Source organism: Halorubrum sp. ARQ200, from assembly GCF_005435115.1.
Lineage (GTDB): Archaea > Halobacteriota > Halobacteria > Halobacteriales > Haloferacaceae > Halorubrum > Halorubrum tropicale.
Genome location: NZ_SGTZ01000011.1, coordinates 1 through 57,671 on the forward strand (window position 1 = coordinate 1; position 57,671 = coordinate 57,671).

Here is a 57,671-nt window from a genome sequence, read left to right on the forward strand (position 1 = left end):
AGCAAGGCTTGGAACAGGCCGCTCATACATTTGGGATCGTCAGATCGCTGAATCTCACAGGCGCATCTGTCGATATCACCATCGACTGCCTTGTTATGGGGGCTTTCCGCAGCTCTACATAAGAGCGTTCGGTGTTAACCAACATTTTCGACAATATCGACCCGGTGTTGGTTAAACAATAAATTTGACGCAGCCACTCGTACGGAGAGACCCGTAATCTCAAGTTGAAGAACCTAAGATAGGATATATCATCATGGAGATATCTGAGGAGCTTCAGACAGTGTATTCCGCGACTGTCGAGGTACAGGACGGAGAGTACTATCTGTTGGTACCAGCCCGAGAAATCGAGATAGGATCGCTCGAAGTCGAGGAGTCTGTCCGTGTAGCGCTACTACCGCCAGCGTCGTCAACAACCATACAAGATGATGCCGCATCGAGCCTAGAACCGCAGACGGAACCTGATGAGTCAACTGGACCGCCAGTTTCTGAGGGTGAGACCCGAGAGGTCGACATCGAGAGTATTGGCGATCGGGGGGATGGCATCGCGAAGGTGGATCGTGGCTACGTAGTGATCGTTCCGGATACAGATCTCGGTGAAACGGTCACTGTCGAGATCGAGCAAGTACAGGATAACGTTGCGTTCGCCACGGTCGTTGATCGAAACCTTCGCCAGACCCAATAATTCAGCTTGACACTAAGTTGGTTGGTATTGACCGCTCAGACGTGATTTGCTTGATGCTGTTTAAGATTCGATCTCGGCCTCGGCGCCATCAATCTCAATGATGTCACCGTCCCCGACGTCCAACGCTTCACGGAGCTCTTCGAGATGTGTGTCAGCCTCCTCCCGGAGCTCCTTCGCTGTCGGCAGATCGACTGCTCCGTCCTCAAGCGTTTCTGCGATCTCCTCGAGTCGCTCGATCCGCTCTGCGATGTCGACATCATCCTTGTTCATATCCGATGGTTGGCCGGGGCGGTATTGAATATCCGGCTTCTGTCACAGCACGCCGGCAGCCCACAACGCGATACCAAGCAACAGGAGGGCGATAAGGATGAACACGGCTATCCGTAGCTTCTGGGCTTGCTGCTGTGCCGCTTGGATGTCTGTGCTCGTCTTGATGTCTTGATACCCCCGTTCGATCCTGCGTTCGAGGGCCTCAATCTCTCGCTGGACGTGCGTCTCGTACGCTTGGTCGATCCGTGCTTCGAGGCCGGCGACACGACCGCGAGCTGCGTTGGCCGTCACAGCCTCCGTCTCTGCGGCGTGTTCCACCTCTTGGAGGGCGTTCTCGATCCGTGAATCGAGCTCGTCGAGCCGAGCTGACGTGAGTGTCGCGTAGACGGCGTAGACCCGCTGTTCGAGATCAGCGGCGCGCTGAATCTGCGCTCGTCGATTGTCTGCTGCTCGTTCGATACTGACGATCGCGTTGTCGATTCGACGGTCGGTAGCGTCCAAGCGGTCGGTGACAATCGCCTCGTACCCAGTTTCTAGTCGGCGTTCGAGTGCGACTACCTGGTCACGGACAGCACGCATATCAGGCGTCGCCACGACTCCTGCCTGAGTCGGCGTAATCGCCGCTTTGTCTGCGACCCGTTCGACCAGTGTCTCATCGTCCTCATGGCCGATCGCGACGATTGTGGGCGTCTGACAGTCCGCAATGGCCCGGACGACGGGCTCTTCGTTGAAACACCACAGCGTGTCGTCTGCGCCGCCACCACGGGTGACGACGATACTATCGATGTCCGGATCTTGGTCGGCTTGCCGAATTGCGCCGACAAGCGACGGCACCGCGTTGGTGCCCTGAACCGTTGCGCCGAAGAATGTGAGCGTTACTCCTGGTGCGCGTCCCCAGGCCGCCTCCCGGAAATCTTCCCGTGCCGATCCCGTGAGTGAGGTGACAATTCCGATATTCGACGGAAACGACGGCACCGGCTGTTTGCGATCGTCCGCGAAGAGGCCCTCATCGGCCATTTCAGCACGTAATGCTTCTAATTCCTGAGACCGTTCAGAGTCGCCGACCGGCCAGTAGTTTTTGACGTTGAGCTGGGTCCGGCCGCCGTCTGTGTAGAAATCGACGTTCGCACGGACGATCACCTCCTCGCCCTCTGTGATATCCTCCTCAATCCGATCACGGTACGATGACCAGATGATACACTGGATTGTTTCGTCGCCGTCGACGTCACGTAGCGTGAAGAACGTTCCATACCCCTTCGCTGTCGCATCCGATACTTCGCCGACGACATACGTAGGAAATCGATCCGAAGCGGACTCGAGGGTTGCCGCGATCTCGTCGTTGAGCCGGGCTACTGACCACGCCGTTTCATTGGCTTCCGCGTGCCCACTACCAATCTCATCGTCAACGGCCATTCGCTCACGCCTATGACAGCAGGTGGTTTAGTTTATGGGCTTGCTCTGTCGTGTCGACTCAGCCACCCCCTGCCGGAGGCTCAGGGGCACCGCTGTTTCAGTCGGACTCACGTCGGGTTGGCCACCCCATGTGGCTATAGTCCCTGCGCGATATTCCCGACTATGACAACGCCAATCCATGAACGGCCGGGTGACCTGCTGTCCGAACTCATCCAATTTGAGACGGTAATTAAGTCGCATCAGTGGTTGGATTTACTGGTCTCAGCGGGTGTCTTTCACCGACTGACGAGACTTCGCCGGTGAAATTGCTTTACATCATGGTGACGAACAACGTAGATCACGAACAAGAGATCGAATTAGAGGTCGTCACAAAAAGTAGTCCTGATTTCAGCGTAACTGTAGAAATGCCACCGGTCGGGACAGAGTCTTCGGAAGTCCCCGGCACAACGCGTCGTGTCGTCGTGCGTCGTGTTAACTTAAGCATAATTCCACCAGACGGCGTGGGCTTGCAACCACGTTTCCGCGGTCGGCGGATCGACGTGGCTGAAACAGTTTGAAAATGAAGAGATCCGCCGTTCTACTTTTCTAAAGACACGTTCGACAGAATTTCTATAGCCGTGTTGTTCGACGCGGTAGCTGTAGTTTTCGCGGCGAAGCCCACCGATCAGATCGTCTGCGTCATCGACGAGAAACAGCGCGTCTTCGACATCGTGTTTCTCAGCTAATGCAGTGAGAAATTCTCGTGCGATCGGAATCGTATACGTCGGAAACAGCCGCGAATGAAGGATTCTGTTCGTTTTAGGATCGACGGAAGCGTACAGCCAGTACTGCTCGTCGTTGATCCGGATCGCCTTCTGATCGACCGCAACGTGATCCGGTTCTTCCCATCAGCTGGCTGTAGATTGGCTTTCTGTACCCAATTGTGAACAGCAACACGACTTCGTTGGACACCCAATTCCTCAAGAAAAATAACTGTATTCGAGAGTGACAATCCAGCGAGATGGTGGCGAATACCCTTTTCAATGATCTCGCGGGGTGTCCGCTCTCGCTCCACAAACTCCAAGTCGATCTACTCGGTACGCTCGGTGAGGCGGGCGGTTTTCGGCATAGAGCACTGAATCCTCGTCCCGCCTCTTCCTTAACTTAACACCGCTCCCCGTCGCGGGGACATGTTTATGAACGAGTATGATAGATTTTGGACGACATGGTGGAAGCTGAAGTCCACGTCATCGACCGCGGCGGGCTGAACTGCGACATGAACTACATGATGGAGGCGAACACCATCGGGAGCCACGACGAGCCGAATCCCAACACCGAGTACGGGGAGATCCCGGTGTGGAACCTCGTCATCGACCACCCCAAGGGGACGATCCTCTGGGACACCGGATCGCACCACGACGCCGCCGACGGCCACTGGCCGGAGGGGCTCGTCCAGGCGTTCTACCCACACGACGCGAGCGAGCACCGCCTCGACGACGACCTGGAGGCGGCGGGCTACTCGCTCGACGACATCGACGCGGTGTTTCAGAGCCACCTCCACCTCGACCACGCCGGCGGCCTGGAGTTCTTCGCGGGCACCGACACGCCCGTCTACGTCCACGAGGAGGAGCTGAAGTTCGCCTACTACAGCGCGAAGACCGACGAGGGGAGCAGCGCGTACGTCCTCGACGACTTCGACCACGACCTGAACTGGCGGGTGCTCCACCGCGACCGCGAGGAGCACTTCACCGACCTCGAATTCGTCCGCTTCCCCGGCCACACGCCCGGGCTCACCGGCTCGGTACTCCACCTCGACGACGAGGGGACACTCGTGTTCACCGGCGACCAGGTATACATGGACGAGAACTACGAGGCGGGGACCCCGCTCGGCGGGCCCCTCGTGTGGGGGAAGACGGAGTGGGCCGAGAGCCTGAACCGGATCCGCGAGCTGGAGCGGCGCCACGACGCCGAGGTCGTGTTCGGGCACGACCCCGACCAGTTCGCGGCGATCCAGCCGGGGTGGGGAGTGTGAGCTACGAGCGCTCCGTCTCCGCCGAGCCGCACGAGCTCTCGCCCGAGGCGGTCTGGGAGGTCCAGATGCCGGCGGTCCGCGTCGGCGCGGGCGCGGCCGACGAGCTCGGCTACCAGCTGGGACAGCTCGGGCTCGACGGCGACGAGCGTGGGCTGATCGTCACCGACTCCGACCTCGTCTCGCTTGGCCACGCCGACCGCGTCGCCGACGAGCTGGCCGCCGACGGGTTCGACGTGGACGTGTACGACGGCGTCGAGCGCGAGCCGAGCGTCGAGGCGGTCGGCGAGTGCATCGCGTTCGTCCGCGAAGAGATGGGCGACGACGGGTACGACTTCTACCTCGGGCTCGGTGGGGGAAGCTGTATGGACACCGCGAAGGCGACCCGGGCCGTCATCGCGAACGGCGGCGACGTGCTCGACTACGTGGCCGCGCCGACCGGCGCGGGCGAGGACCTCACCGAGTCGGGCCCGCCGCTGATCCTGCTGCCGACGACGGCGGGGACCGGCTCCGAGATCTCTCCCGTCGCGATCCTCTCGGTGCCCAAGAAGAACATCAAGGAGGGGATCTCCAGCCCGCACGTCCGCGCCGACGCCGCGGTTCTCGACCCGACGCTCACCACGACGCTGCCGCCGGACCTCACGGCGAAGACCGCGATGGACGCGCTCGGCCACGCGATCGAGGGGTACACCACCCACCGGTACGACGACCTCCTCCGGCCGGAGGATCCCGCCGATCGCCCGGTGTACGCCGGCCGCACCGGCTTCACAGAGATGTTCAGCGAGAAGGCGATCGACCTGCTCTCCTCGAACGTGCGTCGCGTCGTCAACAACGGCGACGACGTCGAGGCGCGCGGCGCGATGCTGAAGGGCGCGCTGTTCGGCGCGATCGCCGGGCTCACGGCGGGCGCGAGCCTCGCGCACGCGATGGCGTACCCCGTCGGCAACAACTATCACACCTATCACGGGGAGACAATCGCGGCGCTCACGCCCGCGAGCACGCTCGGCTACAACGTCGCCAGCGACCCGCCGCGGTTCGCGACGGTGGCGGAGATGCTCGGTGCCGACACCTCGGGTATGAGCACCCGCGAGGCCGCCGACGAGGCCCGCGAGGAGTTCGTTCGCCTCCAGCGCGACCTCAACGTGCTCCCGAGCGGGCTCAACGAGCTGGCCGGAATCACCGACGACGACATCGGCGTACTCGCCGAGAGCACCGTCGAGAGCCAGCAGCGGCTGCTCCGGTGTAACCCGCGCCCCGTGACGAAGGAGGACGTCGAGGCGGTGTTCCGGGACGCGCTGTACAACTGGGAGTGAGGGGATCGACCGACGGCGGGCGAGCGGCAAGCCGTGATCGAGTACGGCGGTCAGTGCTCGGCGACCGGGACGAACGGCTCGAAGTCGTCGACGTTCCGGGTGACGACCGTCATCCCCTTCGCGTCGGCGACCCCGGCGATGAGCAGGTCCGCCGCGGCCGCGTCGGCGGCCCGTCGCGTGTGGTCGTCGGACCGGAACAGGTCCGCCTCGAAAGCGCTCGCCGCGGGGGCGTGGTCGCCCGTGATCGACACCACGTCGAGCCAGTCGAACGCGGCCGCGAGTCGCTCCGGGTCGAACGAGTCGTCGAGACGGAGGCCGACCGCGACCTCCTTGTAGTTCATCGCGGTCGTCGCGAACTCCTCTTCCTCGTGCACTTCGAGGAACCGCCGAACGTCGTCGGAGCCGCCCAAGTAGTCGATCAGAAAGGTGGTGTCGAGCAGATACCGCGTCACGCGGACCCCCCGACGTTGCCGTCGTTCACGTCGTCGAGATCGTCAGCGTCGTCGTCCTAGCGAGCCTCGTCGACCGCGCCCGCGAGCCGATCGATCGCCGCGGTCTGTCGCTCGGTCGCGGACTCGTCGAAGCGCTCCCGCGACGCGGCCGTGGCCTCGCGGAGCGAGTCGGCCTCCTTGGCCGACAGCGACCCGAACCCGTCGCGCCAGTCGCCCTCGCTCTCGTCGATCAGCCGATCGATGAGGTCGGTGAAGCTCTCGTCGTCGCGCTTCCGAGCGCGAAGCCGCTCGTACACCTCCTCGCGGACGCCGATCGTTTTCGTTGCCATCTCGTGTTTGTGTCTGTGTTTGTGTGTTTAAAGCCTGTCTCCGCATTCTGCTGTGGAACAATTTCTACTTGGTACAGTGAGAGAGCAAGGATCAGAAACCCAAAAAGAATAACGACCCCGATGACTGGCGCGACAGCACGATTGTCGTCTATTCTTGATGTGTTGATTAAGCGTCCACTCATTGTGGATTCATCTGAACACGCTGTGTATCCTCTACCGACGGCCAGATGGCTAGTCGAATATCTGCAGGGTTCGGAATGATATAGAGGAACCAGTACGCTATCATAAGATGATGAAGATAGTACGGATCAGCGATTTTAATCTGTTGCCAAATACCGGTTTGAATAGCGATGACAGCAGCCACGCCGCCGACAAATAGAGGGGCAAGTGCAATCATCCGGAGTGTGGCTTTTGCCGGCAGTCTCTCAAAATCAAGGCGAAGTCGGAACGGGACCCATGAGGTCTGTTCAATCGAAAGCGGGCAGGCAATCCGAGCGACTGCTAGGTGGGTCAGTTCGTGGAGTCCTATCGCAAGAACCGGGAAACAGATAGCAAGAAAGATTGCTTGAACTTCAGCCATATCAAGTCACTATTTGCTAAGAATTTAAATCTGGTACTGAGATTTGACGTTCATGATAATCAGATACAGTACCATATTTTGGTCTTACAGCCCCTATCGACATGTAGTCCGCCCAAACAGGTGACTGCCCACAAGCAGTTGAGTCGCTATCTCATATCGAGACGATGCGTGTCACGCTCCGTCGCTTTCGCTACTGACGTTCGAGAACTTCAAGCGCCTCGCTAAGTCGTGAGATGTACTCGTCAGGTGGGAACCGCCACCGGACCTGTCCACTCATGTGAGCTAGCGGGAGTACGTGGGTATTGACCGGTTCGGAGATGCGGTGGAGTATCCCGTGGATGGCCATGATACTCTCTGGGTCGGCATCCGTCTCCATGACGGGCTCCGGCGTGGTCGAGCGTCGGAGTGCCGGCCACGCGTTTCCGCCGAAGGTGATCACAAGATCCGGATCCAACGCCCGGAGTTCTTGCTTGAGTAAGTGTTGATACGAGGCGCGCTCGGCGGTCTACTCGACCCAGACGGTCTTGCGGTTGACGAACTCCGTGATCCCGGCCTCGGAGAGCTCCCGACCGTAGCCCGAGTCCTTGACGCCGCCGAAGGGGACACGCGGGTCCGATTTCACCAGCTGGTTCACGTACACGCAGCCAGCGTCGACGCGGCTCGCCACGCGCTCCCCGCGGTCGCGATCCTCGGTCCAGACACTTGCTCCGAGGCCGAACTCCGTGTCGTTCGCCCTGGCGATCGCCGCCTCCTCGTCGGTGACCTCGTACACCGTGGCCACTGGTCCGAATGTCTCTTCGGTGTCAACGGGACACCCCTCGGGAACGTCGGTCAGGACGGTCGGCGGATAGAACACCCCCTCTCGGTCGAGCGGTTCGCCGCCGGCCACGAGCGTCGCGCCGGCGTCGACGCTCGCGGCGACCTGCTCGTGGAGGTCCGCCATGAGGTCCGCCCGCGCCTGCGGCCCGACATCGGTCGCCTCGTCGGTCGGGTCCCCTACGACCAGCCCGTCGATCTCGTCGACCAGCGCGTCGAGGAACTCGTCGTACACGTCCGCGTGGACGACGAACCGCTTCGCGGCGATGCACGACTGCCCCCCGTTCAGGTTCCGCGCCCACGCGCCCGTCTCGGCCGCGGCCGAGACGTCGGCGTCGTCGAGGACGACGAACGGGTCGCTCCCGCCGAGTTCGAGGACGGTCTTCTTGAGTTGATCGCCGGCGCTCGCCGCGACCGCGCGGCCGGCCGGACCGCTCCCGGTCAGCGTCGCGGCCCGAACCCGGTCGTCCGTCAGGAGGTCGTCGACGAGGTCCGACGGGATCAGAAGCGTCTGGAAGACATCTTCGGGGTACCCGGCCTCCCGGAACACCTCCTCGATCGCGAGCGCGCAACCGGGCACGTTCGACGCGTGCTTGAGGATCCCGACGTTCCCGGCCGTGAGGTACGGCGCTGCGAAGCGGAACACCTGCCAGAACGGGAAGTTCCACGGCATCACCGCGAGAACCGGGCCGAGGGGCTCGTGCTCGGTTCTGACCGTAGAGCCCGGCGGGCTCGGGTGGTGGTCCGCTTCGAGGTACGCGCTCGCGTGTTCGGCGTAGTGGTCGCAGACCCACGCGCACTTTTCGACCTCGCCGACCGCCTGCGAGATCGGTTTCCCCATCTCCCGCGTCATCGTCTCCGCGTACTCCCGCTTGTTCTCCCTGAGCACGTCGGCCGCGTTCGCGAGGAGGCGCTCTCGGTCTCGGATCGACCGGGTCCGCCACTCCTCGAACGCCCCCGCCGAGCGGTCCAACGCCTCGGCGACATCGGCTTCGTCGTGTTCGTCGTACGTCTCGACGCGCGCCCCGGTTGCCGGATTCACGACATCCATGTCGAATGGGCACGACACACAGGCATATTAACATTGGTCACGCCGAGGAACTCACGACCAACTGGGTTTCGCGCACGCCGTGTGTGCCTCAGATCCTGATAAAGGCGGGTAATAGGGGCGTAATACGAGAAATATAGCCCCACGTGTGTCACGGACCTACACATTTATGTAGTGAGCGATACTCACGGATGATTGTTAACAATGGAAACCAGAAATGGAAATGCCGAAAACAAGCATAACCGAAACAACGACCGGGGGGCGGGTTCGGCGAGCCGATCGCCAATCGGCCGGCGGCGTTTCCTACAGGCCGCCGGCGCGGGGACGGCGGTCGCGCTCGCCGGCTGTTCGGGCGGGGGCGGCGACGGCGGCCCCGTGACGCTCGGCGCCGCGTACATCCTCTCCGGGTTCGCGTCGCTGTACGGCGAGGAGGCCGAGCGCGGGATCGATTTCGCGCAGGCGGAGATCAACGACAACGGCGGGATCGACGGGCAGGAAGTCGAAGTGCTCGTCCGCGACACCGAGGCGAGCGGCGACACGGCGATCCAGCAGATCCGCAGCCTCGTCCAGGAGGACAACGTCGACGGGCTGTTCGGGCTCGATTCCAGCGGCGTCGCGCAGGCCGTCGCGCCGCAGATATCGCAGCTCCAGATACCGTTCATGATCACGCACGCGGCGACCCCGTTCGTCACCTCGCCGCAGGGCGAACACGAGGACTCCGTCGGCAACGAGTACGTGTTCCGCGACTCCAACAGCCTCGCACAGGACATCTACGGGGCCGCGCGGGTCGCCGAGGAGCTCGACGCGACCGAGTGGGCCACCATCGGGCCGGACTACGCGTTCGGGTACGAGACGTGGGACTACTTTCAGGCGTACTGTAACGGGCTCGGCGTCGAAGCCGAGTTCACGGCCGAGCAGTTCCCGGCGCTGGCGACGAGCGACTACACGCCCTTTATCAGTTCCATCCTCGACGCCGACCCGGACGCGGTTCTCACCCCGCTGTGGGGGGCGGACCTCACGACGTTCATCGGACAGGCCGAGGACGCGGGCTGGTTCGACCAAATCGACCACACGCTGTTCAGTGTCGGGATGGGGACGGACTACCCGAGCGACGGGAGTCCGCTCCCGGAAGGGGAGTACGCCTCCACCCGGTACGACCCGTTCGTCCCCGACACCGAGGCGAACAACTCGTTCCGCGAGGCGTACTACGAGGAGTACGAGTCGCTCCCAACGTACAACGCCGAAGGGGCGTACCGCGCGCTCCACCTATACAAGGAAGCGATCGAGTCCGCAGGGAGCACGGAGGCCGGCGCGCTCGTCGACGAGTTCTCCGGCATGGAGCACTCGGGCCCGGTCGGCGACTACCGGTTCAGCGAGACGAACCAGGCGACCGTCGGGTCCATCTGGGGCACCGTCACGTACGACGACGAGTGGGAGAGCAACGTGCTCGATCCCGTGAACCGGTACGAGGCCGGTCCCGACGTGCTGTCGGAAGCGCTCGGCGACTCCGACCTCCCGACGGGTATCTAAGCCCGTCGCGATCCCATGAGTCTCACATCCCTCGTTCCGCTGATCGGTATCTCCGACGTTGTCATCGGGCTGAGCCTCGGCAGTCGCCTCTTCCTGATCGCCGTCGGGCTGAGCCTCATCTTCGGCGTGCTCGGCGTGCTCAACTTCGCGCACGGCGGGTTCTATATGCTCGGGGCGTACGTCACCCTCGCGGTCGTCTCGAACGTCGTCGACAACTTTTGGCTCGCCGCGCTCGCGGGCGCCCTCGCGGTCGGCGTCGTCGGCGCCGCGATCGAGCTCTCGGCGATCCGCCGGCTGTACGAGCGGGTCGACTCGGACCTCGACCAGCTTATCGTCACGTTCGGCTTCGTGCTCGTGATCCACGAGACGGTCCGGTTCGTCTGGGGGTCGGGGTCGTACTCGATCGATCCCCCGGACGCGTTCAACTTCTCCGTGTCGCTCGGCGGGAGCACGTTCAACGCCTACCGGCTGGTCGTCATCGGCCTGGCCGTCGCCGTGCTGATCGGGCTCTGGCTGTTCATCACGCGCACATACTTCGGATCGCTGGTCAGAGGGACATCCTCCGACCGGGAGATGGCGGCCATGCTCGGCGTCGACGTGCCGCGGCTCTACACCGGGGTCTTCTTCCTCGGCAGCGTGTTGGCCGGGCTCGGCGGCGCACTGTCGGCGCCGCTCCAGGCGACCAGCCCGGCGCTCGGCGACCAGGTGATCATCGACGCGTTCATCGTCGTGGTCATCGGCGGGCTCGGGTCCATGGGCGGCGCGTTCGTCGGCGCGATGCTCATCGGCATGATGCAGAGCCTCGGCCCGCAGTTCGTCAGCGCGGGCAGCATCGCGATCCCGTTCCTGGCGATGGTGATTGTGCTCCTGATCCGTCCAGAGGGGCTGTTCGGGGGGATCGGTGAATGAGCGCGACCGACACCGGCGGCCGGGTCAGCCGGTTCGGCTCGGCCGTCGCCGAGGGGTGGACCCGCGAGCGGTTCGGCCTCCTCGGCGCTGTCGCGCTCGTCACGATCGCCTTCGGGCCGCCGTTCCAGGTGTACCTGTTCACCGACTTCCTCGTCGTCGCGCTGTTCGCGCTCGGGTTCAACCTGCTGTACGGCTACACGGGCCTGCTCTCGTTCGGTCACGGCCTGTTCTACGCGGGGGGCGCGTACGGGATCGCGATCGTGTTGCGGGACCTCGGCCCGGTGATCGCCGACGTCGTCGGCGCCGGGATCTCGCCGCTCGTTACGTTCGTCGGCGGCGGCGTCGTCGGCCTCGCGCTCGTCGTCGTCGTGGCCCTCCCCGTCGGGTGGCTCAGCGTTCGGCTCGAAGAGATCTACTTCGCGCTGATCACCCTCGCGTTCGGGATGTTGGGCTACTCGCTGATCATCCAAGACCCCGCCGGGCTAACGAACGGGACCGACGGGATCATCGTTCTGCTCGGGACCGTTGACCTCGGCGGTGCGAGCGTCCCGGTCGGCGGCCGGCGGGTCTACTACGTCATCTCGGCCGTCACCGTGGTGACGGCGACGTACGGCGTCTGGCGCGTCGTCAACTCCCCGTTCGGAACCGTCTGTAAGGCGATCCGCGAGAGCCCCGACCGCGCGGCCGCGCTCGGGATCGACGTCAGACACCACCGCTGGATGACGTTCATCCTCTCGGCGATGATCGTTGGCGTCGCCGGCGTGTTGCGCGCGGGACTCGCGAGCGTCGCGTCCCCAGGGCTCACGCACTGGTCGACGAGCGCGATCGCGGTCATCGCAACCGTGATCGGCGGCGCAACCTACTTCTCCGGGCCGATAGTCGGCGCGTTCGTCTTCCTGTACATCCGGTGGGCGATCAGCCGGTTCCCGACGCTCGAAGCGTACTGGGAGCTGTTCTTCGGCGCGCTGCTCATCGCCGTCGTGCTGTTCTTCAAGCAGGGGGCCGTCGGCGGCCTCCACCTGCTCCGCGATCGGCTGGTCGGTGACGGCGGTGCCGGCGGGTCGGACCGAGGGGGCAGCGGCGCCCTCAATGCCAACGCGAACCCGACCGCGTCGGACGGAGCGGCCGAATCGGGCGATGACAACGCGCAAACGGACGGAGGTGACGCCTCGTGACGACCGTACTCAAGACCGAAGATCTTCGCAGACAGTTCGGGGAACTGACCGCCGTCGACGACGTTTCAATCGGGATTGACGACGACGCGATCACCAGCATCATCGGCCCCAACGGGGCCGGGAAGACCACCTTCTACAACCTGCTGACGGGGGTGCTTCAGCCGACGGCCGGGTCGATCTGGCTGCGGAGCGGCGACGGGGACGACCTGACCGACATCACCAGCGCAGAGCCGCACGAGGTGGCGCAGGCGGGGCTCTCCCGGTCGTACCAGATCACGAATATCTTCGAGGGGCTCACCGTCCGCGAGAACGTGCGGGTCGCCCGGATCAGCCACGACGGGTCCCGGCTCGACTTCCGCTCGCGGGCGACCGGCGACGAGTCGGTCGAGGCCGACGTCGAGGAGCTGCTGGAGCTCACCGGGTTGACCGACATCGCGGACGCAGCCTGCGACACGCTGAGCCACGGCGAGAAGCGGACCGTCGAGATCGCCTTGGCCCTCGCCATCGAGCCGAACGTGTTCCTCATGGACGAGCCCACCGCGGGGATGAACCCGACGGAGGTGTCCGAGATCGTCTCTCTGATCCGGGAGCTCGACGCGGACCTTGACGCCACGTTCGTCGTGACGGAGCACAACATGGACGTCGTCACCGACATCTCCGACCGGATCGTCGTGCTCGCCGAGGGGTCGATCCTCGCCGACGGGACGCCGGAGGACGTGTTGGCGGACGAGCGAGTGACGGAAGCGTACCTAGGGAGTGACAGCGTATGACAATACTCACCGTCGACGACATAAACACGTACTACGGCAACAGCCACGTCCTCCACGGCGTCTCGCTGGAGATCGATGAGGGGGAAGTGGTGACGCTGCTCGGGCGAAACGGTGCGGGGAAGACGACGACGATGCGCTCTATCATCGGCGCCTCGCCGCCGCGGTCCGGGTCGATCACGTACCGCGGCGAGGAGATCGCGGGGCTGTCGTCCGACGAGATCAACGGGCTCGGGATCTCGCTCGTGCCCGAAGACCGGCGGGTGTTCCCTACCCTGACCGTTCAGGAAAACCTCCGCCTGGCGCACAACCTCGCGAGCGACCCGCGGCCGGTCGAGGAGATGTACGAGCTGTTCCCGGCGCTCGACGACCTCCGGGACAGCAACGGACGGAACCTCAGCGGCGGCGAACAGCAGATGGTATCGGTCGCTCGGGCCCTAGTCCAGGCGCCCAACCTGCTGTTGCTCGACGAGCCGACCGAGGGGCTCGCGCCGGTGATCGTCGACGACCTCGAAGAGATCGTCCAGACGGTGGTCGACCAGAACGTCACGGTCCTGTTGACCGAACAGAACGTCGACTTCGCGTTCGGGCTCGCCGAGCGAGGATACATCATGGACACCGGCGAGATCGTCTTCGACGGCACCGTCGAGGAGATCCGGGAGCGCGAGGACCTCCTCGAGACGTACCTTTCCGTTGGGACCGCCGATGCCTGAGGACCTCACGCTCCGCCCGTTCTTCTGGCGGGCGACGCGGCTCTTCCCGGAGACGGAGGTCGTCTCCCGCACCCACGACGGGACCAGCCGGTACACGTACGCCGACTTCGGCGACCGCGTCCGTCGGCTCGCGACCGCCCTCGATGACCTCGGCGTCGAGCCCGGCGACCGCGTCGGGACGCTCGGGTGGAACACGCACCGACACCTAGAGGCGTACTACGCGGTCCCGCTCTCCGGCGCGCAGCTCCACACGGTGAACCTCCTGTTACAGGACGACAACGTCGAGTACATCGTCAACGACGCCGCGGACGACGTGCTGGTCGTCGACCGCGAGGCCGTGGCGGTCCTCGACCGCCTGTGGGACCGGATCGAGGGCGTCCGCGAGGTCGTCGTCATGGACGACGCGGTCCCGGAGACGGAGGCGGACCTGCCGCTGTGGGCGTTCGAGGAACTGATCGCGGACGCGGACCCGACGGCGTCGTGGCCGCCGCTCTCCGAGGACGACCCGGCCGGGATGTGTTACACCTCTGGGACGACCGGGCGGCCGAAGGGCGTCGAGTACACGCACAAGATGCTGTACGCCCACGCGATGATGGTGATGACGCCCGCCGCGCTCGACATCGCCGAGGAGGACGTGGTGATGCCGGTCGTCCCCATGTTCCACGTGAACTCGTGGGAGTTCCCGTATGCCGTGACGATGGCGGGCGCGAAGCAGGTGTATCCGGGACCCTCCCCGGACCCCGCGGACCTCGTCGAGCTGATCGAGGCCGAGGGCGTGACGCTCACCGCGGGCGTCCCGACCGTCTGGATCGACGTGCTCGACCACTTGGACGAACACGGCGGCGACCTCTCCTCGCTGGAGCGCATCGTCGTCGGTGGCAGCGCCGCGCCGCGAGAGGTGATGCGGCGGTACGAGGACGAACACAACGTGACGATCGAACACGCCTGGGGGATGACCGAGACGATGAGCATCGGCTCGGTGTCGCGGCCGAGCGCCGGAACCGCGGACGGCAACCACGAGGCGGCCCTCGACAAGCGGGCAAAGCAGGGGCTGCTCTCGCCCGGGCTGGAGATGCGGGTCGTCGGGGACGACGGCGAGCCGGTCGCGTGGGACGGCGAGGCGTTCGGCGAGCTGCTCGTCCGGGGGCCGACGGTCGTCGGCGAGTACTACAACCGCCCGGATGCCAACGAGACGGACTTCGTCGCGGCCGAGGACGGCGGCGCGCGCTGGCTCCGCACCGGCGACATCGCCACCGTCGACGAGGACGGCTACATTGAGGTCGTCGACCGCGCCAAGGACGTGATCAAGTCGGGCGGCGAGTGGATCTCCAGCATCGAGCTGGAGAACGCCCTGATGGCGCACGACGACGTCGCGGAGGCCGTCGTGATCGCGGCGCCGCACGAGCGCTGGCAGGAGCGACCGCTGGCGTTCGTCGTGCCGAAGGCGGACCGCGAGCTCGACGTGGACGCCGTCCGGGCGTTCCTCGAAGCGGAGTTCCCGCGCTGGTGGCTCCCGGACGACGTGAGGTTCCGCGAGGAGATCCCGAAGACCGCCACCGGGAAGTTCGACAAGAAGACGCTCCGAGAGACCGTCGAGGACCCGGCGCTGCCGTACGCGCCGGGCGACGGGGGTGGCGAATGACCGACGACGCGACGCCGGTGGGCGGAGGCGGGGCAGACGACCCCGCCCCGACGCCCGCCGACGCCCTCCCAGACCTCTCGGGGGAAGTGGCCGTCGTCACCGGCGGGGGACGCGGGATCGGCCGCGCGATAACCCTCGGGATGGCCGCCGCGGGGGCGACGGTCGTCCCCTCGGCGCGGACGGCCGCGGAGGTCGAGGGCGTCGCCGACGAGGCCCGCGATCTGGGCGTCGACGCGCGCGGGATCACCGCCGACGTGACCGACGACGACGACGTGGCGGCGCTGGTCGAGGAGACCGTCGAGGCGTTCGGCTCGCTCGACGTTCTCGTCAACAACGCCGGGTTCAACCCGGGGAACGCGCTCGGCGACCCAACGGAGGTCGAGGCGGACGCGGTCGACGGCGTCCTCGACGTGAACCTGCGAGGGGCGTTTCGAACCCTCCGGGCCGCCGGTCCGCACCTGCGCGAGGCGGAGGGGAGCGTCGTCAACGTCGCCAGCGTGGCGGGGGAGGTCGGTCTCCCGAGACAGCATCCGTACGTCGCGTCGAAGCACGGCCTCGTCGGGCTGACGAAGAGCGCGGCGATGGACTGGGCGCCGGACGTGCGGGTGAACGCCGTCGCACCCGGCTACGTCGCGACCGACCTGACCGAAACCCTTCAGGAGAACGACCGGCTCCGGGAGTCGATCCTGGACCGAACGCCGCTCGACCGCTTCGCCGAGCCGACGGAGATCGCCGGCCCGGTCGTCTTCCTCGCGAGCGACGCGGCGAGCTTCGTCACCGGCGAGACGCTCGCCGCAGACGGCGGCTGGACGGCGCGGTGAGCCGTCGGCGGCGGGGTCAAATCCGCTCGGTCTCGCCCTCGACGTAGGCGAGCGTCCGCGCCGCGAGCTCGGGGACCTGCGTCTCCATCTTCGGGTACAGCGGGTCGTCGCTGTCGTCGTTCAGGTGCCGCGCGAGGAACATCTCGCCGAGCCCCGCCATCTTGTACGCCGCGAGCGCGCGGTAGAACCGCTCGTGGACGAACTCGCGCCCCGTCGCCGCCTCGTAGCGAGCAATCAGCGCTTCGCGGGTCGGGTACCCCTCGCGGGCGGTGAACGTCGACATCAGGTCGGGCATCGCCGGGTCCGGGTCGCCCTCGTCGTGCCAGAACAACAGGAGCCAGCCGAGGTCGGCGAGGGGGTCGCCGAGCGTCGACAGCTCCCAGTCGAAGACGGCGACGACCTCGGGCGGCGTCCCAGGTCCGTACATCACGTTGTCGAGCTTGAAGTCGCCGTGAACGAGCGTCTCCGAGTGGTCGTCGGGGGCGTTGTCGGCGAGCCACTCGCCAACAGCGACCAGGTCGGGCACCTCCCTGACGGCCGCCGTCGTCTCGAAGGCCCAGTCGAGCTGGTCCGTCCATCGCTCGACCTGCCGGGCGGTGTACCCCTCCGGGCGACCGAACTCGCCGAGGCCGACCGTCTCGTAGTCGACGGCGTGGACCGCCGCCAGTGTGTCGACGATTTCGGCCCCGATCCGCTCGCGGGCGACCAGGTTGGCGAACCGCTCCGGCTCGGCGTCGCGCAACACGTCGCCGTCTGTCCGCTCCATGACGTAGAAGTCGCTCCCGAGGACCGCGGGGTTGTCGCAGGCGCGCAGCGTCGTGGGAACCGGAACCGCGGTGTCACCGAGCGCGTCGACAACGCGGTGCTCGCGGAGCACGTCGTGGGCCGTGTCCGCCGTCTCGCCGGGCGGCGGTCGCCGGATCACCAGCTCGCGGTCGCCCCACGTGACGAACAGCGTCTCGTTCGAGTGTCCCTCCGCGTGTCGCTCTAAGTCGAACGAGTCCGCCGGCCCGAACTCGTCTGCGAGGTACGCTCCGAGCGCGTCGGCGTCGACCAGCCTGTCGAGGTATTCGGGGTCGGTCACGTCCGACCTCCCCCCGCCCGACGCGGACCGGCGGCGACCGATCCCGACCGTCTCTCACCCGAACGACGTTTGTTGGAATTGGCAGATTCAACTAACATTGTAAATCTATTTATCTGTGTTGGGGTGTTAACTTCGCCCAGTATAGACTTTTGGGGAGAATATCCGGAAGCTCTATTTACATTGCTAAACAAAAGTCGGTATGGAGTACGACGACATCGGACGCGGACCTGAAGTCGCCGACGCCGTCAGGGAGTTCGTCGACGAGACGGTGCTCCCGGTCGAGCGCGAGTGGCTCGGCCGGGGACCAGTCCCGCCGGCGGAGATCGAGGCGCTGCGCGACGTCGCACGCGACAGGGGGATCTACGCGCCGCAGGTCGACGAGGCCTACGGCGGGCTCGGGCTCGGCTTCCGCGAGATGCTGCCCGTGTTCGAGGAGGCGGGGCGGAGCCTGCTCGGCCCGACCGCGCTCCGGTGTGCGGCGCCGGACGAGGGGAACATGCACACCCTCGAGATCGCGGCCACGGACGACCAGAAGAAGCGCTGGCTCCGCCCGCTCGCGGCCGGCGAGATCGACTCCGGGTTCGCGATGACCGAGCCGATGGAGGGCGGGGGGTCTGACCCAAAGATGCTGGCGACAACCGCCGAGAAGGACGGTGACGAGTGGGTCATCGACGGGCACAAGTGGTGGACGACGGGCGGACTCGACGCCGACGTCCTCCTGACGTTCGCGCGGACGGACCAAGAGGCGCACCCGTACGCGGGCTGTTCGGTCATCCTCGTGCCCGCCGACGCCGACGGTGTCGAGATCGTCCGGAACATCCCGCACCTCGGCGAGGGGCTGGTGGGGACGACGCACGCCGAGATACGGTTCGATAACGTCCGGGTCCCGGTCGAGAACACGCTCGGCGAGGAGAACGAGGGGTTCACCCTGGTACAGCGGCGGCTCGGCCCCGCCCGGCTCACCCACTGTATGCGGTACGCCGGGATGGCCGACCGCGCGCTCGACATCGCGACCGCCTACCTCTCCGAGCGGGAGGGGTTCGGCGAACCGCTCTCGGAGAAGCAGGGGCCGCGGTTCCGGATCGCCGACCGCCGGACCGAGCTCCACGCCGCCCGCACGATGGTCAGACACGCCGCCGGCCGGATCGCCGACGGCCACGAGGCGCGCATCGAGGTGGCGATGGCAAAAACGTTCGCGGCGAACGTGACGCAGGAGGCGATCGACGACGCCCTCCAGTTCTGCGGCGGGAACGGGATCGCCTACGACCTGCCGATCGCGCGCTTCCACGAGAACGTCCGGCAGTTCCGGATCGTCGACGGCGCCGACGAGGTCCACCGGCGGTCGATCGCTAGGGACGCCTTCGAGGACCCGCCGACGGAGGAGTTAGAAACCGTCACGCGCTTTGGCGAGTTCGACTGAGCCGACGGTCGCGGTCGGCGGTCACGCTCCGTCATCGTCCTCCTGAAACACCTCGAACAGCTCGGGGTCGGTCCCGAACTTGAGGACGTTCGTCACGACGGAGTTACGGAGGTTGGCGATAAGCTCGCCGTACTCCTTGTAGAAGTTGTGGATCCACTTCGACTCCTGTTCGCGGTCTTTGAACATCATGATGGTCTTCCACTGGTAGTCGCCGTCGGAGAGAAAGTACATGAACGTGTGGCGGCTCGACTGGATGTGTTCGAGCGCGTCCCGCCAGTTGTCATCAAACCCCTCGGGGTTGAACTGGAACTCGAACAGCGAGAAGAAGAGCTGCTCCTCGTTGGGGACGAGCGCCTCGCGGAACACGCCGTCCTCGCGCATCCGCCGGATCGACTCGCTGACCGTCACGTGAGAGACGTCGATGTCGTGCTCCGCTTCGAGGAGGTCCCGGAGCTTCCGGGAGGTGAGCTGCGGGTCGCGCGCGAGTTCCTGGAGGATGATCGTGTCCCGCTCGGAGAGGTTCCAGTTGGGACGCGGCTGTTTCTCGGGCATTCCCTCCGTGTAAGTGGACGCGTCACGGTAATCAGTATTTGGGCCGCGGCCTCCGTCGGTCCGGAAGCGGGCCCGCGCCGCGAGTCACGGACGCACGTAACGCACATCGTCGAGGTAGAAATCTCGATAGAACTGTCCGAAGTCGACGTACTGGTGCCAGCCGTTCGGGAGCGAGATAAGATCGTGACGAGCGAGCGTCTCGAAAAAACGCTCCGAGAAGTCGGCGTTTCGCCCAGTCAGCCAGCTTTTGGCAAACTCGCGGTAGACGCCGATCTGATCGCGAGCCGAACATTCGCCGGCGAGTGGGTTCTGCGGACGCAGTTCCGACAGGTGTCGCTCGTGGCGGTTTCCGGGATCCTGAACGAGGAAGACGATGTCCGGATGGTCAGTCTCCCAGTCATAGTAGAACGTGTATGAAAGTCGCCGGTTGACCTCCTCTCGGGGAGGAAAGTCTGTATCAGAGAGAACCGTCTCGACGCTACCGATGGCCGTCTGCTGTAGCTCTCGGAGCGTCGGCTCCGTTGGCTCGTCGATCTCCGATAGGGGCTTGTGAGCGGTCGTTTCGTCCATCTTCTTTATTAGGTCTCGTACGTGCTAATTGAGAGTTCAGATTGTCCAATTAATACAAATGTCTATAACTGAGATTGAGATAACCAGCTCAGGACGGTTTGCTCAGCATCGTCGACATCTGAGATCAAATTCGCCCCACCGAGGAGATTTTTCACACTCTCACCCGTTACAGCCGGTTCTACACCAGTCGCTTGTTTGGCTTCGGCGACCTGACTACTTCGGGTAACAGACAATCCACTCTCTCCGCGCTGACCACAGACGAACTCCACATTATCGACTTCTGCTGGGGCAGCTTCGCGGACGGGCGCGTCGAATAGTGGATCACCAAGTAGGAGCAGCCGAATCGGCGGGAACTGCTCAGCAATCTCTGCGTTGAACGTCACAACAGAGATATGAAGAGAGACCGTTATTAATTAGTGAACATACACTACTATGTTTGGGATTTCTATACATTGTATTTGACTAGCGATTGAAATAATACATTTAGACAGTATCTGGCGTTAGGAATTCAAACCAGCGCGTTCATGTTAACTGATTGAATAAATTGTTTCATTAAAAAATAATTTATAGCTTGAACAAATCAGGTATAAGCATACGCGTATGAGAGAGCAACAGGTCGGGATCTGGTGTAAGAGAGGAACAAAAATCACAATATCAATCATATTACTAATTTTGTTAATATCGGCTGGTGTCATGACGACACCGGCAGAAGCAGCGGATGAAGATGTCAAGATCGGAGTTGTTGTAGGTGACGGTCCGCAGTACGACAATAATGAAACTGTCACTCTTTGGATGGGTGCTGTGGATACGTCCGTAACACCATCATCCGGAGTAGCAAACAAAGAGCTCACCGTCACAGTCCGCAGTGATTCAACGAGCCAGCAGATTCTAAATCGCACCATACGTACTAACAGTTCTGGAGTTGCAATTCTTGATGTTAATATGTCAAATTATTCTAACGGAGAATACTTTGTTACCGTTGAGTCAGCAACACAGCGTACGTTTGCTAGTTTCACTGCTGGACGAACAGTTAACGGCGTCAATTTTCCGAGACCCGCATTTGTGAATAAGCAGACGAACTTCACGTTTCACGCTCAAAATGCGGCAAAACCGGTTGAAAATATCACACGTACAGTTAATATAGAGGGACCGGACGGTACTGTTGAAAGCAAGACCGTCACTACCGGGTCGGATGGATTTGCGACAGTTCCGTTTACTCCGTCTGAGCCTGGTGATTACAGAATCACCGATCAGAACTCAGAAATCTCTGAGCAAGTCACAGCCACCGAGTACGTCGCCAAGTTGGCTCTTGAGTATGATGTCGACAATCAACCTAGTGGAGATAAGGTGGAATTCGGTGGATACCTGTATGATCAATCGGGGTTGGCGGCTAACAAAGATCTCCGGATTAGGGTAATTAACCGCGATAACGACTCAACAGCCGCAACAATAGAGACAGCAACAAACCAAGTTGGCCTGTTTACAGCTGAGTGGGAAGCACCGAATAAACAGGCTGACTACCGGTTAGTAGGACAGACTGACGATGGAAGTAAGGTGGTTGTACAGGATTCATTATTCGAACTTACTGAACCGACCGGTGCAACACAGGCCGATGGAGTCACGGTTGAAACGGACGTTAGAGCAACCTCGTCCGAAACGAATATTGTCTCACCAAGTGGGACAGCGGTTGTTGAAGTGGAGGCTGAACAGAACGGAGCACCACTTGCTGAAGAGGATATTGAGGTAAGCGTTGGGCTGAGGGATTATGACGTCGATGTGCCGCTGAAGCAGTTCACTCTCACGACAAATAATCAAGGCGTCGCCCGACAGGAATTCACTGTTCCGGAGAGTATCCCGCCCGGGACAAGAGTAAGCCCAAATGCCGCATTAGAATACAACGGCAACGTCTACACCGATGACGGATTTGGGGTCGATGTTCAGGAGTTTGAAGTTGACCTACAAGGAGAATTTGGCCTTGTTGCCGGTGAAACACAGAATATCACATTTACTGCGACGGATCCGAACGGTATTGGGGTAGCTGGTGTCCCCGTCTCGGTTGCGCTCCAAAGCCAACAATCGTTCGAGATTGTCAACACAACTGCGACGCGAACCGGTCCCGATGGGACGGCGACTTCGAGGATTACTCTCCCTGAAAAAGTTGGGACAACTGTGCCAGGGGTAGGGGGCGATATATTCATAAATGATATTCATCCGTACCGGTCGGCTAATGTTGTCGGTAGTGGACAGACTCAACAGCAGGAGCCTGGTGATGTTGACCTCACACTAAATAGACAAGAAGTATCTGCGGGAGAACAACTCTCGATAGACTTTGAGACAAGCGATGGCAATACGACGGCAATTGCAGTTCTAAGCGGTGGTGACGAGTATATCCGATATGATGTCGGACGGGAGAGCGAGCAACTACAATTAACCGTACCTGAGAATGCTGCGAGTTCGGACTATGACGTGATGATTTTGGCTATTGATGACCGCGGTGAGTTCTACACTCGCTGGGAATCTATTGATGTCGATCCCGATACCGATGTTGTGACATTTACTACCTCCTCTGCGACACCGACAGTGGGGGAGCAGGTTACATTTGATGCGTCGGCGAGTAGCATGGATGGAACTATCACCGAGTATCGCTGGAAATTCGGTGACGGAACCACCGCAAATAGCAGCTCGCCCATTACGAATCATACTTACTCTACAGAGGGAACATACGAGATCTCTCTCACAGCCTTCAACGAGAGCGGCGCGACTGAATCAGCCATCCGAGAGCTATCTGTCGACTCAGACGGTGGGGCCGAGCCGGCAATAGAGGTGAATTTGACCGTGACGCCACGTCCGGCTCCGGTCGGTTCGAATGTTACGCTGAATGCAACGACCACTCAACAAGTAGACCAATATGAATGGAGCGTGTCCCCGGTAAACAACTCAACCATTACGACATCAGTTCCGGAACTGAATCTGACGGGGACCGACATCGCACCTGGGACTTACGAGTTTACCGTCACCGCTGTCGATGCTGACGAGACGAATGCGACGACAATAAAGAACGTTACTTTCGTAGATAACGAGGCGCCGGCAGCGCGGTTGAGCGTTCCTGACTCAGTTCCGGTTGATGACACAGTGACGTTGAACGCTACTGGGAGCACCGACAACGTGGGAATAGTTGAGTACGAGTGGGTTATCAGCTCTGGAAACGACACTATCACTGAAAAATATACTATCAGTCCAAACATTACTTTGTCCAGTTCTACTCTTAATAAGACAGGCAATTATACCGCGTCTATTACAGTATTCGATCGGAGTAGAAATCAAAACACAACGTCTGACTCGTTCACGGTGAGCAACACAACCGGATTCGAGACAACTGGGATCCGAGGCCCGGTGAGCGTCAGTCTTGGTGACCGTTTCTCCGCGTCGGTGACACTCACTAACCAAGACTCCAACACGACTACTGAGTCAGTAACGCTCGGAATTGACCGCGACAAAGACGGGACACTTGAGCCTATCGAGTCGCGGAACATCACTCTTGACGGTGGTGAGACGACGACAATCGGTTCGACTGCGGATTCGCCCCCGGAGACAGGGACGTACACCTATGGTATTCTCACCTCGAACGATCGGATTGAGAAGCAGTTGACTGTCGTTGACGCAGAGTTCACGACTGCGGTCTCAACCGGGGACCCACATCTAGTTACCTTCGATGGGTTCGAGTATGATTTCCAAGCGGCCGGCGAGTACGTCTTGGTTCGTGAGCCGAATGGGTCACTAGAAATTCAGGCCCGACAGGAGCCAAGCGAGTTCAGCCGATCCGTAACGATCAATACAGGCGTTGCGACGACTGTCGACGGCCATATAATCGTCATCGATGCGACCGATGACGCACCGGTCACGATTGACGGATCGACAGTCCAGATCGAAGAGTCAGAAACGGTCTCTGTCGGAAACGGGACCGTTACTCGCGATGGTAACAGTGTTCGAGTTGTCTACCCCGGAGAAGACGATGAGGCCGGGAGAAGTGATGAGTATCTGATTGCTGACCTGTTCGAGGACCGTCTGGACATCGAGGTGAATCTCGACGCTAGCCGCACGAAAGAGGTGGAAGGCCTGTTCGGAGATCTCGACGAGAACAGCGGGAATGATATCGCATACCCGAACGGGACGACGGTTTCCACGTCATCAGACCCCGATCTGTTGTACGGGGCGTATCGCGACGCTTGGCGGGTCAACAACGAGTCGACGCTGTTCGTGTATGACGGTGACAACGGACCAGAGACGTACTTCGATCCGGCCGTCCCAGAGGACGTATTAACCGTTGATGATCTTGACGCGGAGGATCGAGCAGCGGCGGAAGAGCGTGCCGAGAACGCCGGACTCGAACCTGATACAGCTGCGTTCAGGAACGCTGTTATCGACTATGCCATCACTGGGGACGACAGTTTCCTCGTATCAGCTCAGCAGCAAAACACTACTACCACGATCAACGAAACCTCAGATTCGACGGAAGCGTCCTCTGTCACAATCGGGGAAGTACGGGGACCACAGACCGCCAGTACCGACAGTTCACTTTCGGTCTCTGTAACGTTGAGTAACCAAGCGGTAGCAAATGCTACCGAACAGGTCGTCTTCGGCGTCGACACCGATCAAGACGGCACACTCGAATCCGTGGACTCCCGTGATGTTACGATTCCGGCGGGAGACAACACGACCGTTGGTTTCGCAGCCGCTCCCGAACTTGAGACTGGGACATACACGTACGGCGTCTCCGTCGCAAGCGCCTCTCGCACGCAACAATTGGAAGTAGTGGCGCAGGACTTCGCCACGGCCGTTTCGACCGGCGACCCACACCTCGTCACGTTCGACGGGGTCGCCTACGATTACATGGCGGCTGGAGAGTACACACTCGTGCGCGAGCCGACGGGATCGCTCGAGATCCAGGCCCGTCAAGAGCCAGTCGAGCGCAGCGATTCCGTGACCATAAATACGGCACTCGCGACCACGCTCGACAGTCAGTCGGTCGTCATCGACGCGACCGACTCGACGCCCGTCCAGGTCGACGGGACACCGACTCCGATCGAAGACGGGGACGCGGTCGCCGTCGGCAACGGGACCATCGAGCGCACTGGAAGCAGCTACGTGATCGTCTATCCGGGCGAAGACGGCGAGCCGGACCCGACCGACGAGCGGGTTATCGTTGATATGTTCGATAACCGGATCGACATCGAGGTCCGACTTGATCCCGATCGCAGCACGCCCGTTGAAGGGCTTCTCGGAGACGTCGACGGAAACAGTTCGAACGACATCACGTTCGCGAACGGCATCGTCGTGTCGAATCCGTCAGATTCCAACGCGCTGTACGGTCCGTTCCGCGATGACTGGCGGGTTACCGAGAACACGACGCTGTTCGAGTACGAGGGTGATAACGGGCCGGAGACCTACTACAATCCGGCGATTCCACGTGGTAGTTTCACGGTCAATGATATCGATCCGAGCACGCGTGCTGAGGCAGAGGAGCTCGCGGCAGACGCAGGGCTCACGCCGGGCACGTCGGCCTACCGGAACGCGCTCGTCGATTATGCGTTGACTGGTGACGAGAGTTACTTCTCCTCGGCACAACAGCAGAACGCCAGTACCGATGTCAACGAGACAATCACGCCGAACCGGCCACCCGAACTGAACGGGTCGAATACGCTGTCGGTGACCGCCAAGAACGCGAGCGGTGAAATCGTTGCCGGGGCCGAAATCAAACTCTACAACGAGAGCTTCGTGATCCTCGACAGTCGACAGGCCAATCAGAGCGGTGCCGCGTCGTGGTCCACGCTGACCGCCGGCGAGTACAACGTCGAATTGTACGGGCCAGAGGGTGCCTTCTGGGGCGGTACAACCGTTACAGTGGACGCTAACGGCGCAAGCACGACGGTTCGGCGGACGGCTCCGCGGTTGTCACGGGTCGCACTTGACGGCGACGAGAACGGCGAGGGCGGCTTCTACGGCGGCCGCCCAGTTGCGATCGGTCCGGTAGTTCAGAACGACGGGCCCGAACGACCTGTGCGGGTGCGGATCCAAGTGGATACGAACAACGACGACTCCGCGGAGAAGAACGTTACTCGGGGAGGGGTTGGAACGAAAATTTCTGCCGGTGAAACTGGATCCTACGGCTACGAGTACGACTCATCGATGAACGGAATCAAGAAAGTCCGTATCCTGACAGAATCGCGTATAAATAATGAATGGATTTTAACTGACAAAACTAGCTGGTCGACAAAATTTGAAACTGAGAATAATATTATCAGCTATAATACGACAGATAGTGAGTTTAACAATTTGACTACTTTCGATGATAATACTATATACGCATTTGCGGAACCATCGCTACCGTCTGGAACACAGTCATCTAGCTACACTACACCAGCTGTACAAAATTCGCCTACTCCGACTAATCAATTTAGCTCTGTAGGGCAGTACCCTTGGAGTGCAATAGGGGCGATCGCGAAGCAAAATTCATCAAAAGTCGGCTATTGCTCCGGAGTATTAGTTGAGGATAGACACGTTCTGACTGCTGCACACTGCGTTTATGACGATGAAAACGATACTCTTGAACCTCAAGTAACAAATGATAATATAGAATTTAGGACAAAGTATGACGGGAGAATAGGACAGCGAACAGGAGTACCGATTGTTAACATTCAGATATATAAAAAATATGCTAATTACGATAGGACTTTCGGTGGACTCCAAATAAAAGGGGATCAGACCAGAGATATTGCTATACTCACTTTAGAACAAAGAGTTGGGCCAGACGTAGGAACATTCGGTTACGAATTTCACGAACCTAACAGCAGAATATATTCCGAGGAAGTACATCTAACTGGGTACCCACAAAGTAGTCTTTCATTTGTCCCCGCCCCAGATAGGCAGATAGATCTCCCTGCAGATGGCGAAGGAACATCTGTTGCTCGAATTAAATTAGACTGCCAACTGAATAACAAATGCCACTTTGTGAATTTGCCTGGGCCAATTGAACCGAATATTCAAGGAGCTAGCGGTGGTCCTGTCTGGCACACTGGTCCGCAGGGATACCCGAGAGTTATATCGGTCGCCTCTACTTCTGGAGCCGTTGGTGATTCAATTGCAACTAGGATTTCTGAGCGTAAACACAATGACATCGGTATCATGATCGACAATGGTTATACACAGTCACCCGCCGACACTCCGGATCCAAAATTAGACTTACCTACCTCATTCGAGGGTGGTCATTCTGGCTCCGCCACCGGCGATCCACATCTCACCACCTACGACGGTGTCGCCTACGACTTCCAAGCCGCCGGCGAATTCATCCTCACGAACGACAGCGACGGCAACCCGTACGTCCAGGCGCGCCTCCGCCCGGTCGCCAGCCGCGACGTGAGCGTCATCTCGGCGGTCGCCACGCAACTCAACGGGACGACCGTCACCATTGACGCTCGCGACGAACAGATGCTAACGGTTGACGGCACGTCCCAGTCGCTCGAAACGGGCGAATCCCTGACCGTCGGCGACGGCGAGATCTTCCGCACGCCCGAGAAGTACATCGTCGTCTACCCCGGCGAAGACGGTGAAGTCGACGACGGTGACTCACGGCTGGAAGCGACCGTCGCGGGTAACCGCCTCGACGTGGTCGTCAAACCGAACCGGACCGCCGTCGATTCGATGACGGGGCTCCTCGGAAGCCCGGACGGAAATCCGAACAACGATCTCATGCGCGCGGACGGCACAACGCTGTCGACACAGCCGTCCTTCGAGGCACTGTACGGCCAGTACCGCGAGGACTACCGCGTCACCGCCGAGAACTCGCTGTTCGACTACGATGCTGGCGAGAGCGCGGCCGGGTTCTACGATCCGAACTATCCGTCCGAACAGGTCACCGTCGACGATCTTCCAGCAGACGACCGCGAAGCCGCAATCGAGGCGGCAACGAACGCCGGACTCGATCCCGGCACGGCTCACTTCCGTGACGCGGTGATCGACTACGCGCTCACTGAAGACCGGTCGTTCATCACGTCCGCCTCGAGAGCCGCAGACGAGACGGAGGTGACGACTGATGCGACGTCAACCGACATCGCGCTCACGGCACCCGAACTTACCGTCGAAAACGACTCGGAGCGAGTAGTGACCGAAGAACGGCCGCTAGACGTTACAGTCGCGGCTAGCCATCCCGATCCGGACAACGTTCGGGTCATTGTTGCGAACGGGACGGAGATTGTCTTCGAGGAGAACGTCAGCGGTACCTTCGACAGCGAGCAGACCGTCTCGTGGGACACGACTGCCGACGGTGAGGCGGTCGAGGACGGCGCGTACACGCTAGGTGTCATCGCAACCAGCGAAACCGGCGTCCGGAACGTCACCACGCGCGGCCTGCTCGTCGACAACACGGCTCCCTCTGTGACCCTCGAGACGAACGATACGTCGCTTAATGCGAGCGCTGACAACGCAACGATCACGTTCAGCTACAACGATACGATTTCAGGGGTTGCTACCGGGTCAGTGACCGTCCTCGAAGACGGCACCGAGGTAACGGAGTCGGCGCAGATCAACGCCAGCAGCACGCGATACGAACTCACTGGGCTGGAGCCAGGTAAGAGTCGTACAGTCGAGATACGGGTTGCCGACGAGGCGGGTCTGGTGACGAACCAAACGGTAACAGTCACAGTCGCTACCGGCGATGACGACAATAGTGGCGGGGATACCGTCACTGGTGGTGGTGGAGGTGGAGGCGGTGGTGGTAGCATCACTGATGAAACTGAGGTTGATTTCCCGATCATCGATGTTGAACCTACCGTCGTTGAGGAAACCGATATCGACGGGCGGACCGCTGCGTTCGAGGAGACAGGGGTCACTCGTGTCGGGTTCGAGGATACTACAGTGGGTTCGGTGACAGTCTCCGAATTCGGTGAGGTGCCAAACCAGACAGTTGCGGCGATCACTGACCGCATCGCTGGAGACGTCACAAGCGTCAACGGTACCTCCGAATTCGACTTTGTGACGGTTGTCGACATCTCACCGAGCTCGACCGTGCCCGAGCAGACATCCGCTACAGTCGAAATTGACGTACCTAGTGAACAGTTGGATGACCCAAGTAGCGCGGTAATCGTCCATCGGACTGATGACGGATGGGAGCAGCGAGAGACAACGGTTCAAGAGGTAAGTGATGGTACGGCTACTATCACTGCGCCCGTCGAGTCATTCTCACTCTTCGCTGTTATTGAGCCATCCGCTTCAGAAACGACCGCTGATGGGTCCTCGGGGACCGAACCTGATTCGACTGAATCTGGTGAAACGCAAACCTCTGAACCGTCCGAAACTGACGAGACATCGGCTACGACTGAACCCAGCGGATCCGGTATTCCAATAATCCCCGTTCTAATTGCTCTCGTAGCTGTGGTTGTTGCTACATTAGCGATACTCCGACGTCGGGATAGAACATAGCTAACGATTGGAAACGAATTTTGCGTTAGGGTTTCCGTTCGTACCTAGTTTTCTTCGACTACTCCTCTCGGTCAGTCTAAGCGACCCAAAGCAATTAGTACATATTTCGCGTACTATGGACTATGTCGAACGCCCCCGCCTCCGTTCAGCCACCGGACGCAGGGCACACCGCCCACCGGTTCTTCGCCATTCAGGAGCTACTGGGCATCCCAGAACTCGCGCGGTTCTACACGGACCTACTGATCAACACCTCAACGACAATCACGGCAGCCCGTGAGCGTCAGGAGTTCTCCAAGAGTACCGCGTACAAGTACGCCAATATGCTGGAGAAGTTGGGCGTCGCTGAGGAGCTGGACGAACACCAGGACGGCTCAGCACTCTGGCGTGCCGAACCCGTAAGTGGCGACTGGACCGATGAGATCACTCTTGAATTCGGCCCCGCCATCATCGCCGTCTACGGGGCAACAAGCGTTGACGACGATCTCGAACTCTACGTTGATCGGCATGGGAAGGCGGCGCTAGCACCGGCGGTGATGGGCACGATCAACTACCTGCAGGGCGAGACGACCCGTCGCGGTGTTGCCGACGACGTTGGTGTTCCCGCTGTCGAAGCCATTGCGGTCACGCAAGCAATCGAAAGAGTCCTTGTCGTCGTGAAGGACTCCGACCCGACACTCAGCGACGTTACGTTCGAGGTAAACGTCCACGAGCGAGCAATCGAGCGGGGGCCGTACGAGCGCGCCGATGAGTGAGGCCTATCCGTGGCCGTTCCCAACAGCCCTCCTTCTCGATGCGAGCTTCCTCCGAACCATCGGTGGCACTGAGAGTGACGCCTATCAGACCTTCATTCAGTACGTCAAAGCGGAGGACGTTCGGTTGTATCTGACTCCCGGGGTCGTGGAGGAGGTTTCGGAGCAACGAGGATACATCAGTATCGACTGGGTGGACCGGGCAGGATCGACCCTGAACACCTCCAAAGCCCCAGCCTCGTCGGTCGTGCGACTCGCGCCCTCTGGGCGCTCGCCGGCACGCGCCACCGCATCGTCTTATTTATAATGGGTCGGCGCTGTTACCGCTTTTCGCGGCCTCGACCCGGTCCGCCGTCAACTCCAGGGCCTCGGCCAGCGTTCTCGCTTGCGCGGGCGAGAGGTCGAACTCGTCGGCGTGGGCGGCGAGGTCGTCTATCTCCGTCCCGTCCAGTTCGACCGCCAGCGTGACCTGTTCGGGGTCCTCCCGCGGCGCGGTGACATTCACGACGCCGGGCGCGTCGGTTTCGAACTCGTGGCCGCGGGCGCGCCCGTCGACGAGGTCCAGCGTCGTGTATGCGTTGACGCGGAGCAGGCGATTCGGCATCGTCAGTCGTCCGCCGGCGTCGGCGGCGCGTCCTCCATCGCGTCGTCCTCGGCGTACGGGTACCATGTGCGCTTCGTGTTGTGCATCATCGGGTCCTCGTAGTCGGTCTCCTCCGGCTCTACGAGGGCGTCGAGCTCGTCCTCGTCGTGGCGGGCGACGAACGCCCGGAACGACTCGCCCTCGTCGCGCTCGGCGGCGAACGAGTCGATCAGGTTCGCGATCGCTCCGGGGACCTCGTCGACGGGCACGCGCTGGGTGACCCAGCGGGCGAACCCCGGGTTCTCCCCGAGCCCGCCGCCAAGACCCACGTCGAGCGCCTCGACCGGGTCGCCGTCCTTACGGGTCTTCATCCCGCGCAGGCTCACGTCGGCGATCTGCGGCTGCGCGCACGAGGCCGTACACCCGGAGAGGTGGACGTGGAACTCGTCGACGCCGTCAGGGAGGTCGACGTTCGCCTTCAGCCAGCGAGCGAACCGGACCTGCCGGTTCTTCGTCTCGACGATAGACAGCGAGCAGAACTCCGTGCCGGTACACGCGACCGAGCCGCGCATGAACGGCGACGGGTCGGGCGAGTAGTGGTCTAAGAGCGGCTCGTCGAGGAACCCGCCGAGGGCCTCGTCCGACACGTCGGTGACGATGACGTTCTGCCGCTGGGAGAGCCGGACCTCGCCGGAGCCGTACTCCGCCGCGAGGTCGGCCAGTTCGAGGACGTCGTCGGCCCCCATCCGCCCGACGAGCACGTTCAGCCCGACGAAGTTCCGGCCGTCTTTCTGGTCGTGGACGCCGATCAGGTCGTTGCGCTCGCCCTCGCCGGCGTTGTAGGTGTACTCCTCCCGAACGTCGCGGCCGGCGGTCGCAAGTTCGAAGTCGACGTATTCCTCCTGGAGCGTCTCGCGGACCTCCTCTTGACCCCACTCGTCGACGAGGAACTTCACGCGGGCGTTGTACCGGTCCTCGCGGTCGCCGTAGTCGCGGAACAGCGCGGAGAGCCCGCCGGCCACGTCTGGGACCCGCTCGGGAGGGACCCACACGTCGATGTCGCGGGCGAACCGCGGCTCGTTGCGCGCGAGCCCGCCCCCGACCCTGACGTTAAAGCCGACCGCGTCCTCGCTTTCGTCGCCGCCGCCCTCTCTCCCGCCTTCACCGCCGTCCCCGCCGACCGCCTTGTACGCCGGCTCGAAGGCGAGGTCGTTGATGTCGCCCTGTCCGGAGCCGTCGGCGGAGCCGGTGACGGACACCTTCCACTTGCGCGGGAGGTTCGTGTGGTCGTCGTTCCCCTTGAACCGCTCGTTGAGGTCGCGGATGACGGGCCACGCGTCGATCACCTCCTGCCCGTCCTTGCCCGCGACGGGGTTCCCGACGATGTTCCGCCACGAGTCCCCGCAGGCCTGCTGGGTCGAGAGCCCGTTCGCCTCCAGCTTCTCGAAGACCGCGGGCACGTCCGACAGCTCGATCCAGTGGAGCTGGATCGACTGACGGGTGGTGAAGTCGGCGTACGCGTCGCCGAAAATCGGGTTTGTACCGGGACCGCAGGCGTACTCGTCGGCTATCTCCCCGACGACGCGGAGCTGTCCCGGTTCAAGCACGCCGTTCGGGGTCCCGATCCGCAGCATGAAGTACCCCTCCTGTCCGTTCCGCTGGTGGTACAGGCCCCACCACTTGAACCGCTCGAACCACGCGTCCCGCTCGTCGTCAGGGATCGAGTCGTACCCCTCCTCGGCGAACTCAAACAGGCGGTCGCGCACCTCGTTGCCGTACACCTCCGATTTCCAGTTTTCGACGTCCGTCGGCATCGATCCGGCCTACAGCCGACATCCACATAGCTGACGGCGTGGCGTCAACGTTCCCCGGTGCCCCCTCGACGTGGCACGTGTTGCCGCTACTTTCACCGTCGCACCCGGCGAACGGCGGAACGGTCGAATTCAACGAAATCGCCCCCGCGTACCCGTCCGATAGGTATCCACCCGGTGATCCCGGTCGTCCCACACGAGATACACTGGCCGTACACCTTCGCCTCCACGGTCGAGCCGTCGACGCCGACCGACTGGAAGTTCTCGACGACCAGATCCGTGAGCGCGCACTGACACAGATCCGGCGTGTCGAGCCGCCACAGTTCGCTGACACGCACTTCCCGGCTGTCGTTGACGGAGATCCACGCACCATCGTCGAGGACGCGCAAACGAGTGGTCACGCCTTGGGTTCGGCCGCGACGACCCAATGGGTGGCGCTGCTCGCAACCGACGACAGTACCGATGACGGCCGGATATCGGAAAACCGGCAGACTACACCGACATACGTGTAAAGTTACTCTCCGATCTACCGGACATGAAATCCGGTATCCGAGAGTAGTGGTCCGATTTACGCGTGTGCCGACGCTTATGACTCCCGGGCGCGCACGTCGGTGTAATGACCGATTCGGTTCCTGACACCACCGACGATCGACTCGTCGACCCGCTCGACGGGACACACCGACAGCACGCGTCCGCGGACGTGGCGCCCGAACTCTTCGAGGACGCCTCGGAGCGACGATGACCGAGCGAGGCGATTCCCGAGCGACGAACGACGACGAGCGGAGCGGCGCCAGGGACGGGACCGAGGGAGAGCCGGACGCCGAACCCGACGACGGCCACCTCGACGACGTCGAGGACGGCGCGGGGTGTACGGAGATCTGGGAGCGGCTCTCCGAGCGCCGGGAGGAGTAGTAAGCGCGGGGGTTACGACAGCTGCGCGGCGATGTCGGCCTCGGTGATGATCCCGACCGTCTCGCCGCCGTCGGTGACCATCACGGCCTTGTAGTGGTCGAGGAGGTTCCGGACCTCGTCGACGGTTGGGGACGGCGCGACCGTCAGGAACGACTCGCTTATCACCTCGCTGACCGGGTGGTCACCGACGTTCTCGCCCGCGTGGACGATGATCGCCCTGGCTGATCGGGCTGACCGACACGGCGTTCTGGAGGACGGGGAGCTGCGAGTACGCTTCCGCCTCAATCAGGTCGACCGCCTCGCTCATGGCGTCGCCGGGCGCGACGCTGATCACGGTCTCGTTCATCAGGTCCGTCGCGTGCACGACCTCGCCTTCCGCCTCCTGAAGGGCGTTCACGATGCGGCGGAGCGTCGAGAGCCGCGGGTCGATGTCGCCGCCCTCGATCCGCGCTATGAGGGGTGTCTGAGTGTAATTATACGGGCTTTCCGCGTTTCTACATAAGAGCGAAGGTTCTAAATTAGGCGTGTAAATCAGGAAAGAGCGACTCACACTGCTGTTTGGCCTCCTCTGGCGACCAGAGCTTCGACCGGTAGTTGAGATCGAACGCTGTCGTCGTGCCAGCCTGTCTCACAGCCGCCAACAGGTCGGCCGTCGTCTCCGCGAGCGTCGGCGAGAGCGCTGGCGTGATCCCGCTCGTGTAAAACGCGTCAGCGTCAGCGATTTTACCCCCATCAATTTCGCTCGGTGTGGCCGTTGTGGTCGCCGCGTCGGCGCGGTCCTAAATGACAGTCGTCCCCCTCGGAATGGAGCCCTCCTCGATGTAGTAGTCCCCTTGTCGCGCTTCGTCGACCTACGCGACACGCGGCTCGACGCCGTGGTGCCTGACCTCGTTTGTGACTCGACGTCCGAGCGGCGAGTCGAGGAGCTTCGAGAGCCACACTGCCGGCGCGCCGAGCCGGGCGGCCGCAATCGCAACGTTGCTTTCGGCGCCGGCCGTCCGGAACTCCAACGACGTGGCGGTTTCCAAGTGCTCTCCAGACGGCGGGTTCAAGCGGAGCATCGTCTCGCCGAACGTGACGAGACTGCCCGTCATCGGTGCGTCTCCGCCAGTGCCGTGAACTCGCTTGCGGCCTCGGTCAGCTCACCGAACTCCCCGTTGTCGATTGCGTCGCCATCGACGATCGCACTACCGACGCCGAGGGCGACGGCGCCGGCGTCGAAGAACGCCGCGGCGTTGTCCAGCGAGACACCGCCTGTCGGGATCAACGAGACCTGCGGTAACGGTCCGTTGATAGCGCTTACCTGCTCGGGACCTACGGTCGAAGCGGGGAACAGCTTACAGAAGTCAGCGCCAGCCTCCGTGGCGGTGAGCGCTTCTGTCGGCGTCATCACACCGGTCGCGATGGGCGTCTCGTACCGGTTACACGTTTCGATGACGTCTGCATTGACTGTCGGCGTGACGACAAACTCCGCGCCTGCCAGTTGGACGGCCCGGGCGGTTTCGGCGTCTAGAACCGTGCCAGCGCCGATAGCGACGTCGTCGTGCTCGGCTGACAGCCGCCGGATCATTTCGACTGCGCCGGGTGTGTTAGCTGTTATTTCGATCGCATCGACACCGCCCGCTGCGATGGCATCGACGACCTCACTGCACACATCCGGTTCGATCCCACGAATAATCGCGACAATACCCGTCTCTAAGATGCGCTCGCGCGCGGCAACCTCGCTCATTCCTATACAGGTACATACTGTGTAGCCGTACATAACTTCGGTGATGGGATCGGGCGGCTGCCGCGGACACCCGCGGCAGTCGGCGTCCGCTATCGAAGTCAGACCGGACAACGGCTCGCTACCGGATCGGTAACGAGCCGTTTTAGTACCATTCGATGGAATCGACAGCAGCAGAACACACCTCATTAGTCTGAAATGGACAGATTAGAGCTGATTGGCGCCGTGCGTCACTCGCTGTTGAGCGCGAATGTCAGGGCTTCACCGCCGACGGTCGCGTCGATGGTTCCATCCCGAAGAGTTGCCTTCGATGCACGGTCGGACCCCCCTGTGAGTGTTGCGGCGTCGCCGAGTAGGTCACCAGTATCCGTGGAGACAACGGCAAACACAGCCGCGCCGTGCGGCGCCAGCTCCCGCTCGACGACTTGACCGTCGACGACTTCACCGGAGAGGCCGTCCCAGATAACTCGGTCACCCTCCTGGCCGTACTCGTGTGCGTCGAATCGGACAGTCGACCGCTTGTTTTGCCAATTAAACAACGCAACAGTCGTGGCGCCGTCGCCTGGCCTATCGCAGACAATCCGCGACGGGAACCTCTCTCCGTCGAGTCCAACGACCTCGCCGCCGGATGCTGGCGGGATGGACCGTTGGAGGAGCCGCCGACCAGCTGTGTCGATTTCCGCAAGCCGGTCCGAGAACATGTTTACGCCGCCGGACACGGCGACGAGCACCGCGAACGCCTCACGCTCGGATGCGGTGAGATCGCTCGTGTCCCGAACCAGCTGACAGTCGGGGTCATTGAGCCACCACCGGCGGTGTAGGAAGTTCCGATTCAGGGTGTTTCTGACCGCGTTTTTCAGTCCCGGCTGGCTGCCGGATTCACCTGGTGTCTCCCACGTCGGGTCGGTGTCCGGGCCGATACGCATCGCGTCGAAGAGGCCGACGCTCGGGGCCATCGGCGCGCCGCAGCCCAGAAGGAACACGTCGTCGCCGGCCGCCTCGGTAATCGCTTCGACTCCGCGCCGGTACGCCTCGATCCGCGTCGCCTCTGCGTCGTAGCGCTCGCCGGGCAGCGCCGCGGCAAACAGGAAATCGAGTTTTAAATAAGTGAACCCCCACTCGTCGACGACCGTCGACACGGTTTCCCGCAGCCACTTGAGGACCTCCGGATGCGTCGTGTCGAGCCCGTACAGTTCCGACCCGGCGCGAAAGCCGCCGTCGACCGGTGTTCCGGGGCCGTCTGAAGGCGCCTCCGTCGGCTCCGTCACGAACCACTCGGGGTGGTCAGCGTACAGGTCGGCTCCTTCCTCCACATAAAAAGGCGCAAGCCACAGCCCCGGTCGGTACCCCGCGGTCGCGATGTCGTCCGCGACAGCGCTCATATCTTCGAACCCGTCGGCGAAGGACCGCCAGTCGCCGAACGCCTTCATATACCCGTCGTCGATCTGGACGACATCAACCGGGATTCCCCAGTCGCGAAGCTCTGCGAGGTTTTCCCGGACGTCTGCCTCGGTAAGATCGGTGAAGTAGTGATACCACGAGCACCAGCCGGTCGGCGCATTCTCGGGTACTTGTGCGTCCATCCGGTCCCCGACCTCGTCAGCCAGCGCGGCGAGCCCTGCTCGGAGTTCTCGGTCGGCGTCGACCCACAACGGCGGCAGCGTCAGGCGCTCGCCGGGCGCCAGGCGCGTCTCTTCAAGCGGACACACCGCGCGGACCGTCTCGATACCGCCGTTGTCGTCGTCGATATCGAACCGGGTGCAGTAGCGGTCGTGTTCGAGGAATCCGGCCGTGACAACGCGGTCGTCCTCAACGAATCCGGCTAGGTAGCTACTAACGCGGTTGTCTTCCGGCGCTACGAGGTCGTTCATCATCGGGGCGTTGTCCGGATCCTCTTCCGGAAAGCGCTCGCCGACTGGGACTGTCCCCGTCGACGACCACGACTGGTAGCCGTGTCGGTACACGCGCGCGTCCGACCCGAATGCGGTCTCGAACGAGAGCGCCACCTCGTCGCCGCAAATCGACTCGTTACCCGTGTTCGCCACCGTACAGGCCACGGTGACGCCGCCTGCTTCGTCCGACAGTGACACGTCTACGACCTGTGGATGGTCGTCCGCAGTACCGGACGCTTGGAGAATCCCGGTGAGTAGGTCGCCGGTGTCGTCCGCGACCGCGAGTTCCTGTCTGTCCGGCTCATACGTGACCGTGGTGGCACCTACAGAGTGTTCGCGCATACACAAATCACAGCACCCCGCTACAAATAGCCACTCACGTCAGCGCCATAATCGGCTGATCACCGGCAGACGGCGAAGCAGCCGTCGGCCATCCGAACGCTTACGTGGCGTGATAGAGTGGGTCGGTCATGCGTCTTGGTGTCTGTTATTTCCCGGAACACTGGCCGAGCGAAGAGTGGGAACGCGACGTGGAAGCGATGGCTGACGCCGGTCTCGAATACGTGCGAATGGCGGAGTTCTCGTGGGGTGTACTTGAACCCGAGCGCGGAGAGTTCAATTTCGAGTGGCTCGACGAAGCCATCGAACTCATCGGCGACCACGGAATGCAAGTCGTGTTGTGTACCCCGACGGCGACGCCGCCAAAGTGGCTGGTCGATGAGCGGCCGTCGATCCGCCAAGAGGAGCCAGATGGGACGGTCCGGGAACACGGCAGCCGCCGCCACTACTGTTTTAATTCTGAGGCCTACCGCGAGGAGACGACTCGAATCGTCGAGCGCGTGACGGAGCGATACGCCAACTCGCCGCACGTCGCCGGGTGGCAGACGGATAACGAGTTCGGCTGTCACCGCACCATCAGGTGTTACTGTGACGACTGTGCCGACGCGTTTCGGATGTGGCTCGCCGACCGCTACGACGATGTCGACCAGCTCAACGAGGCGTGGGGGAATCGGTTCTGGAGCCAACAGTACAGCTCCTTCGAGGAGGTCGATCCGCCGGGACCGACCCCGGCCGAGCATCACCCCTCGCGACTGCTCGCGTACGCCCGGTTCTCCAGCGACTCGGTCGTCGACTACAATCGCCTCCACGCCGACCTCATTCGCGACGCTAACCCCGACTGGTTCGTCACGCACAATTTCATGGGGCGGTTCCCAACCCTGAACGCCTACGACGTGAGCGACGACCTTGACCTCGTTTCGTGGGACTCGTACCCGACGGGATTCGTACAAGACCGCTTCGCCGACGAGGCGTCTCCGGACCAACTGCGCGCCGGCGACCCCGATCAGGTGGGGATGGACCACGACTTGTACCGAAGCGCGCTCGACCGCCCGTTCTGGGTGATGGAACAGCAGCCGGGCGATGTCAACTGGCCGCCACACTGCCCGCAACCGGGTGAGGGCGCGATGCGGCTCTGGGCACACCACGCCGCGGCTCACGGTGCCGACGCCGTCCTTTACTTTAGATGGCGGCGCTGTCTCGAAGGCCAAGAACAGTATCACGCCGGACTCCGCAAGGCCGACGGCTCCCCAGACCGCGGGTACACAGACGCTACACAGACATCCGGGGAGTTCGATACACTCGGCGAGACCGACCACGTCGACGCGCCAGTTGCGGTCGTGTTCGACTACGACTCGCTGTGGGCGCTCGACGCCCAACCACATGCGCCTGACTTCGACTACTGGGCACTCCAAGAGGCCTTTTACCGCGCTGTGCGCGGCCACGGCGTTCAGGTCGACGTGGTTCCGCCGACCGCCAACCTCTCGGGGTACGAAGCCGTCGTCGCGCCTGCGCTCCACCTCGTCACCGACAGCCTCTCCGAACGTCTAACCGACTACGCCACGGCCGGCGGCGAGCTACTCTTCGGCCCTCGCACGGGCGTGAAAGATGCGGAAAACAAGCTCAGACCGGCGTCACAGCCCGGCCCCCTGGCCGATCTTGTGGGTGCGACCGTCGACCAACACGAGTCGCTCCCGCGACGCCTCGAAGCGGCAGTCCGGCCCGTCGACGAGTCCGATGTCGACGACGACTCGATCATCCCGTTCCGAACGTGGGCCGAGTGGCTCGACCCCGACGCGGCCGAGACGCAATACGAGTACGATATGGACGGTCCGGCTGATGGTCGCTCGGCAGTCGTCACCAACGCAGTCGGCGACGGTCACGTCACCTACTGCGGGGTCTGGCCCGAGTCGGCGTTGGCCGAGACGCTCGCGGCAGACCTGCTCGACCGCGCAGGCGTCCGACGCGCCGAGCGCCTCCCCAACGGCGTCCGCATCGGCTACCGCGGCGGCCACACGTGGGTGACAAACTTCACGGGCGACCATCTCCGACTACCCGGCATCGACGCCGAATCGCTTGTCGTCGACGACACCGACAGAGACGCCATCGACATAGGGGCGGCCGGTGGCGAGATAGACGCAGATGCACACTGCGTCGTCGTGGGGCCGTACGGGGTCGCTGTCGTCGAAGGCGATCACGTTGACGGGTTGCAGGTCGCCGAGCAGTAATCGATCGGATTTTAAGACAGCTCAGATATTTAAAAGAGCGCCCGCGAGCGCTCGGCAGCTATTCTGAGCGCTCTCGCGCCCGGTAGTCCGGGAGCGTGTCGTCTTGCATCACCGCGCCGCGGCCGCCGTCGACGAGCAGTGCGCTCCCCGTGACGAAGGCGGCGTCCTCGCTTGCGAGGAAGGATACCGCACCGGCCACGTCGGCCACCGTGCCGATGCGACCGGTCGGGTGGATCGATTCGACCTCTTCGAGTCGGCCCTTGGGCAGTTCGTCACGCGTCCGCTCAACTTCAACCCAGCCGGGGACGACGGTGTTCACCCGGATCTGCGGCCCGAAGTCCACCGCGAGCGATCGCGTCATGCCGTTTATCCCCGCCTTTACCGCGTTGTACGGGAAGTGCGCGGGCATCGTCGCGTACGCGTGATTTGAGGAGACGTTGACGATGGCGCCGCGGTCCATGTGTTCGAGCGCGGCCCGTGCCGCCAGCCAGTACGCCCGGAAGTCCGTCTCCAAGACGAACGACCAGTCGTCAAGCGTCGCCTCCGCGGCGGTCGTCTCCGTCTGTACACCGGCGTTGTTGACGAGGACATCGACCGAGTCGTAGCGCTCGGCCGCGGCCTCCACCAGCGCGGCCACGTCGTCCGGGTCGCGCATGTCGGCGCGCACGAACGTCGCGTCGCCCGTCAGTGGGGCGTCGTCTGCGCGTTGCTCGTCAGCCCCCCGGTTCGACTCCGAGATGCGCTCGGCGACGGCCTCACCGGCGGCCGCGGTCCGGCCGCTGACGACGACGTTCGCCCCCTCGGCCGCGAACCGCTCGGCCACGCCGGCGCCGATTCCCCGCGTCGAGCCGGTGACGATTACGGTTTGCCCGGCGAAGCGCCCGGGGACGGCATGTTCGGCCGGCGACTCGTGTCGGCGGGTCATGGCGCCCTCCGGGACCGAAGCGTCGGTGCGGCTCGTCGCGCGTGTCCGTCCTGTCTCGCTTGGGTCGACACGGCGATCACCACTCCGCGACGGAGCCGTCCTCGTGGCGCCACACGGGGTTGTGCCAGTCGACGTCGCCACGCTGATCGCGAACGTGTTCCTCGTCGATTTCGATCCCCAGCCCGTCGCCGTCGGGGATGTCGACGAAGCCGTCGCGGTACTCGAAGACCGAGGGATCGGCGAGGTAGTCCAGCACGTCACTCGTCTCGTTGTAGTGGATGTCGAGTGACTGTTCTTGGATCAGCGCGTTCGGCGTGCAGGCGTCGACCTGGATACAGGACGCAAGCGCGATCGGCCCCAGCGGGCAGTGCGGAGCGACCGACACGTCGTACGCCTCGGCCATCGACGCGATCTTCTTCAGCTCGGTGATCCCGCCGGCGTGGGAGACGTCCGGCTGGATCAGGTCGACGGCGTCCGCCTCCAGCACTTCCTTGAAGTCCCACCGCGAGTACATGCGCTCGCCAGTCGCGACGGGGATCGTGGTCGACTGCCGGATCGCCGGCAGCGCGTCGTTGTTTTCGGGCAACACCGGCTCCTCGATGAACATCGGGTCGTACGGCTCCAGCGCGGCTGCGAGCCGGCGCACCATCGGTTTCGACACGCGGCCGTGGAAGTCGACCCCGATGTCGACCTCGTCGCCGACCGCCTCGCGGACCGCCGCGATCCGGTCGACCGCGTCGGCGACGGTGGCCGGAGTGTCGATCGGTCGCAGCTCGGCGGTGGCGTTCATTTTTAGTGCCGAAAAGCCCGCATCGGCTTTCTCTCGGGCGGCCTCGCCCACGTCCGCCGGGCGGTCGCCCCCGATCCACTGATACACCCGGATCCGGTCGCGAGCGCGACCGCCGAGCAGTTCGTGGACCGGCGCGCCGAACTGCTTGCCTTTGAGATCCCAGAGCGCCTGGTCGACGCCGGCGATGGCGCTCATCAGGATGGGACCGCCCCGGTAGAAGCCGCCCCGATACATCGCCTGCCAGTGATCTTCGATCCGCGTCGGGTCCTCACCGAGGAGGTAGTTGTCGAGGAGTTCCTCGACGGCCGCGACGACCGTGTGCGAGCGCCCCTCGACGATCGGTTCTCCCCAGCCCACGGTGCCGTCGCTCGTCGTCAGCTTCAAGAACAGCCAGCGGGGCGGTACTTCGAACAGCTCGTAGTCAGTAATATACATGATACGTTATGACTCAGTGGTTCCGACGACGGACAGGTCGACGGTGTCGGTTTTGGTCTTGAGCGCGTCGCCGTTTTCGACATCGAACAGATACACGGCCGCCTCACTGAAGTCGAAGGCGACCTGCGTGTCCTCAGCCGGCCGGATGGACGGTTCGACGCGGGCGGTGAGTTCGTGGCCGCCCATCTCCATGTAGAGGAAGTTCTCGTTGCCCATCGGTTCGACGACCGTCACGTCAGCCACGTTCGCTCCCGAGTCGATGATAGTGATGTCTTCCGGGCGGATACCGACGCTGACGCGGTCGTGTCCTTCGACCGGCGCCGGGTCGTCGAGCGTGTAGGTGAACCCGCCGGGTCCTCGAAGGGTGTCGCCGTCGACGTCGGCCGTGAGGAGGTTGATACTCGGCGAGCCGATGAAGTCCGCAACAAACTGGTTGACCGGCGAGCGGTACACCTCCTCCGGGGAGCCGACCTGCTGGAGTACGCCGCCGTCCATCACGGCGATCCGATCGCCCATCGCCATCGCCTCGGTCTGGTCGTGGGTGACGTACACTGTCGTCACGTCGAGGTCGGCCTGAAGCTCCTGGAGCTCCGTCCGCATGTCCGACCGAAGCTTCGCATCGAGGTTGCTGAGCGGCTCGTCCATTAGGAACACGGACGGCTCGCGGACGATTGCGCGGCCCAGCGCTACGCGCTGTTGTTGCCCTCCCGAGAGCGCTTTCGGCTTCTCGTTGAGGAGCTTGCTGATACCCAGCATCTCGGCGACGTCCTCGACTTTCTCTTCGATTTCGTCGCCGGTGAGCTTCGTCGAGAGCTTCAGCCCGAAGCCGATGTTGCTTCGGACGGTCATGTGCGGGTACAGCGCGTAGTTCTGGAACACCATCGCCACGTCGCGCTCGCTGGCCCGGCGGTCCGTGACGTCTTGGTCGCCGAACGCAATAGACCCCTCAGTCACGTCTTCGAGACCGGCGAGACAGCGAAGCGTCGTCGATTTCCCGCAGCCGGACGGACCGACCAACACGAGGAACTCGCCGTGGTCGATATCGACGGAGAGATCCTTTACCGCGACCACCTTCTCGGTTCCGGAGTCGTACACCTTGTCTAGGTCTGTGATGTTGATTCCTGCCATAGTTACTCCTTAAGCGACCCCGCGAGGATGCCACTGACGAACTGCTTTTGTAACACTAAGAACAGCACGACCATCGGCACGATGGCGAGCGTCGCCGCTACCATGATCTGATCGTAATAGATCCGCTGGAACCCGGTCAGCTGTGCCAGCCCGATCGGGATCGTGTACATGTCCGAGGATTCTAAGATCACGAGCGGGTAGAGGAACAGGTCCCACTGGAAGAGGAACAGAATGATCGCGAGCGCGGCCAGCGACGACCGCATCGTTGGGAGCGCGATTCGGTAGAATATCTGGAACTCCGTCGCCCCGTCCATCCGCGCGGACTCAAGCAGGGCGTCTGGAATCGATTTCATGTTCTGTCGCATGAGGAAGATTCCGATGGGGTTCGCTGCCCACGGGAGAATTATCGCTCGGAACGTGTTCGTCCAGTCCAGCTGTGCCATCAGCAGGAACAGCGGGATAACGAGCAGCTGGATGGGTAACACGAGCGTCGCCAAAATCGTGTAGAAGATCGGCTCTTTGTACTTGAACTCATACTTCGCGAACGCAAAGCCGGCCATCGAACACAGCACAAGCGACAGCAGCGTGTAGATGACGGCGATGAGGACGCTGTTCCGGATCGTCCGGACGAAGTCGAGTCGCTCCTGCAGGGCCGCGAAGTTGTCCATAAACGCGGTGCCGGGGATCAACCGCGGCGGGAACTGCAGAAACTGCTCTTGCGGGAGCGTTGCGGCCACCAACATCCAGTACAGCGGGACCATCATCACGATGACCATCGTGATGACGAACGCGTAGGTGAGGAACTGCCAGACCGCGTCCTTACGACGCTGGTCGCGCATCAGTCCTCACCTCCGATTTTGATCTGGACGACCGAGAACACGCTGACGATCGCCACGAAGACGACCGTGAGCGCGCTCGCGTAGCCGAGGTTGAAATTGATGAATGCCTGTCGGTAGATGTACTGCACGATAGTGATAGTGGAGTTCGTCGGACCGCCGCCGGTGATGACGTACGGCTCGGCGAACAGTTTGAAGGTGCCAATTGTCGACAGCACGACAACGAACAGCAACACCGGTTTGAGCTGCGGGAGCGTGACGTACCGGAACTTCTCCCAGCGGTTCGCCCCGTCAATCTCCGCGGCCTCGTACAGTTGCTGTGGAATCGTCTGGAGACCGGCGAGGAGGATGATCATGTTGTATCCCGTCCATCGCCACGTCACGGCCGCGATGATCGTGTTTCGCGCCCAGAACCCGTCGGTCAGCCACGGGACCGGACCCAGTCCGACGCCCGCGAGCACGTAATTGAGGAATCCCAGTTGCTCGTTAAAGAGCAACAGGAACACCGTCGAGTACGCCACGAGGTTGGCCGACACTGGCAGCGCGATGGCGGTCCGGAACACCCCTTTCAGTCGCATAAAGGAGGCGTTCAGCGCGAGCGCGAGCGCGAGCGCAAGCCCGATCATCAACGGGACCTGGATGACCAAGATGTACGAGGTGTTAAACATCGACTGCCAGAACAGGTCGTTGCCGAACAGCCGAGCGTAATTTCCGAGCGCGACAAATTCAAGCTGTGCTATCCGCGGTATTTCGATGTACAGCGGGCCTAGATCGATCCAGAACAGCGAGCCCTGTCCGACGCCCTGGTACTCGAAGAACGACAGGTACAGCGTGTAAAACACCGGGAAGGCGAGGAACACGCTGAAAAGTAGAAAGAACGGAGAGATGAACAGGTACGCGACCCGCGGCAGCGTCGGCGTCGCCGCTGTCAGGTCCTGTCTCGCGAACCGGAATCTGTCCCATACCGGACGGAACGCTCGTCTGAACTCTCGCGTCGCTTCCCGGACTTTCTCACTGACACGGCGCCGGTACGCTTGGCCGGTTCGATCAGTTGTCTCGTCAGAATTTGCCATGCGATCGATTGCCTCGATTACGCGAGGTCTCGATCAGTGTTTTCGGCGACCGTCTCCGCAGCAGCCTGTACGGCCTCCTCAGGCGACTGCTCGCCGTTTATCATGCGCTGGAGTTCGGTTTCCATTGCCTGCGACACTTCGGGTGTGTCGGCGGTGAACCGGTAACCCGGCGCGTTCTGTGCGACCTCGGCGAACAGCGCACGAGCCGCCTGTCCGTCGTAGAAGTCCAGTTCCTCGTCGAACACTGGCTCGTCGTAGACGGTCTCCAGTGCCGGGAATAGTCCGTATTCGTCGTACATGGCGAGTTGCATCTCCTCGGTGGCCAGCGACCACTCCATGTAGTCCCAGCCGCGCTGTTTCTTTTCTTCGGAGACCTGGTTGGCGATCATGAGGTTGGAACCGCCCCAGTTCGACGCTCGTGGACCGCCGGACTCCAGGGCGGGAATCTTGTACACGCCCCAGTCGCCGGCGGTGTCGGGTAGCTCTGCGCGCAACGTCCCCTCCATCCACGCCGCCGAAGGGAGCGACGCGATGGTCGCGTCGCCGTACGCGCTGAACCACGCCGAGGTCCAGCCCTCAATGTTGGCCGCGATGTCGGCGTCGTAGATCTTTTTGATGTTTTGGGCCACTTTGAGTGACTTCTCGTTGTGGATGTTCACCTCGCCGCTGTCCAGGAACGGCTCGCCGGACAGCTGACGGAACTGGTAGCGCCAGACGCCAGAGAGGTCGCCCTCGGGGAGGTTGAGCATGTACTGGTCGTCCGGGAGCTTCTGGCCCTCTTCGATGAGGTCTGCCCACGTCTCGATCGACGAGGGGTCGATATCGTGTTCGTCGTACACCGACCGGCGGTAGTAGACCGCCGTCGGGCCAGTATCCCACGGGAGCGCGTAGATGTCGCCGTCGACAGTGAGTGCTTCCCACTTGCCGGAGACGAAGTCCTCCTGAACGCCCGCCTCATCGATTTCGTCGGTGAGGGGGGCGATGGAGTCAGTCGCGATGAACGAGGGACCGTCAACGGACTCAAGCATGGAGACCGCCGGCGCACCGGAGCCGGAAAGCAGGTTGGTCTGGAGGCGGTCTTTCATCGCCGAGCGACCGAACTCCTCGACCGCGACCGTCGCGTCGTTTTCTGCCTCGTACTCTTCGGCCGTGATCTGTAGCGCTCGCGCGGCAACGTCCCAGCCCCACACGTCGATTTCGGACGCCATCGCCGTGTTTCCGCTGCCGTCACTGCTGTCACCGCCGTCGCTGCCGTCGCTGTCGTCGCTGCCGTCGCTGCCGTCGCTGCCGTCTCCACTGCCCGGATCACCGGTTCCGACACAGCCTGCGAGGCCCGCGATCCCCGCAAGTCCTGCGCCTTTCATCAGCCGTCGTCGCCCCACTTGTGCGTAGCTTAGTTTATCAGTCATGATCGTACCTGACTATTGCTCTGTTATAGTATAGATATATAAATGTACTGGACAACTGTTCTAAAAGTAGGTTACAAACGCTCGTGATGTGTTTTCTTGGTCAGAACAAGACTATCTTATATAAGTTATTACACTATATGGCGGCGAATCTATTTAATTTTGCTCATTGAATATTGTGTTATTATATTTGAGTTTGAAAATATATTCATAGCTCCCACAACGTTCATCCATGGTAAACAAAGATTATACCTCTGTCGTCCGTACAACCTATCGAAACGATGGGAGATGTAGACTCCGTCACCGTTCAGGCAACCGCGACATCCCTCCAGATCCTCGAAGAGCTATATGAGCGTGACGGCGGCGGCGTCACCGAACTAGCCGACGAATTAGCAGTCTCGAAGAGCGCGGTCTACAACCACCTCTCGACGCTCTGTACGCTCGGATATGTGACGAACACGGAGGGAATGTACAAACTCACGCACCAATGCCTCCGGATTGGGTTCGGGACACGAGAACGGAACCCCGTCTACCAAGCGGCACGTGGTGAAATTCGGGGGCTCGCACGAAACACGAACGCGGTGGCGAACCTCGTCGTCCCCGAGGGGCCGAACGTAGTGTACCTCCACCGCGCCGGCCAGCAGGACCACCCGATTCCGATCGGTGGGAGCGTCCAACTTCACGCGGCCGCCGCCGGGAAGGCGGTCCTCGCGTTCCGGTCCCCGGACGAGATCGACGCGTACGTCGCTCGACACGGACTCGATCAGGAGACCGAACGAACCGTGACAGATCCCGCGACGCTCAGATCAGAGCTCCGGTCGATCAGAGATCGAAAGATCGCATTCGACCGCGGCGAACTCGACGGAAACTGGCGCTGTGTCGCCTCGCCTATCGTCGTCGACGGTGACCCTATGGGCGCGGTTAGCGTCTCTGGACCGGCCGACGAGATGCAGGGAAAGCGACTCGAAGAAGACACAGCTGGGCTCGTATCCAGCACCGCAAAAACGATCGAACTCGAACTGTTGTGACGCGGCAGCCCTCCTCGATTCGGTCCGAGTTAATATCTCTCCGGAAACAGAATTTTCGTCAGAACTGATCGACTCGACCAGATCACGGATAGTGGAATAATTGCAATCCCCCGCGGCACTGAGCGGGATGACATTGTAGCGGTCGCAAACCCCGTCGTCGACGCCAGCGACGAGCTCATTCGAGCCCCACGGCGACTGCGTCAGTTCAGGTCGTGCCGCACTGCTTGGGACGCACAAAATACTCCCTTTGGCGGTCACCGGAGGGCTGCTTTTTCGTCCGCGAAGCCGACCGTGACGAAGTACTCGAGGGACTCATCGAACCGGCCGACGACGCGTTATCGGCGCGCGCCTACCCGATTTGGATCCTCATCTATCACAAGGTCGTCAACGATACAATCGTGGCCGCCGACGAGGCAAGCGATCCGATCGCGGTCACGTGGTATCCGATCTGCGGGAGCGGCGTCGACTACGGCGCGACCGTCGACGGCCGGCAACTCATCCTCGGCATCTCGGGGAAGCGGCCTCCTCAGCGATCAAGTGGATCCTCGTGTCCTACTTCGGGTATCAGAGCTTCTCAACCGCCATGTTCGGGCGCATCGAGTGCCACGAGGCGATCAACGCCTACGCTCGCGAGCTCCTCCTTGACGCAAAGACCGCACTCGAAGCGGCCGGCTGGCGGGTGGTGCGTGGCATCATCGACTCCATCTAGGTAACACCCGCCGACGATTGCGAGCAGCGCCCCTTAGAGGTGGTCGCCGTCGAGATCAGCGAAGAGGCGGGCATCGAGTTGGAGTACGAATGCGCGTTCAAGTGGGTCGCGTTCTGTCCGATGCGGAACTCCGAGTCAGGAGCGCTCACTCGGTACTTCGGGAAGCGTCGTGGTGAGGCGCATCCTGAGGCGGGACTCGGCGATGCAATAAACAAAACCCGCCTTACTGCCAGGTATTCGTTGCTACAGATGAGCGTTCTAGCGTTTGGACCCGTCTACACTTCACGAACCACGAAGCGCATCCACTGGTGATTCATTAGCAGCCTTCCATGCGGGATAGATCCCGCTCAGAATACTTGCGACGAGCGCGAAGATGAATCCATACAGGAGGTATCTCGAACTTGACCAAGCCAATGCGAGGGCTGGGTCACCGGCTAACACGTTGAACATCACCACACCGACAACGAGGGATCCGGCAGCGCCGACAAGCCCACCGACCACGCCTAAGAATGCGGCCTCGGTCAGTATCATACGGAGTACTTCGCCGCGGCGGACACCCACGGCACGTAACACTCCAATTTCCCCCCGCCGTTCTATTGTGCTCATTAACATGACATTCAGAATGGCAACACTCGCTACGAACAGTGAAATAGAGCCAATACCGAGGAGTGCAAGCTCTAGCGTGTCGGTAAATGAGCTGATGTTCTCTTGGACACTCGCGTAGGTGGTCACACTGAGAACTTCGTCATCGTCCTCGTTGAAGTGCTCCTCTATCGTGGTTGCCGCTTCGGTTGCGGCATCTCCGTCCTCAGCGATGATGGTGACAGAATTATAGTCGTCCTGTTGGTTGAGCGCTGAGAGCGGAAGCACAAGTTCTCCCCCGCCATCAGAACCAAAGCCACTTTGTGAGGCGATGAATCCCCGAATACGGAACAGTTGTCCTTCATATTCGATTGGATCACCGATCTCCAGCCCGAGTGTCTGTGCAGTACTCTCGGAAATGAGAGCCCCTGTTTCAAGTCGTGTGGGCTCAGTTCCAACAGAGAGATCATACAACGGTGCTGGGTTTGTCAGACCCGTTACCTGAACGTTCGCTTCTTCGCCATTCCGTGCTGAAAGCTCTGTAAAATTCGTTTTTTGCGGAATGACGGATACCCCCGGCAAGATATTCCGAATCGTCTCAACTTGCGCATCGGTGATGCCGTCAGTATCGATATCTTCTCCGGGCGAGATGATTGCTTGATCGGTGAGACCACCGAGGCTTGAGGTGGCCTGCTGTTCGAGCGCCACCCCAGCCATACCGAGTGACGCGATCGCAATCACGCCGACCACGATACCCAGCACCGCGAGAGCGGTCCGGGTCCGGTTGCGACCGAGGTTTCGCCACGCCATCAGCACGCTTGGGAAGCGGCGAAGAACGCTTGTACGCCCCACTACTGGACCACCCCATCAACAATACGGACAACTCGATCCGCATACGCCACTAGCTGCTCGTCGTGAGTGATCGAGACGACCGCGATGTTTTCTTCTTGTTTCAGTCGGGTTATCTCATCGAGAACCGTCTTCCCAGTGTCTTGATCGAGGTTTCCAGTTGGCTCGTCTGCGAGCAGGATATCGGGTTCATTGATCAGCGAACGGGCGATGGCGACGCGCTGTTGTTGTCCGCCAGAGAGTTCGTCAGGCGTGTGCGTGAGTCGGTCACCGAGACCAACCCGCTCTAGCAGATCGGAAGCACGCTCTCGACGATCAACATCGGTGTCCCACATTGACGGCAACTCAACGTTCTCTTCGGCTGTGAGCATCGGAAGCAAGTGGAAGTCTTGGAAGACGAATCCAAGCTGTGACCGACGTTCCTCCGTCCGCTCATCCTCATCGAAATCGGTGATGTTGCGCCCGTCAAGGAAAATCTTGCCCGTAGTCGGAGTATCTAACAAACCGATCATGTTGAGCATCGTGCTTTTGCCGCTTCCTGACGGCCCGGTCACGACGACCATCTCACCGCGGTTAGCGTGGAAGTCGACATTTTTCAGCGCCTCAATCGTCTCAGCCTCGGTGTTGTATCGTTTGACTACGTCTCTGAGTTGGATTACACTCATTCACGATTCCACAGATATCGGCCGAGGCCTCCTAGTGTAAGAACGAGCACTACTCCAAGGATTATCAGTAGGGGTGGCAGCCCGGACTGGTTCTGTTCGCCCCCCGAAGTGGCTTCTGGTTGGGTCTGCCCCGCTGCTCCAGTAGTCGCATTGAGTGACGATATATCGACTGTCTGCGTCTTCGTCACGCGGTCATTGTCAGCGATATACGCGACCCTAATCGGGACTGTATCTCGCTCAACGCTCGCTGTCAGTTCAAACGTCGAAAATTCGCTGGCGTCAACAGACCCAACGAAGTACTCTCCAGACCCACCGGCGGGGGTGATGCCGTCTGTCGTCGGGATGCTGATGAGAACCGACTCAACATCGGTGCCACCAATATTCGCTGCCTCACCATCGATCGAGACCGTTGAGCCGCTTGCTGTCACGTCGATACTCGTGAGGCGAATCTCTCCCGTGACCTGCTGATCGCGTGTTGCTGTCCGCGTTGTTTCGTACTGCTCACCGCGTGCAGTATACGTCGCGGAGAAGTTGATGATGTCAGTGTCGTACTCTCCGGTGTCGAATGTTACCGAGGTCTCCTCGTCGGGATCGACATCAAACACATCTCTGCTGTCACGCACGCTGTCGTCCGCTGTCGCCGTTATCTCGATATTAGACAGTTCGACATTTCCGTAGTTCGTGAAGGTGACCGTGGTCTCATCAGACCCGTTTGAGGCCGTCGACAGCCCACCGTTGATATCGAGTTCTTGCACATCTACTGTCACAGGACTGTAGATGGCACGGAGATTCCCGCCAGACGCGCGTTTAGCAGAAACGTGCGCTTTGAGGTTTTTTTGTCCTGCTTGCTCAAAGGATGTCGTCATTTTGACGGTGAGGCTTCCACCGGGAGCAAGTGACCCGACATCTTCAACGCGTTCATAGTGCTCTTGATTCGTTCGAAGCATGATACTAGAGACATCAGCGATGCTGTTGCTGCCTTCTTGATTTGTCACTGTGACATTGAATGTCGTCATTTCACCAACAACCGGATCTTCTGGTGACGCATCTACAGACACGCTGACTGCCGATTGTTGCGCAGAAGCGACAGTTGCGCCCCCGAAGGCCACACATATAATTGTGAGAAGTGTGAGAGAAACTGGCAGCAGCTGTTGCCGTCTCACGAGGGTATCACCCGCTTTGGGGCAGCCAGGGCAAGTTGTGTCAGCATGTACCAGCAAATCTCGCACCGAACTGTGTGTTGGGGGGAATGTACCTGCACATCTCATTTAAATCAGTCTGTGGATAAAAAGGCCAAGTCTATGTTGAGTTCATTCAATCGGCCTTGTAAATCAATGCCTTATGTAGAAATCCGGTGAATAGGGGACTGTAAGTGTTACATAAGGCAACAGGTATCGCTGACAAGTGAATCCTGAACCCACGTCACGGTCGACATCGACCGTGGCCTGTCTGCCCATCCCGTCACGTCGCCAGTTGTAGAGCGGTACGGCTTACTCAGGGCTGAAACCACTTCTTAGGCGGCGTTTCACTCTATGAGGTTTCCGGAGACAGATTTATAACGATTGAATGTGTACCTTTTGACAGGTGGTATGTATGGCCACACCAAGCTATGCGGGGGCAGAGTCGCATCACCACCCAGATAGCGACATTAAGACGGGTAACACCGCAGTCTGGCCACTCGTTGAGTGCCTTGGTGGGAGCGTGGGGGCTGGAATTATTTTTCTCCTCTCCCTCCCAGTGTTAGCCGACCTCATGAGTCCGCTTGGAGCCCTGTCTCCAACTGGCCTCCTCGTCGTGTTTCTGTTCGCGTGGCTGTTCTTGTGGCTACTCATCGCTGTGACTCGCGAGCGAGTCACCGACTGAGTAGTCACAGAACAGTGTATACCCTATCTTCAGTCAAACACGTTGGTGAAGTCCTGAAGAAGATCGTATGACGACTTTCCATCAGCACAAGATGGAATTGGATCCTCCCAGCATTCGATCTTGAGTGTTTGTGCATCCGATAGCTGATGCGGGTCAGTCCGCACATTGAGAATGGCCGTATGGTGAAGTACCTCGGGGACAAGCCCCGAGGCTTCACCGTTGTGTCTGTATCGTCCAGAGACGGACGGACAGACGCAGGCGAATTTAATTCCTCCCGACCTCGTGCATCAGCACTCGGCTGGAATTAACACCCGAACGCCCGATTGCGTCCGTGGGAGTCGGTCGCTCCACCACGACCCGATAGTGTCCGTCTCACCGTGTCGAAGACGCGGGGTTTGAGAGACACCACATTTCCATATCGTGTCTTAGTCAGCATTGGATTAAGATCTTTAAGCCGTCTTTCGAGTTTCTCTGACTGTATTAATAGCTTCGTGTCAGTTGATTGTAAAAGAATCGGTCGGCTTCACCCTCGGAGTCAAGCCCCGAGGTACTTCACAGAGACAGCCAAATTTACACGAGCAACGCAGTAATGTTACCCAACCGTAGTGTGTAATCTCACCGAAGACAAATAAGGCGAAAGTATTATATCCAGAACGCAGATAGTATTGTGCGAAAAAAGAATGTCTGAACTCAATGGGATAGATACAGACGCGCTCGAAAACCTGATTGAATCGGCTTCTAAAGACCCCGATAAGGCATCATTCACCTTCCGGGCAGAAACTGAGTGGATCGGTGGTTTTGCGAGTGAGACACACATAAGCGATTTCACGCAGGATGGAACGACAGTCGAGTCGCCGGAGTTCACGATCACTGGCGACGAACCCGAAGCGCTGCTCGGCGACCGTGCTGGTCCGAACGCAGTTGAACATCTCCTCGCTGCGATTGGATCCTGCCTGAGCGTAACGTACGCTGGGCACGCAGCGGCTCACGGCATTCAGCTCAATGACCTCTCTTTCGAGTTCGAGGGTGACATCGATCTCCGTGGGTTCCTCGGATTGAGCGAGGACGTCCGAGTGGGATACGACCAGATCCGTGCCACGACGCACCTCGACGCAGACGCGTCGGAAGACGAACTCAGGGAGCTACACGAGGAAGTCATAGCAACTTCGCCGGTGTACGACAACGTGACGAACGAGGTCACACTCGACTTCGATCTCCAGTTCGAGTAAGTGGTCGTTCCGTCGGGTGAATCAGGAAAGGAACCCATCCGCCCGACGCACTAACGAAATCTAGTAGAATCCTCGGCGGTCAATACGCAGGATATTTCTAACCACTGACTCAGACTTGTTTTAACTGTAACAAGCGCGAACCCAGCGGCCGCGAGGAGACTGACGGACCGCACCGTCGGTCACCGGCTGACCAGCCGCTCGCAGTCGAGCGCGTCGGTCGCCTCGCAGGGGCGGTCACAAGGCCGGGAGAGCTGGTCGTCTAGTCGGGAGAGCTCTCCGGAGGGAACGGCCCGGCCGATCCGGTAGGCCTGTTCGGTATCCAAGGAGATATCCACCGTCTCGAAAAATTGCTGGACGAGACACCGCCGCCACAATAGGTCCCGTGCGATGCGCTCGCCGCGGGGGGCCAACTCCACCCCGACGTAGGGCTCGTAGGTCACCAGCCCCGTTTCGTCGAGTGTTTTAATCGTCTCGGTGACCGTCGGCCCGCTCACGCCGAGGGAGTCGGCCAAAACACCGGTGCTGACCGGGGAGTCGTCGGTGAGCGTCAATACCAGCAGTCCGCAGAGATGACGCCCCTCCGCCGGGCTCACGGGGAGGCTCGCAGAGGACGCGTCACTCATCGTGTCCACCCTCGTGCCGCTCCTGTGCCAGTCGACCACCGGTGTCGTCGGCTACCCAGTACACGACTGTCCGGCCGGTCTCACGCCGGCGGAGCTCCTCCCGCTCGACCAGCCCGTTGAGCTTCGTCCGCGCTGCCTCGGTCGATACCCCGAGCACGTCTGCGACGTCTGTGGTCGTCACGACCGGGCTGTCAACGGCGCTAAACACGTCTTGGACCGCCTCGGGCGGGACTGTCTCCGCGAACCGGCCGTTGTCGCGACGACGCCGGCGCCGCCGGCGGCGGTGTGGCGTCTCGTCGCTCATCTCGTTGGTGCTACCCCTCGTGTAATATAAACGGTTTGCTAGTAGCAAAACCGCCAGTCAGGCGCGCCCGCCGCAGACAGTCAGCGTGATGTTGACACCAATCGGCTTGAGCGCTTTTGGGACCTGCTTAGCGAGTACCCGCTAGGCGGCCATCCTAATCTGGTGGGTCCTACCGAAGAGGTACCATACCTCCTCGATGAGTACCGACTGGGCGTACTCGGCCGCGTTCCAGAGGCCGGCGCGGCCACATCTCAATACGACCACTGCCCATCGTCGGTTTCGACGGCAAACGCTTGATCGTCCGAGACAAGATGCGGCTCAAGACTAGTGTCGGTCTCAATCTTCCCGACAGCGGCGTCTCCGTGGAGACGGAGAATATCTTCTCAACGCAACCGTCTCAAAGTCAAGCGTCATCCGCCAGAAGCGGGAGAGACGCATTTGCCTCCCCCTGCCATTACTTGGTTATATTACTAAATTATAAGTTGGCGAACGATAGACATCGGCTATGGTCTTTACCGACGAACTCGACGATGTGGCTGAGGCCACGTGGCAGGCCATCGTCGATCACCCAATGGTCGAAAAGCTCGGTGAAGGGACACTTGACGAGGCCACGTTTCGCTACTGGGTTGAGCAAGATTACTACTACCTAACCCAGTATGCTCGAGTGTTTGCACACGGCGCGACGAAGGCTCCCGATATCGGTCGAATGGGGACGTTCGCCGAACTGCTTGATTCGACGATCAACACGGAGATGGACCTTCACCGTGCGTACGCTGCAGATTTTGGTATCTCGGAGGCGAATCTCGAAGCGACGACACCGTCCCCCACGACACGAGCGTACACCGATTTTCTCGTCCGAGTGGCCGCGACGAAGACGTTCGGTGACCTCGTCGCAGCGTTACTCCCCTGTATGTGGGGATTCAACGAGACCGGGAAACGACTCGCCGGTAGGGGACTTCCCGACGACGAACGGTACGCGGAGTGGATCCAGACGTACGCCGGCGAGGAGTTCACCGAACTCACGACGTGGTGTAAAGAACTCCTCAACGACGTGGCAGCCGACGCCGATACCGAGACGCGAGAGCGGTTTCGCAAACTGTTCCACACCTCGGCCCGCTACGAATACCGGTTTTGGGACGCCGCATGGCGACAGGAGGAGTGGGCAATATGAGCGCCGGCGACGAGACCACGGGCGCGCCGGACTCGTTCGACACCTACGCCACGAACCGTGACGACCCCTCGTTCACCAACTGGCTTCGCAGACGTGCTGAACCCGACTGGACCGATACAGTGACGCACCAATTCGTGCGAGAACTCGGGAGCGGTGAGCTTGCCGACGACGCGTTCCGACGATACCTTGTTCGGGACTACGCATTCGTGGAAACGCTCGTTGGAACGGTCGGTCGCGCGGTCGGTGACGCACCCACGATGGAGGCGAAGTCGTCACTTACCGAATTCTTGACCGTACTCACGGACGACGAGAACGATTACTTCGAACGGGCCTTCGAGGCGCTCGATGTCCCCGAGGCGACGGACGCGGATCCGGAACTCACCGCCAGCAGCAGAGCGTTTGTGGACTTGCTCGAACGGGCCGGCCGTGAAGGCGGTTACCCCGAAACACTCGCCGTGCTGGTTCCTGCCGAGTGGATCTATCTCGAATGGGCCACGGACATGCCTCCTGAGCGGCCTGACCGCTTCTATCTCGCCGAGTGGATCGACCTCCACAACAACGACTCGTTCGGTGACTTCGTGACGTGGCTCCGAGGAGAACTCGACCGCGAGGGTGCTATGGTCTCGCCACAGCGACAACGCGGCCTCGAGCGGTTGTTCCGGCGGACTGTTGAGCTGGAGTTCGCCTTCTTCGCGGCAGCGTACGATCAGGAGATGTCGGAGGCTGGTCGGCGATGGTGACGACTGAGACAGTGCTCGGACTCACCATCGCGACGCTCGTCGCATTCACCGCGATGGGGGTCTACACCTCCCGTGGGGGGTTTGATTCGGCCGAGGACCTCATTACCGCCCGCAACTCGGCCGGTGGGGGACAGCTGACCGCCACGCTGATCGCCTCCGTGATGGGCGTCTGGGTCCTGCTGTCGGCGCCCGAAGCAGGGGCCTCCTTCGGTATCGCGGCGGTCGTCGGCTACGCGGTCGGTGAGGCGCTTCCCATGTTGGCGTATTCGAAGATCGGACCTCGGGTTCGCGACGTAATTCCCGACGGGCACTCACTCACGGAGTACGCATACGCTCGATATGGAAGCGCGATGTACACGTTTATTCTCCTCGTGAGCGTGTTCTATATGTTCATCTTTCTCGCCGCTGAACTCACTGGGATCGCGTTAGCCCTCGCGCTCGTCGCCGACGTGCCACAGTGGTTGACGGCGGTCCTCGTCGGCGGGTTCGTCTTGGCCTACACGGGGTACGGTGGACTCCGCGCGAGCATTCTCACCGACACGGTCCAGACCGCACTGGTTCTCCCGCTGTTGGTCATCGCCTTCACCGGCGCGATCGTTACCCTCGGCGGAACGGGAGCAGTCTACGGCGGGATCGTCGCGACCGACCCGTCTCTGCTCGACCCACTGAACTCGGACGGGATCCGGTTCGGGATCGCTATCGCACTCGCGATATTCGGCGCCGAGCTAATCAATCAGACGTGGTGGCAGCGGATATACGCCGGCTCTGACGCGAAGACGGTTGCGCGAGGGTTCCGAACCGCGACCGTTGCTAACGGAATGATAGTCTTACTCGCAGCTTTATTCGGCGTTGTCGCCGTCGGCAACGCATCCGTCGAGAACCCTTCGACAGCGTTCTTTGCGCTTCTGGGTGAGACGTTCCCGGAGTGGGCCGTGGTCGCGGTCACACTTCTCGCACTCCTGCTCGTGATGAGTTCGGTCGACACGCTGTTCAACGCGCTTTCGAGCGTTGTCACGGCAGACCTCCCGCGATTACTCGACGACCCCGACGACCGGACGCTCTCGCTCAGCGCCCGAGTGCTCACAATCGTCGTCGCCGTCGCGGCAATCTACGTCAGCCAAACGGCGCAGAGTGTGTTGGCGCTCTTCTTGTTTGCCGACCTCTTGGGCGCAGCCGTCGCGGTCCCGTTCCTGTACGGACTGTTCTCGGACAAACTCACGGGGACGGGCGCACTCATAAGTAGTGTCGGTGGCCTCGCGGTCGGTGCGGCAGTCTTCCCGTTTCCGCTCGGAATCGCCGACGCTCTCCGTTCGATCCCACTCGTCGGTGCGATGTTGCCGTCACCTGACGGGCTTTATCTCACGTCGTTCGCCGGTGCCTTCGTGACCGCAACTGTGTGTACGCTAGCGTTTGCCAAGCGCTCGTCACACCGATATGATTTCGACGAGCTCGCGAGCGAGATCCGACGGCTGGACGACCTACAACCCGACGGCGGACAACTGGAGGACCG

Annotated in this window: 50 protein-coding genes and 5 pseudogenes (1 of these 55 running past the window's edge); 25 read left to right on the top strand and 30 right to left on the bottom strand. The window is 61.4% G+C overall.

The window, feature by feature from the left end; translation table 11 throughout:
- Positions 1–122, top strand: a pseudogene (locus EXE50_RS12385) (IS1595 family transposase); the annotation flags it as partial.
- Positions 123–253: 131 nt separating this feature from the next.
- Positions 254–682 (top strand): TRAM domain-containing protein, encoded by a 429-nt coding sequence (locus tag EXE50_RS12390; protein ID WP_137705203.1) that lies wholly within the window; start codon positions 254–256, stop codon positions 680–682.
- 60 nt (positions 683–742) lie between these two features.
- On the opposite strand, the gene EXE50_RS12395 is transcribed toward EXE50_RS12390, so the two are convergent.
- The 3 genes and pseudogenes from EXE50_RS12395 to EXE50_RS12405 all read right to left on the bottom strand — a co-directional run bounded on the left by EXE50_RS12395 (position 743) and on the right by EXE50_RS12405 (position 3,434).
- Complete coding sequence (locus tag EXE50_RS12395) at positions 743–952, bottom strand: exodeoxyribonuclease VII small subunit (protein ID WP_077152451.1); 210 nt, start codon at positions 950–952, stop codon at positions 743–745.
- Between the two features lie 42 nt (positions 953–994).
- Complete coding sequence (gene xseA, locus EXE50_RS12400) at positions 995–2,365, bottom strand: exodeoxyribonuclease VII large subunit (protein WP_137705204.1); 1,371 nt, start codon at positions 2,363–2,365, stop codon at positions 995–997.
- Between the two features lie 476 nt (positions 2,366–2,841).
- Positions 2,842–3,434 (bottom strand): annotated as a pseudogene (locus EXE50_RS12405) (IS6 family transposase).
- Between the two features lie 135 nt (positions 3,435–3,569).
- Between EXE50_RS12405 and EXE50_RS12410 the strand changes: the two are divergent.
- Both EXE50_RS12410 and EXE50_RS12415 read left to right on the top strand, forming a co-directional pair.
- Positions 3,570–4,376, top strand: a complete 807-nt coding sequence (locus EXE50_RS12410; RefSeq protein WP_137705205.1) for an N-acyl homoserine lactonase family protein — start codon at positions 3,570–3,572, stop codon at positions 4,374–4,376.
- On the top strand, positions 4,373–5,686 hold the full coding sequence (locus EXE50_RS12415) for a hydroxyacid-oxoacid transhydrogenase (RefSeq protein ID WP_137705206.1): 1,314 nt from the start codon (positions 4,373–4,375) through the stop codon (positions 5,684–5,686). Before EXE50_RS12410 ends, EXE50_RS12415 begins: the two co-directional genes overlap by 4 nt.
- A gap of 50 nt (positions 5,687–5,736) precedes the next feature.
- Here EXE50_RS12415 and EXE50_RS12420 read toward each other — a convergent pair whose 3' ends face one another.
- The 5 genes from EXE50_RS12420 to EXE50_RS12445 form a co-directional block, all read right to left on the bottom strand.
- Complete coding sequence (locus EXE50_RS12420; protein ID WP_137705207.1) at positions 5,737–6,138, bottom strand: type II toxin-antitoxin system VapC family toxin; 402 nt, start codon at positions 6,136–6,138, stop codon at positions 5,737–5,739.
- Positions 6,139–6,194: 56 nt separating this feature from the next.
- Positions 6,195–6,467, bottom strand: coding sequence for an antitoxin VapB family protein (locus tag EXE50_RS12425; RefSeq protein WP_137705208.1), 273 nt, complete (start codon positions 6,465–6,467; stop codon positions 6,195–6,197).
- 178 nt (positions 6,468–6,645) lie between these two features.
- Positions 6,646–7,047 carry a hypothetical protein gene (locus tag EXE50_RS12435; protein WP_137705210.1) on the bottom strand — a complete coding sequence of 134 codons (402 nt, stop codon included), beginning with the start codon at positions 7,045–7,047 and terminating at the stop codon, positions 6,646–6,648.
- A 190-nt stretch (positions 7,048–7,237) separates the two neighbouring features.
- On the bottom strand, positions 7,238–7,486 hold the full coding sequence (locus EXE50_RS17575) for a hypothetical protein (RefSeq protein ID WP_241982677.1): 249 nt from the start codon (positions 7,484–7,486) through the stop codon (positions 7,238–7,240).
- Between the two features lie 66 nt (positions 7,487–7,552).
- Positions 7,553–8,914: an NAD-dependent succinate-semialdehyde dehydrogenase gene (locus EXE50_RS12445; protein ID WP_137705211.1), complete on the bottom strand. Its 1,362-nt coding sequence runs from the start codon at positions 8,912–8,914 to the stop codon at positions 7,553–7,555.
- A gap of 201 nt (positions 8,915–9,115) precedes the next feature.
- Between EXE50_RS12445 and EXE50_RS12450 the strand changes: the two genes are divergently transcribed.
- The 7 genes from EXE50_RS12450 to EXE50_RS12480 are packed head-to-tail and all read left to right on the top strand — an operon-like array spanning position 9,116 to position 16,468.
- On the top strand, positions 9,116–10,441 hold the full coding sequence (locus EXE50_RS12450; protein ID WP_137705212.1) for an ABC transporter substrate-binding protein: 1,326 nt from the start codon (positions 9,116–9,118) through the stop codon (positions 10,439–10,441).
- 15 nt (positions 10,442–10,456) lie between these two features.
- Complete coding sequence (locus tag EXE50_RS12455; protein WP_137705213.1) at positions 10,457–11,350, top strand: branched-chain amino acid ABC transporter permease; 894 nt, start codon at positions 10,457–10,459, stop codon at positions 11,348–11,350.
- Positions 11,347–12,525: a branched-chain amino acid ABC transporter permease gene (locus tag EXE50_RS12460; RefSeq protein ID WP_137705214.1), complete on the top strand. Its 1,179-nt coding sequence runs from the start codon at positions 11,347–11,349 to the stop codon at positions 12,523–12,525. Before EXE50_RS12455 ends, EXE50_RS12460 begins: the two co-directional genes overlap by 4 nt.
- The gene (locus EXE50_RS12465; RefSeq protein WP_137705215.1) at positions 12,522–13,295 is read left to right on the top strand and encodes an ABC transporter ATP-binding protein; all 774 of its coding nucleotides are present in this window, start codon (positions 12,522–12,524) and stop codon (positions 13,293–13,295) included. The genes EXE50_RS12460 and EXE50_RS12465 overlap by 4 nt, the downstream gene beginning before the upstream one ends.
- Entirely contained in the window at positions 13,292–14,005 is a 714-nt protein-coding gene (locus EXE50_RS12470; RefSeq protein WP_137705216.1) for an ABC transporter ATP-binding protein, read from the top strand. The genes EXE50_RS12465 and EXE50_RS12470 overlap by 4 nt, the downstream gene beginning before the upstream one ends.
- A complete protein-coding gene (locus tag EXE50_RS12475) occupies positions 13,998–15,647 on the top strand; it encodes a long-chain fatty acid--CoA ligase (RefSeq protein ID WP_137705217.1) in 1,650 nt (549 codons plus the stop codon). The genes EXE50_RS12470 and EXE50_RS12475 overlap by 8 nt, the downstream gene beginning before the upstream one ends.
- A complete protein-coding gene (locus EXE50_RS12480; RefSeq protein WP_137705218.1) occupies positions 15,644–16,468 on the top strand; it encodes an SDR family NAD(P)-dependent oxidoreductase in 825 nt (274 codons plus the stop codon). Before EXE50_RS12475 ends, EXE50_RS12480 begins: the two co-directional genes overlap by 4 nt.
- 16 nt (positions 16,469–16,484) lie before the next feature.
- On the opposite strand, the gene EXE50_RS12485 is transcribed toward EXE50_RS12480, so the two are convergent.
- Complete coding sequence (locus EXE50_RS12485; RefSeq protein WP_137705219.1) at positions 16,485–17,552, bottom strand: phosphotransferase family protein; 1,068 nt, start codon at positions 17,550–17,552, stop codon at positions 16,485–16,487.
- Positions 17,553–17,751: 199 nt separating this feature from the next.
- On the opposite strand from EXE50_RS12485, the gene EXE50_RS12490 reads away from it, so the two are divergent.
- Positions 17,752–18,972, top strand: a complete 1,221-nt coding sequence (locus tag EXE50_RS12490) for an acyl-CoA dehydrogenase family protein (RefSeq protein ID WP_137705220.1) — start codon at positions 17,752–17,754, stop codon at positions 18,970–18,972.
- A 21-nt stretch (positions 18,973–18,993) separates the two neighbouring features.
- On the opposite strand, the gene EXE50_RS12495 is transcribed toward EXE50_RS12490, so the two are convergent.
- The 3 genes from EXE50_RS12495 to EXE50_RS12505 form a co-directional block, all read right to left on the bottom strand.
- Positions 18,994–19,524 carry an Lrp/AsnC family transcriptional regulator gene (locus EXE50_RS12495; RefSeq protein ID WP_137705221.1) on the bottom strand — a complete coding sequence of 177 codons (531 nt, stop codon included), beginning with the start codon at positions 19,522–19,524 and terminating at the stop codon, positions 18,994–18,996.
- Between the two features lie 84 nt (positions 19,525–19,608).
- Positions 19,609–20,094 carry a hypothetical protein gene (locus EXE50_RS12500; protein WP_137705222.1) on the bottom strand — a complete coding sequence of 162 codons (486 nt, stop codon included), beginning with the start codon at positions 20,092–20,094 and terminating at the stop codon, positions 19,609–19,611.
- 62 nt (positions 20,095–20,156) lie between these two features.
- On the bottom strand, positions 20,157–20,477 hold the full coding sequence (locus EXE50_RS12505) for a hypothetical protein (protein WP_199241434.1): 321 nt from the start codon (positions 20,475–20,477) through the stop codon (positions 20,157–20,159).
- A gap of 217 nt (positions 20,478–20,694) precedes the next feature.
- On the opposite strand from EXE50_RS12505, the gene EXE50_RS12510 reads away from it, so the two are divergent.
- Positions 20,695–29,568: a VWD domain-containing protein gene (locus EXE50_RS12510; protein ID WP_137705223.1), complete on the top strand. Its 8,874-nt coding sequence runs from the start codon at positions 20,695–20,697 to the stop codon at positions 29,566–29,568.
- Positions 29,569–29,690: 122 nt separating this feature from the next.
- Positions 29,691–30,320: a hypothetical protein gene (locus EXE50_RS12515; protein ID WP_199241435.1), complete on the top strand. Its 630-nt coding sequence runs from the start codon at positions 29,691–29,693 to the stop codon at positions 30,318–30,320.
- Between the two features lie 298 nt (positions 30,321–30,618).
- Here EXE50_RS12515 and EXE50_RS12525 read toward each other — a convergent pair whose 3' ends face one another.
- From EXE50_RS12525 to EXE50_RS12535, 3 genes are all read right to left on the bottom strand, one after another.
- Positions 30,619–30,921 carry a DUF6360 family protein gene (locus EXE50_RS12525; RefSeq protein ID WP_137705224.1) on the bottom strand — a complete coding sequence of 101 codons (303 nt, stop codon included), beginning with the start codon at positions 30,919–30,921 and terminating at the stop codon, positions 30,619–30,621.
- 2 nt (positions 30,922–30,923) lie between these two features.
- Complete coding sequence (locus tag EXE50_RS12530) at positions 30,924–32,714, bottom strand: nitrite/sulfite reductase (RefSeq protein WP_137705225.1); 1,791 nt, start codon at positions 32,712–32,714, stop codon at positions 30,924–30,926.
- Between the two features lie 92 nt (positions 32,715–32,806).
- Complete coding sequence (locus tag EXE50_RS12535) at positions 32,807–33,112, bottom strand: hypothetical protein (protein WP_199241436.1); 306 nt, start codon at positions 33,110–33,112, stop codon at positions 32,807–32,809.
- A gap of 215 nt (positions 33,113–33,327) precedes the next feature.
- Here EXE50_RS12535 and EXE50_RS17890 point away from each other — a divergent pair, with 215 nt between their 5' ends.
- Both EXE50_RS17890 and EXE50_RS17495 read left to right on the top strand, forming a co-directional pair.
- Positions 33,328–33,453, top strand: a complete 126-nt coding sequence (locus EXE50_RS17890) for a hypothetical protein (RefSeq protein WP_255410369.1) — start codon at positions 33,328–33,330, stop codon at positions 33,451–33,453.
- On the top strand, positions 33,450–33,623 hold the full coding sequence (locus EXE50_RS17495; protein WP_199241437.1) for a hypothetical protein: 174 nt from the start codon (positions 33,450–33,452) through the stop codon (positions 33,621–33,623). Before EXE50_RS17890 ends, EXE50_RS17495 begins: the two co-directional genes overlap by 4 nt.
- A 12-nt stretch (positions 33,624–33,635) precedes the next feature.
- Here the strand turns inward: EXE50_RS17495 and EXE50_RS12540 are convergent.
- The 4 genes and pseudogenes from EXE50_RS12540 to EXE50_RS12555 all read right to left on the bottom strand — a co-directional run.
- Positions 33,636–34,083 (bottom strand): annotated as a pseudogene (locus tag EXE50_RS12540) (CBS domain-containing protein); the annotation flags it as partial.
- Positions 34,084–34,156: 73 nt separating this feature from the next.
- Positions 34,157–34,717 (bottom strand): annotated as a pseudogene (locus tag EXE50_RS12545) (PfkB family carbohydrate kinase); the annotation flags it as partial.
- Positions 34,714–35,352, bottom strand: a complete 639-nt coding sequence (locus EXE50_RS12550; RefSeq protein ID WP_137705226.1) for a bifunctional 4-hydroxy-2-oxoglutarate aldolase/2-dehydro-3-deoxy-phosphogluconate aldolase — start codon at positions 35,350–35,352, stop codon at positions 34,714–34,716. The gene EXE50_RS12550 and the pseudogene EXE50_RS12545, both read right to left, overlap by 4 nt.
- A 227-nt stretch (positions 35,353–35,579) precedes the next feature.
- Entirely contained in the window at positions 35,580–37,583 is a 2,004-nt protein-coding gene (locus EXE50_RS12555) for a glycoside hydrolase family 36 protein (RefSeq protein WP_137705227.1), read from the bottom strand.
- A 128-nt stretch (positions 37,584–37,711) separates the two neighbouring features.
- On the opposite strand from EXE50_RS12555, the gene bga reads away from it, so the two are divergent.
- On the top strand, positions 37,712–39,805 hold the full coding sequence (gene bga / locus EXE50_RS12560; RefSeq protein WP_053773111.1) for a beta-galactosidase Bga: 2,094 nt from the start codon (positions 37,712–37,714) through the stop codon (positions 39,803–39,805).
- A gap of 58 nt (positions 39,806–39,863) precedes the next feature.
- Here the strand turns inward: bga and EXE50_RS12565 are convergent, their stop codons facing one another.
- The 6 genes from EXE50_RS12565 to EXE50_RS12590 all read right to left on the bottom strand — a co-directional run bounded on the left by EXE50_RS12565 (position 39,864) and on the right by EXE50_RS12590 (position 46,356).
- Positions 39,864–40,730: an SDR family NAD(P)-dependent oxidoreductase gene (locus EXE50_RS12565; protein ID WP_053773110.1), complete on the bottom strand. Its 867-nt coding sequence runs from the start codon at positions 40,728–40,730 to the stop codon at positions 39,864–39,866.
- Between the two features lie 76 nt (positions 40,731–40,806).
- Positions 40,807–41,955: a galactonate dehydratase gene (dgoD, locus tag EXE50_RS12570; protein ID WP_053773109.1), complete on the bottom strand. Its 1,149-nt coding sequence runs from the start codon at positions 41,953–41,955 to the stop codon at positions 40,807–40,809.
- Positions 41,956–41,961: 6 nt separating this feature from the next.
- On the bottom strand, positions 41,962–43,083 hold the full coding sequence (locus EXE50_RS12575) for an ABC transporter ATP-binding protein (RefSeq protein ID WP_053773108.1): 1,122 nt from the start codon (positions 43,081–43,083) through the stop codon (positions 41,962–41,964).
- Between the two features lie 2 nt (positions 43,084–43,085).
- Positions 43,086–43,922, bottom strand: a complete 837-nt coding sequence (locus EXE50_RS12580) for a carbohydrate ABC transporter permease (RefSeq protein WP_053773107.1) — start codon at positions 43,920–43,922, stop codon at positions 43,086–43,088.
- Complete coding sequence (locus EXE50_RS12585; protein WP_053773106.1) at positions 43,922–44,992, bottom strand: carbohydrate ABC transporter permease; 1,071 nt, start codon at positions 44,990–44,992, stop codon at positions 43,922–43,924. Before EXE50_RS12585 ends, EXE50_RS12580 begins: the two co-directional genes overlap by 1 nt.
- 17 nt (positions 44,993–45,009) lie before the next feature.
- Positions 45,010–46,356, bottom strand: coding sequence for an extracellular solute-binding protein (locus tag EXE50_RS12590; protein WP_137705228.1), 1,347 nt, complete (start codon positions 46,354–46,356; stop codon positions 45,010–45,012).
- Positions 46,357–46,679: 323 nt separating this feature from the next.
- On the opposite strand from EXE50_RS12590, the gene EXE50_RS12595 reads away from it, so the two are divergent.
- The 3 genes and pseudogenes from EXE50_RS12595 (at position 46,680) to EXE50_RS18025 (ending at position 48,135) form a co-directional block, all read left to right on the top strand.
- The gene (locus tag EXE50_RS12595) at positions 46,680–47,426 is read left to right on the top strand and encodes an IclR family transcriptional regulator (RefSeq protein ID WP_053773104.1); all 747 of its coding nucleotides are present in this window, start codon (positions 46,680–46,682) and stop codon (positions 47,424–47,426) included.
- 398 nt (positions 47,427–47,824) lie between these two features.
- A pseudogene (locus EXE50_RS18020) lies at positions 47,825–47,884 on the top strand (hypothetical protein); the annotation flags it as partial.
- Positions 47,885–47,973: 89 nt separating this feature from the next.
- A complete protein-coding gene (locus EXE50_RS18025) occupies positions 47,974–48,135 on the top strand; it encodes a hypothetical protein (protein WP_394324745.1) in 162 nt (53 codons plus the stop codon).
- A 282-nt stretch (positions 48,136–48,417) separates the two neighbouring features.
- Here EXE50_RS18025 and EXE50_RS12605 read toward each other — a convergent pair whose 3' ends face one another.
- From EXE50_RS12605 to EXE50_RS12615, 3 genes are read right to left on the bottom strand one after another with little or no spacing between them, the layout of a single operon-like run.
- Positions 48,418–49,569, bottom strand: coding sequence for an ABC transporter permease (locus EXE50_RS12605; protein ID WP_394324744.1), 1,152 nt, complete (start codon positions 49,567–49,569; stop codon positions 48,418–48,420).
- Positions 49,569–50,231 (bottom strand): ABC transporter ATP-binding protein, encoded by a 663-nt coding sequence (locus EXE50_RS12610; RefSeq protein ID WP_053773102.1) that lies wholly within the window; start codon positions 50,229–50,231, stop codon positions 49,569–49,571. The genes EXE50_RS12605 and EXE50_RS12610 overlap by 1 nt, the downstream gene beginning before the upstream one ends.
- Positions 50,228–51,340, bottom strand: coding sequence for a CARDB domain-containing protein (locus EXE50_RS12615; protein ID WP_158293669.1), 1,113 nt, complete (start codon positions 51,338–51,340; stop codon positions 50,228–50,230). The genes EXE50_RS12610 and EXE50_RS12615 overlap by 4 nt, the downstream gene beginning before the upstream one ends.
- Before the next feature lie 484 nt (positions 51,341–51,824).
- Here EXE50_RS12615 and EXE50_RS17580 point away from each other — a divergent pair, with 484 nt between their 5' ends.
- Together EXE50_RS17580 and EXE50_RS12620 are read left to right on the top strand one after the other, a co-directional pair.
- Positions 51,825–52,094: a hypothetical protein gene (locus tag EXE50_RS17580; RefSeq protein WP_167551940.1), complete on the top strand. Its 270-nt coding sequence runs from the start codon at positions 51,825–51,827 to the stop codon at positions 52,092–52,094.
- Between the two features lie 680 nt (positions 52,095–52,774).
- On the top strand, positions 52,775–53,323 hold the full coding sequence (locus EXE50_RS12620; protein WP_053773101.1) for an OsmC family protein: 549 nt from the start codon (positions 52,775–52,777) through the stop codon (positions 53,321–53,323).
- Positions 53,324–53,502: 179 nt separating this feature from the next.
- Here EXE50_RS12620 and EXE50_RS12625 read toward each other — a convergent pair whose 3' ends face one another.
- Both EXE50_RS12625 and EXE50_RS12630 read right to left on the bottom strand, forming a co-directional pair.
- A complete protein-coding gene (locus EXE50_RS12625; RefSeq protein WP_077152449.1) occupies positions 53,503–53,946 on the bottom strand; it encodes a metal-dependent transcriptional regulator in 444 nt (147 codons plus the stop codon).
- On the bottom strand, positions 53,939–54,250 hold the full coding sequence (locus EXE50_RS12630; RefSeq protein ID WP_053773099.1) for a hypothetical protein: 312 nt from the start codon (positions 54,248–54,250) through the stop codon (positions 53,939–53,941). The genes EXE50_RS12625 and EXE50_RS12630 overlap by 8 nt, the downstream gene beginning before the upstream one ends.
- 505 nt (positions 54,251–54,755) lie before the next feature.
- On the opposite strand from EXE50_RS12630, the gene tenA reads away from it, so the two are divergent.
- The 3 genes in view from tenA to EXE50_RS12645 are tightly spaced (each overlapping or abutting the next) and all read left to right on the top strand, a layout consistent with a single transcriptional unit that may run on beyond the window.
- Positions 54,756–55,421: a thiaminase II gene (gene tenA / locus EXE50_RS12635; RefSeq protein ID WP_053773098.1), complete on the top strand. Its 666-nt coding sequence runs from the start codon at positions 54,756–54,758 to the stop codon at positions 55,419–55,421.
- On the top strand, positions 55,418–56,161 hold the full coding sequence (locus EXE50_RS12640) for a TenA family protein (protein ID WP_241982679.1): 744 nt from the start codon (positions 55,418–55,420) through the stop codon (positions 56,159–56,161). The genes tenA and EXE50_RS12640 overlap by 4 nt, the downstream gene beginning before the upstream one ends.
- Positions 56,155–57,671: the 5' portion of a sodium:proline symporter gene (locus EXE50_RS12645; protein ID WP_137705232.1), read on the top strand. The gene runs 19 nt beyond the window's last position; the window shows 1,517 of its 1,536 coding nt (coding positions 1–1,517); the start codon lies at positions 56,155–56,157; its stop codon lies beyond the right edge, outside the window. Before EXE50_RS12640 ends, EXE50_RS12645 begins: the two co-directional genes overlap by 7 nt.

What these genes read in the sequence shown, in the direction of transcription:
- EXE50_RS12390 (WP_137705203.1), top strand. Translation starts at nt 254, where the DNA reads ATGGAGATATCTGAGGAGCTTCAGACAGTGTATTCCGCGACTGTCGAG.
- EXE50_RS12395 (WP_077152451.1), bottom strand. Translation starts at nt 952, where the DNA reads ATGAACAAGGATGATGTCGACATCGCAGAGCGGATCGAGCGACTCGAG.
- xseA (WP_137705204.1), bottom strand. Translation starts at nt 2,365, where the DNA reads ATGGCCGTTGACGATGAGATTGGTAGTGGGCACGCGGAAGCCAATGAA.
- EXE50_RS12410 (WP_137705205.1), top strand. Translation starts at nt 3,570, where the DNA reads ATGGTGGAAGCTGAAGTCCACGTCATCGACCGCGGCGGGCTGAACTGC.
- EXE50_RS12425 (WP_137705208.1), bottom strand. Translation starts at nt 6,467, where the DNA reads ATGGCAACGAAAACGATCGGCGTCCGCGAGGAGGTGTACGAGCGGCTT.
- EXE50_RS12435 (WP_137705210.1), bottom strand. Translation starts at nt 7,047, where the DNA reads ATGGCTGAAGTTCAAGCAATCTTTCTTGCTATCTGTTTCCCGGTTCTT.
- EXE50_RS12445 (WP_137705211.1), bottom strand. Translation starts at nt 8,914, where the DNA reads ATGGATGTCGTGAATCCGGCAACCGGGGCGCGCGTCGAGACGTACGAC.
- EXE50_RS12450 (WP_137705212.1), top strand. Translation starts at nt 9,116, where the DNA reads ATGGAAACCAGAAATGGAAATGCCGAAAACAAGCATAACCGAAACAAC.
- EXE50_RS12455 (WP_137705213.1), top strand. Translation starts at nt 10,457, where the DNA reads ATGAGTCTCACATCCCTCGTTCCGCTGATCGGTATCTCCGACGTTGTC.
- EXE50_RS12460 (WP_137705214.1), top strand. Translation starts at nt 11,347, where the DNA reads ATGAGCGCGACCGACACCGGCGGCCGGGTCAGCCGGTTCGGCTCGGCC.
- EXE50_RS12470 (WP_137705216.1), top strand. Translation starts at nt 13,292, where the DNA reads ATGACAATACTCACCGTCGACGACATAAACACGTACTACGGCAACAGC.
- EXE50_RS12475 (WP_137705217.1), top strand. Translation starts at nt 13,998, where the DNA reads ATGCCTGAGGACCTCACGCTCCGCCCGTTCTTCTGGCGGGCGACGCGG.
- EXE50_RS12480 (WP_137705218.1), top strand. Translation starts at nt 15,644, where the DNA reads ATGACCGACGACGCGACGCCGGTGGGCGGAGGCGGGGCAGACGACCCC.
- EXE50_RS12490 (WP_137705220.1), top strand. Translation starts at nt 17,752, where the DNA reads ATGGAGTACGACGACATCGGACGCGGACCTGAAGTCGCCGACGCCGTC.
- EXE50_RS12495 (WP_137705221.1), bottom strand. Translation starts at nt 19,524, where the DNA reads ATGCCCGAGAAACAGCCGCGTCCCAACTGGAACCTCTCCGAGCGGGAC.
- EXE50_RS12500 (WP_137705222.1), bottom strand. Translation starts at nt 20,094, where the DNA reads ATGGACGAAACGACCGCTCACAAGCCCCTATCGGAGATCGACGAGCCA.
- EXE50_RS12510 (WP_137705223.1), top strand. Translation starts at nt 20,695, where the DNA reads ATGAGAGAGCAACAGGTCGGGATCTGGTGTAAGAGAGGAACAAAAATC.
- EXE50_RS12515 (WP_199241435.1), top strand. Translation starts at nt 29,691, where the DNA reads ATGTCGAACGCCCCCGCCTCCGTTCAGCCACCGGACGCAGGGCACACC.
- EXE50_RS12525 (WP_137705224.1), bottom strand. Translation starts at nt 30,921, where the DNA reads ATGCCGAATCGCCTGCTCCGCGTCAACGCATACACGACGCTGGACCTC.
- EXE50_RS12530 (WP_137705225.1), bottom strand. Translation starts at nt 32,714, where the DNA reads ATGCCGACGGACGTCGAAAACTGGAAATCGGAGGTGTACGGCAACGAG.
- EXE50_RS17890 (WP_255410369.1), top strand. Translation starts at nt 33,328, where the DNA reads ATGACCGATTCGGTTCCTGACACCACCGACGATCGACTCGTCGACCCG.
- EXE50_RS17495 (WP_199241437.1), top strand. Translation starts at nt 33,450, where the DNA reads ATGACCGAGCGAGGCGATTCCCGAGCGACGAACGACGACGAGCGGAGC.
- EXE50_RS12550 (WP_137705226.1), bottom strand. Translation starts at nt 35,352, where the DNA reads ATGAGCGAGGTTGCCGCGCGCGAGCGCATCTTAGAGACGGGTATTGTC.
- EXE50_RS12555 (WP_137705227.1), bottom strand. Translation starts at nt 37,583, where the DNA reads ATGCGCGAACACTCTGTAGGTGCCACCACGGTCACGTATGAGCCGGAC.
- bga (WP_053773111.1), top strand. Translation starts at nt 37,712, where the DNA reads ATGCGTCTTGGTGTCTGTTATTTCCCGGAACACTGGCCGAGCGAAGAG.
- EXE50_RS12565 (WP_053773110.1), bottom strand. Translation starts at nt 40,730, where the DNA reads ATGACCCGCCGACACGAGTCGCCGGCCGAACATGCCGTCCCCGGGCGC.
- dgoD (WP_053773109.1), bottom strand. Translation starts at nt 41,955, where the DNA reads ATGTATATTACTGACTACGAGCTGTTCGAAGTACCGCCCCGCTGGCTG.
- EXE50_RS12575 (WP_053773108.1), bottom strand. Translation starts at nt 43,083, where the DNA reads ATGGCAGGAATCAACATCACAGACCTAGACAAGGTGTACGACTCCGGA.
- EXE50_RS12580 (WP_053773107.1), bottom strand. Translation starts at nt 43,922, where the DNA reads ATGCGCGACCAGCGTCGTAAGGACGCGGTCTGGCAGTTCCTCACCTAC.
- EXE50_RS12585 (WP_053773106.1), bottom strand. Translation starts at nt 44,992, where the DNA reads ATGGCAAATTCTGACGAGACAACTGATCGAACCGGCCAAGCGTACCGG.
- EXE50_RS12590 (WP_137705228.1), bottom strand. Translation starts at nt 46,356, where the DNA reads ATGAAAGGCGCAGGACTTGCGGGGATCGCGGGCCTCGCAGGCTGTGTC.
- EXE50_RS12595 (WP_053773104.1), top strand. Translation starts at nt 46,680, where the DNA reads ATGGGAGATGTAGACTCCGTCACCGTTCAGGCAACCGCGACATCCCTC.
- EXE50_RS12610 (WP_053773102.1), bottom strand. Translation starts at nt 50,231, where the DNA reads ATGAGTGTAATCCAACTCAGAGACGTAGTCAAACGATACAACACCGAG.
- EXE50_RS17580 (WP_167551940.1), top strand. Translation starts at nt 51,825, where the DNA reads ATGGCCACACCAAGCTATGCGGGGGCAGAGTCGCATCACCACCCAGAT.
- EXE50_RS12620 (WP_053773101.1), top strand. Translation starts at nt 52,775, where the DNA reads ATGTCTGAACTCAATGGGATAGATACAGACGCGCTCGAAAACCTGATT.
- EXE50_RS12625 (WP_077152449.1), bottom strand. Translation starts at nt 53,946, where the DNA reads ATGAGTGACGCGTCCTCTGCGAGCCTCCCCGTGAGCCCGGCGGAGGGG.
- EXE50_RS12630 (WP_053773099.1), bottom strand. Translation starts at nt 54,250, where the DNA reads ATGAGCGACGAGACGCCACACCGCCGCCGGCGGCGCCGGCGTCGTCGC.
- tenA (WP_053773098.1), top strand. Translation starts at nt 54,756, where the DNA reads ATGGTCTTTACCGACGAACTCGACGATGTGGCTGAGGCCACGTGGCAG.
- EXE50_RS12640 (WP_241982679.1), top strand. Translation starts at nt 55,418, where the DNA reads ATGAGCGCCGGCGACGAGACCACGGGCGCGCCGGACTCGTTCGACACC.